This is a genomic window from Tsukamurella pseudospumae, assembly GCF_001575195.1.
Lineage (GTDB): Bacteria > Actinomycetota > Actinomycetes > Mycobacteriales > Mycobacteriaceae > Tsukamurella > Tsukamurella pseudospumae.
Map to the genome: position 1 here is coordinate 1 of NZ_LSRF01000009.1, position 54,407 is coordinate 54,407.

At 66.9% G+C, this 54,407-nt stretch carries 65 protein-coding genes and 1 tRNA gene (1 of these 66 running past the window's edge); 33 read left to right on the forward strand and 33 right to left on the reverse strand.

Annotated elements, in window-relative coordinates; translation table 11 throughout:
- Positions 1–140: 140 nt before the first annotated feature.
- From AXK60_RS06815 to AXK60_RS06825, 3 genes are all read right to left on the reverse strand, one after another.
- On the reverse strand, positions 141–428 hold the full coding sequence (locus AXK60_RS06815; protein WP_068570321.1) for a transposase: 288 nt from the start codon (positions 426–428) through the stop codon (positions 141–143).
- Positions 429–1,421: 993 nt separating this feature from the next.
- Complete coding sequence (istB, locus tag AXK60_RS06820) at positions 1,422–2,267, reverse strand: IS21-like element helper ATPase IstB (protein ID WP_068570322.1); 846 nt, start codon at positions 2,265–2,267, stop codon at positions 1,422–1,424.
- Complete coding sequence (locus AXK60_RS06825) at positions 2,264–3,640, reverse strand: Mu transposase domain-containing protein (protein WP_068570323.1); 1,377 nt, start codon at positions 3,638–3,640, stop codon at positions 2,264–2,266. Before AXK60_RS06825 ends, istB (AXK60_RS06820) begins: the two co-directional genes overlap by 4 nt.
- Positions 3,641–3,812: 172 nt before the next feature.
- On the opposite strand from AXK60_RS06825, the gene istA reads away from it, so the two are divergent.
- On the forward strand, positions 3,813–5,240 hold the full coding sequence (gene istA, locus AXK60_RS06830; protein WP_331710563.1) for an IS21 family transposase: 1,428 nt from the start codon (positions 3,813–3,815) through the stop codon (positions 5,238–5,240).
- Entirely contained in the window at positions 5,237–6,025 is a 789-nt protein-coding gene (istB, locus tag AXK60_RS06835) for an IS21-like element helper ATPase IstB (protein ID WP_068570324.1), read from the forward strand. The genes istA and istB (AXK60_RS06835) overlap by 4 nt, the downstream gene beginning before the upstream one ends.
- Positions 6,026–6,227: 202 nt before the next feature.
- Here istB (AXK60_RS06835) and AXK60_RS06840 read toward each other — a convergent pair whose 3' ends face one another.
- The 3 genes from AXK60_RS06840 to AXK60_RS06850 all read right to left on the reverse strand — a co-directional run bounded on the left by AXK60_RS06840 (position 6,228) and on the right by AXK60_RS06850 (position 7,619).
- Positions 6,228–6,449 (reverse strand): transposase, encoded by a 222-nt coding sequence (locus AXK60_RS06840; protein WP_068570325.1) that lies wholly within the window; start codon positions 6,447–6,449, stop codon positions 6,228–6,230.
- A gap of 616 nt (positions 6,450–7,065) precedes the next feature.
- Positions 7,066–7,389 (reverse strand): hypothetical protein, encoded by a 324-nt coding sequence (locus AXK60_RS06845; RefSeq protein ID WP_068570326.1) that lies wholly within the window; start codon positions 7,387–7,389, stop codon positions 7,066–7,068.
- Between the two features lie 47 nt (positions 7,390–7,436).
- On the reverse strand, positions 7,437–7,619 hold the full coding sequence (locus AXK60_RS06850) for a hypothetical protein (protein ID WP_068570327.1): 183 nt from the start codon (positions 7,617–7,619) through the stop codon (positions 7,437–7,439).
- A gap of 58 nt (positions 7,620–7,677) precedes the next feature.
- On the opposite strand from AXK60_RS06850, the gene AXK60_RS06855 reads away from it, so the two are divergent.
- Positions 7,678–8,658, forward strand: a complete 981-nt coding sequence (locus tag AXK60_RS06855; RefSeq protein ID WP_068570328.1) for an HNH endonuclease — start codon at positions 7,678–7,680, stop codon at positions 8,656–8,658.
- 1 nt (position 8,659) lies between these two features.
- Here AXK60_RS06855 and AXK60_RS06860 read toward each other — a convergent pair whose 3' ends face one another.
- Positions 8,660–9,037 (reverse strand): very short patch repair endonuclease, encoded by a 378-nt coding sequence (locus AXK60_RS06860; RefSeq protein WP_068570329.1) that lies wholly within the window; start codon positions 9,035–9,037, stop codon positions 8,660–8,662.
- A 175-nt stretch (positions 9,038–9,212) separates the two neighbouring features.
- On the opposite strand from AXK60_RS06860, the gene AXK60_RS06865 reads away from it, so the two are divergent.
- The 3 genes from AXK60_RS06865 (at position 9,213) to AXK60_RS06875 (ending at position 11,798) form a co-directional block, all read left to right on the forward strand.
- Positions 9,213–10,370 (forward strand): DNA cytosine methyltransferase, encoded by a 1,158-nt coding sequence (locus tag AXK60_RS06865; protein ID WP_068570330.1) that lies wholly within the window; start codon positions 9,213–9,215, stop codon positions 10,368–10,370.
- Positions 10,370–11,170: a GIY-YIG nuclease family protein gene (locus tag AXK60_RS06870; protein WP_068570331.1), complete on the forward strand. Its 801-nt coding sequence runs from the start codon at positions 10,370–10,372 to the stop codon at positions 11,168–11,170. Before AXK60_RS06865 ends, AXK60_RS06870 begins: the two co-directional genes overlap by 1 nt.
- 67 nt (positions 11,171–11,237) lie before the next feature.
- The gene (locus AXK60_RS06875; RefSeq protein ID WP_068570332.1) at positions 11,238–11,798 is read left to right on the forward strand and encodes a hypothetical protein; all 561 of its coding nucleotides are present in this window, start codon (positions 11,238–11,240) and stop codon (positions 11,796–11,798) included.
- An 8-nt stretch (positions 11,799–11,806) separates the two neighbouring features.
- Here AXK60_RS06875 and AXK60_RS06880 read toward each other — a convergent pair whose 3' ends face one another.
- Entirely contained in the window at positions 11,807–12,493 is a 687-nt protein-coding gene (locus AXK60_RS06880; RefSeq protein ID WP_217491761.1) for a hypothetical protein, read from the reverse strand.
- Positions 12,494–12,555: 62 nt separating this feature from the next.
- Here AXK60_RS06880 and AXK60_RS06885 point away from each other — a divergent pair, with 62 nt between their 5' ends.
- The 5 genes from AXK60_RS06885 to AXK60_RS06895 all read left to right on the forward strand — a co-directional run bounded on the left by AXK60_RS06885 (position 12,556) and on the right by AXK60_RS06895 (position 15,176).
- A complete protein-coding gene (locus tag AXK60_RS06885) occupies positions 12,556–12,822 on the forward strand; it encodes a hypothetical protein (RefSeq protein ID WP_068570334.1) in 267 nt (88 codons plus the stop codon).
- A gap of 15 nt (positions 12,823–12,837) precedes the next feature.
- Positions 12,838–13,305, forward strand: a complete 468-nt coding sequence (locus AXK60_RS06890) for a hypothetical protein (protein WP_068570335.1) — start codon at positions 12,838–12,840, stop codon at positions 13,303–13,305.
- Between the two features lie 356 nt (positions 13,306–13,661).
- Positions 13,662–13,838, forward strand: a complete 177-nt coding sequence (locus AXK60_RS26815) for a hypothetical protein (RefSeq protein WP_175399948.1) — start codon at positions 13,662–13,664, stop codon at positions 13,836–13,838.
- A 98-nt stretch (positions 13,839–13,936) separates the two neighbouring features.
- Complete coding sequence (locus tag AXK60_RS26220; RefSeq protein WP_139057791.1) at positions 13,937–14,500, forward strand: hypothetical protein; 564 nt, start codon at positions 13,937–13,939, stop codon at positions 14,498–14,500.
- A 67-nt stretch (positions 14,501–14,567) separates the two neighbouring features.
- A complete protein-coding gene (locus AXK60_RS06895; protein WP_068570336.1) occupies positions 14,568–15,176 on the forward strand; it encodes a recombinase family protein in 609 nt (202 codons plus the stop codon).
- Between the two features lie 52 nt (positions 15,177–15,228).
- Here the strand turns inward: AXK60_RS06895 and AXK60_RS06900 are convergent, their stop codons facing one another.
- The 8 genes from AXK60_RS06900 to AXK60_RS06935 form a co-directional block, all read right to left on the reverse strand.
- A complete protein-coding gene (locus AXK60_RS06900; RefSeq protein WP_068570337.1) occupies positions 15,229–15,579 on the reverse strand; it encodes a hypothetical protein in 351 nt (116 codons plus the stop codon).
- A 238-nt stretch (positions 15,580–15,817) separates the two neighbouring features.
- The gene (locus AXK60_RS06905; protein ID WP_068570338.1) at positions 15,818–16,573 is read right to left on the reverse strand and encodes a hypothetical protein; all 756 of its coding nucleotides are present in this window, start codon (positions 16,571–16,573) and stop codon (positions 15,818–15,820) included.
- Between the two features lie 173 nt (positions 16,574–16,746).
- The gene (locus AXK60_RS26820; protein ID WP_175399949.1) at positions 16,747–17,328 is read right to left on the reverse strand and encodes a hypothetical protein; all 582 of its coding nucleotides are present in this window, start codon (positions 17,326–17,328) and stop codon (positions 16,747–16,749) included.
- Positions 17,325–18,242, reverse strand: a complete 918-nt coding sequence (locus tag AXK60_RS06910; RefSeq protein WP_068570339.1) for a hypothetical protein — start codon at positions 18,240–18,242, stop codon at positions 17,325–17,327. The genes AXK60_RS26820 and AXK60_RS06910 overlap by 4 nt, the downstream gene beginning before the upstream one ends.
- Positions 18,243–19,012: 770 nt before the next feature.
- Positions 19,013–19,966: a protein phosphatase 2C domain-containing protein gene (locus AXK60_RS06920; protein WP_175399950.1), complete on the reverse strand. Its 954-nt coding sequence runs from the start codon at positions 19,964–19,966 to the stop codon at positions 19,013–19,015.
- A 44-nt stretch (positions 19,967–20,010) separates the two neighbouring features.
- The gene (locus tag AXK60_RS06925; RefSeq protein ID WP_068570342.1) at positions 20,011–20,679 is read right to left on the reverse strand and encodes a vWA domain-containing protein; all 669 of its coding nucleotides are present in this window, start codon (positions 20,677–20,679) and stop codon (positions 20,011–20,013) included.
- Between the two features lie 18 nt (positions 20,680–20,697).
- Entirely contained in the window at positions 20,698–21,582 is an 885-nt protein-coding gene (locus tag AXK60_RS06930) for a hypothetical protein (protein ID WP_068570343.1), read from the reverse strand.
- A 156-nt stretch (positions 21,583–21,738) separates the two neighbouring features.
- A complete protein-coding gene (locus tag AXK60_RS06935; RefSeq protein WP_139057792.1) occupies positions 21,739–21,978 on the reverse strand; it encodes a type II toxin-antitoxin system prevent-host-death family antitoxin in 240 nt (79 codons plus the stop codon).
- A 266-nt stretch (positions 21,979–22,244) separates the two neighbouring features.
- Between AXK60_RS06935 and AXK60_RS06940 the strand changes: the two genes are divergently transcribed.
- The gene (locus AXK60_RS06940) at positions 22,245–22,502 is read left to right on the forward strand and encodes a hypothetical protein (RefSeq protein WP_068570345.1); all 258 of its coding nucleotides are present in this window, start codon (positions 22,245–22,247) and stop codon (positions 22,500–22,502) included.
- 65 nt (positions 22,503–22,567) lie between these two features.
- Here the strand turns inward: AXK60_RS06940 and AXK60_RS06945 are convergent, their stop codons facing one another.
- Complete coding sequence (locus AXK60_RS06945) at positions 22,568–24,427, reverse strand: coiled-coil domain-containing protein (protein ID WP_068570346.1); 1,860 nt, start codon at positions 24,425–24,427, stop codon at positions 22,568–22,570.
- A 159-nt stretch (positions 24,428–24,586) separates the two neighbouring features.
- Complete coding sequence (locus AXK60_RS06950) at positions 24,587–24,811, reverse strand: hypothetical protein (RefSeq protein WP_068570347.1); 225 nt, start codon at positions 24,809–24,811, stop codon at positions 24,587–24,589.
- A gap of 364 nt (positions 24,812–25,175) precedes the next feature.
- On the opposite strand from AXK60_RS06950, the gene AXK60_RS06955 reads away from it, so the two are divergent.
- From AXK60_RS06955 to AXK60_RS06985, 6 genes are all read left to right on the forward strand, one after another.
- Positions 25,176–25,658, forward strand: coding sequence for a TIR domain-containing protein (locus AXK60_RS06955; protein WP_068570348.1), 483 nt, complete (start codon positions 25,176–25,178; stop codon positions 25,656–25,658).
- Entirely contained in the window at positions 25,655–26,725 is a 1,071-nt protein-coding gene (locus AXK60_RS06960) for an HIT family protein (protein ID WP_068982501.1), read from the forward strand. Before AXK60_RS06955 ends, AXK60_RS06960 begins: the two co-directional genes overlap by 4 nt.
- A gap of 828 nt (positions 26,726–27,553) precedes the next feature.
- On the forward strand, positions 27,554–27,832 hold the full coding sequence (locus AXK60_RS06970) for a hypothetical protein (protein ID WP_068570350.1): 279 nt from the start codon (positions 27,554–27,556) through the stop codon (positions 27,830–27,832).
- The gene (locus tag AXK60_RS06975) at positions 27,829–28,023 is read left to right on the forward strand and encodes a hypothetical protein (protein WP_068570351.1); all 195 of its coding nucleotides are present in this window, start codon (positions 27,829–27,831) and stop codon (positions 28,021–28,023) included. The genes AXK60_RS06970 and AXK60_RS06975 overlap by 4 nt, the downstream gene beginning before the upstream one ends.
- Complete coding sequence (locus tag AXK60_RS06980; protein ID WP_139057793.1) at positions 28,020–28,379, forward strand: helix-turn-helix domain-containing protein; 360 nt, start codon at positions 28,020–28,022, stop codon at positions 28,377–28,379. Before AXK60_RS06975 ends, AXK60_RS06980 begins: the two co-directional genes overlap by 4 nt.
- A 109-nt stretch (positions 28,380–28,488) precedes the next feature.
- Positions 28,489–28,833, forward strand: coding sequence for a hypothetical protein (locus AXK60_RS06985; RefSeq protein WP_068570353.1), 345 nt, complete (start codon positions 28,489–28,491; stop codon positions 28,831–28,833).
- Between the two features lie 543 nt (positions 28,834–29,376).
- Here the strand turns inward: AXK60_RS06985 and AXK60_RS06990 are convergent.
- Both AXK60_RS06990 and AXK60_RS27920 read right to left on the reverse strand, forming a co-directional pair.
- Positions 29,377–31,845, reverse strand: a complete 2,469-nt coding sequence (locus tag AXK60_RS06990; protein ID WP_068570354.1) for a hypothetical protein — start codon at positions 31,843–31,845, stop codon at positions 29,377–29,379.
- Between the two features lie 94 nt (positions 31,846–31,939).
- Positions 31,940–32,176: a helix-turn-helix domain-containing protein gene (locus tag AXK60_RS27920; RefSeq protein WP_082777871.1), complete on the reverse strand. Its 237-nt coding sequence runs from the start codon at positions 32,174–32,176 to the stop codon at positions 31,940–31,942.
- 400 nt (positions 32,177–32,576) lie between these two features.
- Here AXK60_RS27920 and AXK60_RS26825 point away from each other — a divergent pair, with 400 nt between their 5' ends.
- Genes AXK60_RS26825 through AXK60_RS07030 form a run of 8 tightly spaced genes read left to right on the forward strand, consistent with a single transcriptional unit; the run spans position 32,577 to position 39,753 of the window.
- Entirely contained in the window at positions 32,577–32,819 is a 243-nt protein-coding gene (locus tag AXK60_RS26825) for a hypothetical protein (RefSeq protein ID WP_068570355.1), read from the forward strand.
- Between the two features lie 3 nt (positions 32,820–32,822).
- Positions 32,823–33,296, forward strand: a complete 474-nt coding sequence (locus tag AXK60_RS26830; RefSeq protein WP_068570356.1) for a hypothetical protein — start codon at positions 32,823–32,825, stop codon at positions 33,294–33,296.
- Positions 33,293–33,955 carry a hypothetical protein gene (locus tag AXK60_RS07005; RefSeq protein WP_068570357.1) on the forward strand — a complete coding sequence of 221 codons (663 nt, stop codon included), beginning with the start codon at positions 33,293–33,295 and terminating at the stop codon, positions 33,953–33,955. Before AXK60_RS26830 ends, AXK60_RS07005 begins: the two co-directional genes overlap by 4 nt.
- Positions 33,956–33,994: 39 nt before the next feature.
- Entirely contained in the window at positions 33,995–35,905 is a 1,911-nt protein-coding gene (locus AXK60_RS07010; protein WP_068570358.1) for a type IV secretory system conjugative DNA transfer family protein, read from the forward strand.
- A gap of 10 nt (positions 35,906–35,915) precedes the next feature.
- Positions 35,916–37,613 carry an AAA family ATPase gene (locus AXK60_RS07015; protein ID WP_068570359.1) on the forward strand — a complete coding sequence of 566 codons (1,698 nt, stop codon included), beginning with the start codon at positions 35,916–35,918 and terminating at the stop codon, positions 37,611–37,613.
- A 2-nt stretch (positions 37,614–37,615) separates the two neighbouring features.
- Entirely contained in the window at positions 37,616–37,924 is a 309-nt protein-coding gene (locus AXK60_RS07020; protein ID WP_068570360.1) for a MerR family transcriptional regulator, read from the forward strand.
- 1 nt (position 37,925) lies between these two features.
- Positions 37,926–38,654, forward strand: a complete 729-nt coding sequence (locus AXK60_RS07025) for a hypothetical protein (protein ID WP_068570361.1) — start codon at positions 37,926–37,928, stop codon at positions 38,652–38,654.
- A 4-nt stretch (positions 38,655–38,658) separates the two neighbouring features.
- The gene (locus tag AXK60_RS07030; protein WP_068570362.1) at positions 38,659–39,753 is read left to right on the forward strand and encodes a hypothetical protein; all 1,095 of its coding nucleotides are present in this window, start codon (positions 38,659–38,661) and stop codon (positions 39,751–39,753) included.
- A gap of 106 nt (positions 39,754–39,859) precedes the next feature.
- On the opposite strand, the gene AXK60_RS07035 is transcribed toward AXK60_RS07030, so the two are convergent.
- A complete protein-coding gene (locus AXK60_RS07035; protein WP_068570363.1) occupies positions 39,860–40,321 on the reverse strand; it encodes a DUF7832 domain-containing protein in 462 nt (153 codons plus the stop codon).
- Positions 40,322–40,905: 584 nt separating this feature from the next.
- Here AXK60_RS07035 and AXK60_RS07040 point away from each other — a divergent pair.
- Positions 40,906–41,706 (forward strand): hypothetical protein, encoded by an 801-nt coding sequence (locus tag AXK60_RS07040; protein WP_139057796.1) that lies wholly within the window; start codon positions 40,906–40,908, stop codon positions 41,704–41,706.
- A gap of 65 nt (positions 41,707–41,771) precedes the next feature.
- Here the strand turns inward: AXK60_RS07040 and AXK60_RS07045 are convergent, their stop codons facing one another.
- The 11 genes from AXK60_RS07045 to AXK60_RS07085 all read right to left on the reverse strand — a co-directional run bounded on the left by AXK60_RS07045 (position 41,772) and on the right by AXK60_RS07085 (position 47,921).
- Positions 41,772–42,158, reverse strand: a complete 387-nt coding sequence (locus AXK60_RS07045; RefSeq protein ID WP_068570365.1) for a hypothetical protein — start codon at positions 42,156–42,158, stop codon at positions 41,772–41,774.
- Between the two features lie 26 nt (positions 42,159–42,184).
- Complete coding sequence (locus tag AXK60_RS26230; protein ID WP_139057797.1) at positions 42,185–43,525, reverse strand: hypothetical protein; 1,341 nt, start codon at positions 43,523–43,525, stop codon at positions 42,185–42,187.
- A gap of 109 nt (positions 43,526–43,634) precedes the next feature.
- Positions 43,635–43,880: a hypothetical protein gene (locus AXK60_RS07050; protein WP_068570366.1), complete on the reverse strand. Its 246-nt coding sequence runs from the start codon at positions 43,878–43,880 to the stop codon at positions 43,635–43,637.
- Between the two features lie 111 nt (positions 43,881–43,991).
- A complete protein-coding gene (locus AXK60_RS07055; protein ID WP_068570367.1) occupies positions 43,992–44,240 on the reverse strand; it encodes a hypothetical protein in 249 nt (82 codons plus the stop codon).
- Between the two features lie 63 nt (positions 44,241–44,303).
- Positions 44,304–44,630 carry a hypothetical protein gene (locus AXK60_RS07060; protein ID WP_068570368.1) on the reverse strand — a complete coding sequence of 109 codons (327 nt, stop codon included), beginning with the start codon at positions 44,628–44,630 and terminating at the stop codon, positions 44,304–44,306.
- On the reverse strand, positions 44,627–44,821 hold the full coding sequence (locus tag AXK60_RS07065; RefSeq protein WP_068570369.1) for a hypothetical protein: 195 nt from the start codon (positions 44,819–44,821) through the stop codon (positions 44,627–44,629). The genes AXK60_RS07060 and AXK60_RS07065 overlap by 4 nt, the downstream gene beginning before the upstream one ends.
- Positions 44,818–45,123 carry a hypothetical protein gene (locus AXK60_RS26235; protein WP_139057798.1) on the reverse strand — a complete coding sequence of 102 codons (306 nt, stop codon included), beginning with the start codon at positions 45,121–45,123 and terminating at the stop codon, positions 44,818–44,820. The genes AXK60_RS07065 and AXK60_RS26235 overlap by 4 nt, the downstream gene beginning before the upstream one ends.
- A gap of 129 nt (positions 45,124–45,252) precedes the next feature.
- The gene (locus tag AXK60_RS07070) at positions 45,253–45,705 is read right to left on the reverse strand and encodes a hypothetical protein (RefSeq protein WP_139057799.1); all 453 of its coding nucleotides are present in this window, start codon (positions 45,703–45,705) and stop codon (positions 45,253–45,255) included.
- A 43-nt stretch (positions 45,706–45,748) separates the two neighbouring features.
- Positions 45,749–46,117, reverse strand: coding sequence for a hypothetical protein (locus AXK60_RS07075; protein WP_068570371.1), 369 nt, complete (start codon positions 46,115–46,117; stop codon positions 45,749–45,751).
- A gap of 138 nt (positions 46,118–46,255) precedes the next feature.
- Entirely contained in the window at positions 46,256–47,596 is a 1,341-nt protein-coding gene (locus AXK60_RS07080; RefSeq protein ID WP_068570372.1) for a hypothetical protein, read from the reverse strand.
- A 136-nt stretch (positions 47,597–47,732) separates the two neighbouring features.
- Positions 47,733–47,921, reverse strand: a complete 189-nt coding sequence (locus tag AXK60_RS07085; protein ID WP_068570373.1) for a helix-turn-helix transcriptional regulator — start codon at positions 47,919–47,921, stop codon at positions 47,733–47,735.
- Positions 47,922–48,056: 135 nt separating this feature from the next.
- On the opposite strand from AXK60_RS07085, the gene AXK60_RS07090 reads away from it, so the two are divergent.
- Both AXK60_RS07090 and AXK60_RS07095 read left to right on the forward strand, forming a co-directional pair.
- The gene (locus AXK60_RS07090; protein WP_068570374.1) at positions 48,057–48,608 is read left to right on the forward strand and encodes a helix-turn-helix domain-containing protein; all 552 of its coding nucleotides are present in this window, start codon (positions 48,057–48,059) and stop codon (positions 48,606–48,608) included.
- Positions 48,609–48,610: 2 nt separating this feature from the next.
- Positions 48,611–49,765: a site-specific integrase gene (locus AXK60_RS07095; RefSeq protein WP_068570375.1), complete on the forward strand. Its 1,155-nt coding sequence runs from the start codon at positions 48,611–48,613 to the stop codon at positions 49,763–49,765.
- A 36-nt stretch (positions 49,766–49,801) separates the two neighbouring features.
- Here the strand turns inward: AXK60_RS07095 and AXK60_RS07100 are convergent.
- Positions 49,802–49,887 (reverse strand) — tRNA-Leu (locus tag AXK60_RS07100).
- Between the two features lie 211 nt (positions 49,888–50,098).
- Between AXK60_RS07100 and AXK60_RS07105 the strand changes: the two genes are divergently transcribed.
- From AXK60_RS07105 to AXK60_RS07120, 4 genes are all read left to right on the forward strand, one after another.
- Positions 50,099–51,364, forward strand: a complete 1,266-nt coding sequence (locus AXK60_RS07105) for an FHA domain-containing protein (protein WP_068570376.1) — start codon at positions 50,099–50,101, stop codon at positions 51,362–51,364.
- Positions 51,365–51,459: 95 nt separating this feature from the next.
- Positions 51,460–51,924: an FHA domain-containing protein FhaB/FipA gene (locus AXK60_RS07110; protein ID WP_068570392.1), complete on the forward strand. Its 465-nt coding sequence runs from the start codon at positions 51,460–51,462 to the stop codon at positions 51,922–51,924.
- The gene (locus tag AXK60_RS07115) at positions 51,921–53,384 is read left to right on the forward strand and encodes a PP2C family protein-serine/threonine phosphatase (protein ID WP_068570377.1); all 1,464 of its coding nucleotides are present in this window, start codon (positions 51,921–51,923) and stop codon (positions 53,382–53,384) included. The genes AXK60_RS07110 and AXK60_RS07115 overlap by 4 nt, the downstream gene beginning before the upstream one ends.
- Positions 53,381–54,407 carry the 5' portion of an FtsW/RodA/SpoVE family cell cycle protein gene (locus AXK60_RS07120; RefSeq protein ID WP_068570393.1) on the forward strand. The gene runs 395 nt beyond the window's last position, so the window shows 1,027 of its 1,422 coding nt (coding positions 1–1,027); it begins with the start codon at positions 53,381–53,383; the stop codon falls past the right edge of the window. The genes AXK60_RS07115 and AXK60_RS07120 overlap by 4 nt, the downstream gene beginning before the upstream one ends.

Genomic DNA, 54,407 nt, shown 5'->3' on the forward strand with positions numbered 1-54,407 from the left:
CAGGTGAGCATCTGACTCGTCCCGCGCAGAGGCGGGACGGCTCCGCCACTCGTAGAAGCCCGATGTCGAGACGTTCAGGACCCGGCAGGCCACCGCGACGGAGAACCCGTCGGCGGCGAGTTCACAGACCAGCCGGAATCCTATTTTGGGAGGATGTTCTCCCGCGCGAAGTACGCGCTGGCGCGTTTGAGGATCTCCACCTCCTGTTCCAGGCGCTTCTTATCGCGGCGCAGCTGGGCCAGCTCCGCGCGTTCGGTGGTGCTCAGGCCTTCTTTGCGGCCGGCATCGACATCGTCGATGCTCATCCACCTGCGCAAACACGACTCGGAGATACCGAGGTCCTTGGCGATCTGCGCGACGGAAGCACCGTCCTCACGGGTCAGGTTCACCGCGCGACGGCGGAACTCCTCAGGATGGGCAGCGGGCATGACTCGGACTCCTCTCCTGCAGCATCGACGCTACAGATCAGGTGTCCGGAGAACCGGGTCAAGCTCCATCGCCGCGGCAGCCGGCTTGACGCTCGTCCTCTCCGGCTGCGGGGATTCCGACACGCCCGGTACGACCACGAGCCCCTCGGTACCGGCATCCCCGAGCTCCAGCACCGCATCGGTCGCGGGAGCCCCCACCGTCGGTCACGAAGCACCGGAGCACGCGGGCACGACAGCACCGCACAGCGGTGGAACGCCTGCACACCCCACCACGTCGGCTCCCGCCGCCAAACCGACTCCGCACACCACGAATACGACCACCGTGCCACGACCCGGTGGTGTGACCACAGCACCGCAGGGAGTGCCCGAGCCCGGCCAGACCACATTCACGGGGCCTGGTGCTACTACAACGACACCACCTCAAGGTCCGCCGGAACCCGGGCAGACGACCTTCAATGGCCCCGGCGCGAACGATGACAGCCCACCGGAGCCCGGGCAGACGGATCTCAACTGACGGCAGGCAACGATGCCCGCCCGGCGTCCATTGGATCGCCCGGCGGACCTCGTTGTGATCTCCGGGGGATATCTCGAATGGTCCACCCTGAGTCGTGTCGTCTGCCATGAGAATGGGACCACCCTGAGCTGATTTCTGCCAGGTGCATGGGCCCACCTGGATTGCCAGTTATGGGACCACCCGGCGCGTCGCGTCGGGTGGTCCCCTGGTTTGCCCGTTCGATGACGGGCATGGCGTTTCGGGAGGTCAGTGTGTACGAGGTTCGTGAGGTGCTCCGGGTGTGGCTCGGGGCGGGCGGCGCCGGTCCTGCGCCGGGGTATCGGAAGGTCGCCGAGCGGTGCGGGGTGGATCGTAAGACAGTCCGCCGGTATGTTGAGGCAGCTGAGGCGGTGGGGCTGGCCCGGTCGGATCCGGCGGGTGACGAGGCTCATCGAAATTCCCCAGTGATGCTCATTGAAATTCCCCACCTGGGTGCGGGGCTATTGTAGCGGTCGGCGGGTGGGTGCGATGGCTGTCCGGTGGGTTTCGTTGCGGGCGTGGTGGTCTCGGAGGCGGTAGCTGTCGCCGTCGAGCTTGAGGACGACGGAGCGGTGCAGGAGCCGGTCGAGCATCGCGGCGGCGACGGTGGTGTCGCCGAGGACTTCACCCCACTCGGAGACGGATCGGTTGGTGGTGATGAGGATCGAGGTCTTCAGATACCGTTGTGCGACAACCTGAAACAATGCGGATGCGGCCTCAGCGGGTAGAGGTAGGTAGCCGAGTTCATCGATGACGAGCAGTGTCGGGCCGGCGAAGAACCGCATGGTCGTCGACCAGCGGCCTTCGATCGCTGCTTTGTGGCGGCGGGCAGCAAGGTCTGCGGCGGTGGTGACGTAGGTGCGGTACCCGGCGTGCACCGCTGCGTGGGCGAGACCGACGGCGAGGTGGGTCTTGCCGGTGCCGGCCGGCCCGACGAGCATCACATTCGTCGCGGATTCGAGGTAGGCGCAGGTCCCGAGCTCACGGATCAACGCCTGATCAACGCCTGGTGCGGCGTCGAAGTCGAAGTCGGCGAGCGTTGCCCCCGTGGGCAGGCACGCGAAGCGCATCCGGCCGGCCAGCCGCCGGGCTTCGGTGGCGTCGACCTCCACGGCCAGCAGGTGCTCCAATGTCGCTGTCATAGTCCACTTTTGCTTCGTCGCGGTCTCCAGGACGCTGGGTAGCGCCGCTGCGGCGGCATCGAGTTTGAGGACAGCGAGATGACTGCGCAGTTGTTGATACAACGACGCCGTGGAAACCCCGCTGCCGCTGCCGCTGGTGCTGCTGCTGGTGCTGGTGCTGGTCATAGGAGGGTGTTCCTGTTCTGTGCGGCCGCCTCGTAGGCGGTGAGGTCGATCACTACGGCATCCGATGCCGTGGTGGGTGCCGGTCGGTCAGCGGGTCGGCTGGGAATGGGAGAGGTGTTCTCGCGCAGGGCTTGCGCAGCCTGCTGTGAGCGTTCGCCGGGCGGGATCCGCTCTTTTCGGCGATGCGGGCGTCCGTCGGTGGCCGAGGCTGCCGCCATCGCTGCCGTGTTCAAGGCGTGCACGTGACCTGTGTCGCGGACCTGCGTCCCGGTGCCGGGGGCGGCGAGCCGGTGCCGGGCGATGACAATCCCGCCAGTGGTGGCGATATCGATGTGCTGGTCGCCGAGCCGCTGGGTGATGGTGACCTCGCCCATCGCCAACTCCGGCGGCACCGAGTACTGATTGCCGCGCCAGGCCACCAGCGCCTGCCTTGAGGCCTTCCTCGGCTCACACGGAACCGCGGGATACGGCGTCGGCGGTGGCGGTGTGAGCGGCTCGCTGGCAGCGACGGTCAGTACCGAGCTGCGGCCATCGCGGGTGGCCCGCATCCGGGTATCGGCGCGGACCCGGCAGTGCTCATCGAGGGACGCTTGGGCCCGCTCCGCGGTCATCTTGTCCGGCAGGGTCCGCCACCACCGTTGCGCGATGCTCCGGTTCTCGCCCTCCACGACACCTTTGCGGTGACCGCTGCGCGGTGGGCAGATATCGACGCTGACGCCGTAATACTTGGCCACCGAGGCGAATTCAGCTGTCAGGTCACCGGATGACGGGTAGCAGACCGTCGCCATCCGGTCGAACCGCCACCGCCGGGTCACCCCACCGAGCTGGCGGGTGATCCGGTCCAGGCCGGCGATCAGCTGCGGGCGGGTCATATTCGGTGCCAGGTAGCCGAGCCACCGGCCCGAGCACGAGAAGGTGCCGACCAGCAGGTGCGCGGTCTTGCCCCACCCCCACGACGCGGGCGGATCCGGCAGATCCAGCCAATCCCATTGCGTCTCTTCCCCTGGCGGGTGCTCGATCACCGCGTTCGGCCGGTTCGTCGCGGTCGTGCACTGCGGGCATACCGGCCGCAGTCCACGGGCCCGGATCTGCCGCGTCAGCGACGAATACGACTGATCGAAGTTCAGGCCGACGAGCTCGTCGAACAAGGTCTGCGCCCACAGATGTGGGTCCTCCAGCAGCCGAGAGGTGACGTACTCGATGAACGGCTCGAACGGATCAGCCTCCCGTTGCCGGACACCGGGTTCGGTTACCCCGTTCAGATAGTTTCGGACCGTCTTCCGGTCCCGACCAAGATGACGGGCGATCGCTGAGATCGTCCACCCCTGCTTGCGCAGGGCATGTGCTTCCACGGTCTCTCCTTGTGTGAGCATGAACGAGCGGGCCTTCCTCGAGCTGGTGCGTGTTAGAGACCACCAGCATCGGAGAAGGCCCGCCCATTTACTTGACGGATGCACACAAGTGAGGAGATTCAGTTAGCAGAACTGGGGAGAATCAAAGAGCGCAGTCAGCCCGGAGCGGATCGATGATGAGCTGGTCGCGGCAGTGGTCGCAGCGGTCCGGCCGGTACGTACGTCCGGGCATGGTGCGGCGTGGGATGCGTTGGCGCCGCATCAGGAGCAGATCACAGCCTGGGTGGCCGGTGAGGGTGGTGACCGGCCACTGTCGGTGACGAAGATCCATACTCTGCTCGCCCGGCAGGGCTGCGATGTGCCGTATCGGACGTTGCATCGATTCGCTTCGGAGCATTGCGGTTTTGGTCGTCGTGAGAGCACGGTGCGGGTCGCGGACGGCGACCCCGGGGTCGAGTGCCAGCTCGACTTCGCCTACATGGGGATGCTTGATGACCCGCACACCGGTCGGCGGCGGAAGGTGCACGCGTTGATCTTCAGCGCGGTCTACTCGCGGCATCAGTTCGTGTGGCTGACGTACTCGCAGACGCTGTCGGCGGTGATCGCGGGCTGTGAGGCGGCGTGGGAGTTCTTCGGCGGTGTGTTCGCGGTGATCGTGCCTGACAATCTCAAACCTGTTGTCAATCATGCTGATCAGCTCACTCCGACGCTCGGCGACGGGTGGTTGGATTACGCGCAGCACGTCGGGTTCGGCACCGACCCGGCAAGGGTGCGGTCCCCGAAGGACAAGCCTCGGGTCGAACGTGCCGTGCAGTATGTGCGCGGCAACTTCTGGGCTGGTGAGCATTTCACTGATCTTGACGACGCGCAGGCCCGGGCGGAGCGGTGGTGCCGGGAGGTCGCCGGCATGCGGGTGCACGGCACCACGTGCGCTCGTCCGCTGGAGGTGTTCACCGCAGCCGAGCAGCCTCAGCTGCTGCCAGTCCCCGCCCGATACGATCAGCCGATCCTCAAGCAGGTGAAGGTGCACAAGGACTTCCATGCCGAGATCGGTAAGGCGTTGTACTCACTGCCCGGGCAGTGGATCGGCGTCACGCTCGATGCCCGCGCCGACAGTGAGCTGGTGAAGTTCTACCACCGCGGACAGCTGGTCAAGGTGCATCCCCGGCAACGGCCCGGCGCCCGCCATACCGATCGGGCTGACCTGCCCGAGGACAACGTCGGCTACGCGATGCGTGATCTCACCACACTCGTCGCTACCTGCGCCGGTCACGGCTATCACGTCGGGATCTACGCCGAGCGGATCCTCGACCATCCGCTGCCATGGACGCGGATGCGGTCCGTCTATGCCTTGATCGGGCTGGTCAAACGCTACGGCCCCAGCCCGGTCGACGCGGCCTGCGAGACCGCGCTGGTCATGGATGTGATCTCGGTGAGCAAGATCAGCTCAATGCTCGCCGCCGGCACCGAGACCGCCACCCCGCAGCTGCCCGCCGCGGCCGGCGCCGGACATACCCGGTTCGCCCGCGACCCATCTGAATTCACCGTTCCCACACGCCATATCACAGCAGTCCCACCCCTGCCGGAAGACGCCGATCCTGACCAGGAGAGCAACCGATGACCACCACCCGCACGCCCCGCGTAGCAGGCCCGACCGAACCCATCGGCGCCGATATGCTCGCCCTCCTCAAGGCTCTCAAGCTCGGCGCGCTCGCCGACACCCTGCCCGAACGAGCCGCCCTCGCCCGACAGCACGACCTGTCCCACATCGGATTCCTCCAAGCGCTGCTCGCCGATGAAGTGTCACGACGCCAATCCCGTTCGGCGACACTACGAGCAACGAAGGCAGGGCTCGACCAGAGCATGCGCATCGAAGGCTGGAACGCCGCCCCCGACCTGCGCTACGACCGCACCCTGCTCAGTGACCTCACCTCGCTGCGGTTCGTCGACGCCGGTCAGTCCGCGATCATCCTCGGCCCGGTCGGAGTCGGCAAGACCCACCTCGCAACAGGACTGGGGCACATGGTGATCGGCCGACACCGCAACACCGTGCTGTTCGCCCGCGCCGACAAACTGTTCACCCGCCTCCGCGCCGCCCGCCTCGACAACACCGTCGACGCCGAACTCCGCCGACTGAGCAGCGTCGACGTGCTGATCATCGACGACTTCGCGTTGCGGCCCCTCGACGCCACCGAGACCAACGACTTCTACGAGCTCGTCGTCGAACGGCACCAGGCCCGCAGCACCATCGTCACCAGCAACCGCGAGCCCTCCGAATGGCTCACGATGACCGCCGACACCCTCCTGGCCCAGTCAGCGATCGACAGGCTCACCAGCAACGCGCACACCCTCGTCATCGAAGGCCCGTCCTACCGCCAACGCACCCGCCCAGACCGGAGCGCTTGACGCCGACCGCCACCACGATGCATCCTCACAAGCGCACTCCAAGGTGGTCCCATGCTCGCGGCAACCAGGTGGTCCCATCACCCTGGCAAGCGACAAGAGCCGGGTAACAGGACGTAGACTTGCTCACCGGAAAGGTGCTCCTTCGAGTGCGGTGAATACGGTGTGTGGTAACCCCTATTCTTCCCGCTCAGAGCACCTTTCTTCATATCCGACACGACCTCACCCACGAAAGACCGAGGTTAAGCTCGCGCGCGGCATCGACATCCATACCGCCGTGACTGCGGCGCCAGTTGTACAACGTCGCCGCCGACACCTCCAACTCCGCCGCGATCTGCTCACCCGTTGACCCCGCCGCAGCGAGCTCATCAGCGCGCCGCAGCTTCCGGACGATCTCCTCCGCCGAATGCCTCTTCCGACCAGCCATACCAATCAGTGTCCTACCTGCCTCACCTCGGGGCGATCACGGACTCCAGTCAGGGATGGACCGATCTACCGGGAACACGCCAGCGCGACGCGAGCGGTCCACCAAGGGATACATCTTGTCTCGCCATTCGCACACGTCGCCTGAGCGCGACCCTCAGTGGACCCACCTCGCGCGTGGTCAAACCAACCTGGTCGCCTCCGGTGGTGACGCTGATACGGATGCTCGCGGCGATCAACTATGGAGCAGACCAACCCGGCGGAGATTCCCCACTTGAGTCGCTGGGCGCAGATCGTGTCGAAGGCGATGCTGGCGCACTTGGCGTCGCAGCAAGTAGCCGGCGAGTAGACCAATTCCGACGCCATGCGACATCCAAGCTCGTCACACCACCTCAGAAACTACAAAACCCGGGGTCACGAGCTCTTTCGAGTTCGTGACCCCGGGTGCTGCAGTTCATAGAACTGCTCATTGTGGGCGAAGGGGGACTTGAACCCCTTCCATTCGCCTGGTTACCGCTCTTTCACCCGCCCTGACCTGCATATATGAGCGTCGCTGGCGTGTTCTGATTACGGCTGCTTTCTGGAAGGTGTGCCCATTCCGTGCCCACCCGCGACGGCGATCACTGGCCCTGCTTCTCGATCTGGTCCTCCGCCCAGAGCACGTAGCCCTTCACCCCCATAGAAGTGGGCCTGCTGTCGTTCGCCATCCCCATCCTCGCCCTGTCGAGGTCACGCCGCATGTACTCAACGATCTCGACAGTCGGTGTAGTCAGGTCGACAAGCGAGTACCCACCCCTAGCCGCGACGTTCACCAGCCGCACTAGGACTTGGCTCGATAGATTCCCCATCGCCGCTGCCAGCGTTCGGCGTACCGCATCAGCCTGCTGGACGGTGGCAACAGTGCCGAGAGTGAGCCCGTCGATCTCCACTTTGATATGCGTCATGCTCCACAACCTTGCCGGGTCACACCAACGCGCTGGTTGGCTCCCCCTTAAACGCGAGGTCCGTTCCCGCCCCACTCGCGCTGCGCCATCTCCCAGCCCTCCTCGACCGTGATCGCGCCGCCGTCGCGGAGGGCGGTCCAGTATGCGCGCTCATCGGAGAAGATCGACTCGACCCACGCGGGCAGGGCGGGCGCAGCATCGTCATCGTCGCGCAGTGTGGTGTCCCCCATGTCCAGATCGTCGCATGAACACGGCCCCCTTGTCGGTGCCCTCTGCTAGATATCCCCCATGAAGCTCACGCTCACCCGCGACGCCGTGCTCTCCGCCATCGCCGAGTGCGATGAACAGGGGCGGGATCGGTTCCTCGCCGACAACGGGTTCAAAGGGGCGCGGGAGTACTTCCTGATCCACGGTGGTCAGGCATACGACTCGAAGGCGGTCGCGGGGTTCGCTCATCGCCTGGTGACGGGGCGGCGCGTCGGCTCCTCTGACTTCCAAGGCGGAGCCGCCGTCTCGGACGAACTACGGGCGCTTGGCTTCGTCGTCACGGGTGACGCCGACTGGACGTGGGACGAGCTGTTGCTCGCCTGCGACCTCCTTGCGAGCAGCGAGTGGGTGTCCCCGAGGGCGCACACCGACGAAGTGCAGGCACTGTCCGAGTTTCTTCGCGAGCAACAGCCTGATCTCGCGCTGTCGCCCGAATTCCGTAGCCCATCGAGCGTGCACCGCAAGCTCGAAGACCTCCGCTCAGCCCACCCCGATTACCACGCGTCCGCAACGAAGGGCGGGCGAGCCACGAAGGCGATGGCAGCCGCGTTCGCAGCCGACTACGAGACGATGCACCGCCTCGCCAGCGAGGTACGGGGGCTGGGCACGGACAGAGATGAGGACACCTCGGTCTACACGGAAGCGAGCGGGACCGAGATCGTGACCGCTGCCGAGGGCAAGGTGCTGCGGCGCATGACAACGGTGCGGGAGCGGGATCGCGGACTCCGCGACACCAAGCTCGCGCAGTTCCGCGCTGCCCACCAGGGGCGCGTGTTCTGCGAGGTGTGCAGCTTCGACTTCGGCAAGGTCTACGGCGAGCACGGCGAGGGGTACGCCGAGGTCCACCACCGCGTGCCCCTGCACGTAACCGACGAGGTGGTCAATGGGCTGGACGAACTGATCGTGCTATGTGCGAACTGCCACCGCATGATCCATCGCCGCGCTCCGTGGCTCACGCCAGATCAGCTTGCTGGGCTGCTCACTTCGAACGCTGTCATCTAGGTTACTGCCGAGACCGAACCGCCTCGATGATCGACGCTGCAACATCGGCTGCCTGCTCATGCGCCCAGAACCGCAGTACGGTCCAACCCTCAGCGGTGAGCATCGCGTCGGTATCGTCGTCGCGGGCGCGGTTCACAGCGATCTTCGGACCCCAGTAGGCCGTGCGCGTGCTCGGGGCGCGGAAGTGCTGCGGGCACCCGTGCCAGAAGCATCCGTCGATGAAGACGACGACCCTCGCTCGGGTGAACACAACATCCGCCCTGCGTCTCCTGTTGCTCGCCGACGGCGCGAAATCCACTCGGTATCTCATCCCAGCGGCGTGGAGGAGCCGCCGCACCGCCAACTCGGGGAGCGTGTCTTTCCTGCGGTTGGACCTCATCGACGCGCGGACAGCGGGAGTGGATGCCCAGCTCGCGCTGGCGGACGGTCCTTCGGCGGTCACAGTGCCAGTGTGAGCCGCTCCTGACGATCTGCCCAGCTCGCGCACGATTCATCGGGGCTCGCCCCGCCCTGCCTCACAGAGCATGAGGGTGGCCCTCGATAGGATCACGCGCATGGAGAACGTGACGCCGCTCGATGCTGCCCGCCCGAAGGTGTTGGAGTTCTTCGCGGGCATCGGACTCGCCCGCCTCGGCTTGGAGTCTGCGGGGTTCCGCGTCGCGTGGGCGAACGACTACGAGCCCGACAAGAAGGCGATGTACGAAGCGCAGTTCGGCGAGTCCGACACGGAGCATTTCGCGCTGGGCGACATCGGCAAGGTTGAAGCCGACGCGCTTCCCACCGACGCGTCGTTGGCGTGGGCATCGTCCCCCTGTACGGACCTGTCGCTCGCGGGTAACCGCGCGGGATTCGCGGGGGAGCAGTCGGGCACGTTCTGGCACTTCATCCGACTGCTCGAAGAGCTGGGCGATCACCGCCCCGCGACCGTTGTCCTTGAGAATGTCGTCGGACTGGCGACCTCCCACGGGGGCGACGATCTCGCCGCTGCGATCCGTGCGTTCAACGGACTGGGTTACTCCGTCGATGTTCTCTCGATTGACGCGCGCCGATTCGTCCCGCAGTCCCGCCCGCGCCTGTTCCTTGTGGGGGCGCAGAACCCTCCCGAGGACATCGCCGAGCCGAACTCCGAACTGCGCCCCGACTGGCTCCAATGGGTGTATGGCGACGAGAGCCTGCGCACCCACCGCGCGGCGCTTCCCGCGCCTCCCGCACCGATGACCGAGGGGCTCGGCGCGGAAATCGAAGAGATGCCGCTCGACGACGAACGATGGTGGGATGCGAAGCGAACTGAGGCATTCGTCGGATCGCTATCCCCGACGCAGCGTGAGCGCGTCGCGGACTTGAAGCGGGGCACGGGCGTCAAGTACCGCACCGCGTACCGACGGACCCGCAAGGGCGTCGCGGTATGGGAGGTCCGCCCCGACGACATCTCGGGCTGCCTACGCACCGCGCGGGGAGGCTCGTCGAAGCAGGCGGTAGTCCGCCTCGGAAACAAGCGTCTCCAAGTCCGATGGATGACCCCCCGCGAGTATGCCCGCCTCATGGGCGCTGGCGACTACGACCTGAGCGCCGCGCGGAACAACCAGGCTCTGTTCGGCTTCGGCGACGCGGTGGCGGTTCCCGCAGTCTCCTGGCTGGCAGAGCACTACCTGATGCCGCTGGTGAAGGGCACCCTCGCGTCCCAGTCCGACGGTGCGCGGGAAGCGATCTGATGGCGAGCACAAGCCGCGCCAGCACGAGCGCCAAGAAGAGCACGAAGCCGAGCCCAAAAGACGTTCCAGCGCCCCTGGTCCAGGAGTTCAGAAAGCTGTTCGACGCCGCGAAGAAGGCGAAAGACGATCAGGGCAGGCAAATCTCGGCGGCGAAGTGGGGCGTGTACGGCTTCTTCGACTACGACGGCGAACCGATCTACGTGGGGCAGACAAGCGAGAAGCTCTCGACTCGCCTCAATCGGCACCTGACGAACCAGCGCACCGATGCCGTCGCGATGCGCATCCTCGACATCTTCGAGGTCGCCGAGCTACGGATGTGGCCGCTGTGGGACTTGCAGAACATGCCCGCGAAGGACAAGCCGACGAAGCGGCTCCTCGATGCGTATGAGTACTCGGCGTATCTAGAGGCAATCGCGGACAGCAAGTTCGGCGCGATCCTCAACGAGAAAATTCCGCCGCTCTCCGACCCCATCGAACTACCGCAGGCGTACACCTTCCCGCTCATCTCCGAGAAGACGAGAGCGGAGCGCGGGCACGCGGACGTACGGATCGCCCGTCGTGCGGAGACCATATCCAGGCTCGCCGCCGTCGCCCACGAGCGCGGCGAGGTCTCCGACGGTCTGCGGCGTGTGCTGGTGATCCAGGCTGTGCGACTCGCGTACATCTCCGCTGTTCGGCTGGCTGAGGTCGAAGGTCGTCCCGAACCCGACGCGGCGGCTATCTCGGTCGAGGGACTGGTCGGCACCGTCCTGTACGAGCCGTCCGATCCCGACGGCAAGAACAGAGACGAGGACGAGTAGCAGGGACGTGACAGCGCCCGTGGGCGCACGGACACGGGTGTCAGCCCGTCGCCCTACCCTGGAAGCCATGAGCAGCAGCGCGCAGTTCACCGTCGCGGGCGCGGATCAGACTTGGACCGCCGTCGAGTTCACCGACCCGTGGGAGGGCTGGGCGGTTCCCATCGTCACCGCCGACACCCTCGCCGCCGTGTGCTCGGCACTCGGGCTGGCGCTGCAATGGGATAAGGACACCGCCGTGATCGGCGACGAGTTCGAGCGCGTCGGCGCGTACCCCGAGAACCGCTACGTCCTCGAACTCGGGCGGCCGTTCGAGCGCGTATTCCCCGACGACGCTCCACCGCACAGGTTCAGCATGGACGGCTGGTACGACACCACAGACCTGTACTTCTGCTATGGATTCGACGCACCGTGGAACGGGTGGGCGACCCCCATCGTGGATCGCGAGACCCTGGAACGGGTCATCGCGACGACCGAGGGCGGGCACACCCTGTCGTGGAACGGGGACACCGCCCTCGTCCATCACGTCGAACTGGACGAGACCACACCGCTCGCGCCCGACACCGACGGGCGATTCCACCTACGCGACTTGGGCTGGACCTTCGACGAGGTGACCGAGCGGAACTCGTAGGAGCCGCTCTACAGAGCCAGCCCAGGCACTAGTTCGCGTAGGTCTACCAGCTCGATACGCGCGGCAGGTCCAGCAGTGAACTCCGCGACCGACATCTCCCAGCTCGGATCGAACCTCGCCGCGTACCGCTCGCGCGTGCGCGCCGACGACTTCTCCAAACCCCACGATGCCTTCGCTGCCGACGTTCGAAGGAAGCGCGTCGGGGCGTCCCCAACAACGAACAGCTGGGCATGCCGATTCGTCTCGTCCATCGCCAGATGCACCAGGTCCGCGAACACTCCGCGCTTACGCATCGCGTCCGCTCCCTTCCACTGCGCCACCTTGAACTCGGCGATTCGCCTGTCGGTCTCCAAGTCGAACGGTCGGCTCTTGTCGTTGCCAGCACCGAGCGACGGGCGGTTCGTCACGCGCTCGCCTGGTTCGAGAATCTGAGGCAACACCAGCGCAATGGTCGCCGCGTGGATCACGTCGTTCAGCCGTCCAACCGTGGACCGCACGGAGAGCGCCGCCGTTAGCAGCTCGGAAGTCAGTCCGTGCTCGGCGACCACCTCGGCGGCATCGGTCACCGTGGCTTCGACGAGTGCGGATTCGACCCGCGCGAGCTGCGCGGTGAGGTCGTTCTCACTGAGAAAGTCCGACAGCACCGCGAACGCCACCGCGAGGTCGTTCGAGCTGGTCGCGTCGTCCACAGTCATGCGGGGAATCATGGCACGCGATCCGCGATACGAGGCGGGGGCGGTATGCCAGGATTCACCGCATGGCATCGCCTAAGGCTGCGAAGTTCCACGCGAACCTCACCCGTGAACTGTTCGTGCTCCAAGCCGTCGTTGCAGCGGGTCCGCCTCCCGACCTTGACGAACTGGTAGACGAAGCGATTGAGCGGGATTCTGGCGAGGTCAGCGATGACATCACGGAGCTTCAACGTCGGATCAAGTTTGTCCGCGACGCGCACCCGATCACCCGTTGGGTGGACGCCGACCCCGACTACCGTGACAAGCAGTCGCCCTGGACCAACAACCACTAGGCGGGCAGAGTCCACATGTACCCCAAGGTCAGTCAGAGCAACCTCCTCCGCGCAGCGGGTCACCTCGTCACCGCTGAAGTTCTGCGACGCGGAGGAATCGCCGCCCTAGACATCTCGGGCAAGCAGGTCCGCGTAGCCGCGACGAACGCCCAGGAGACCCGCAAGATCAAGCTGCGGGTCAAGTACCGAACATCGGGCGACTGGCAGACCTCGACCTCCGAGGGATCACCGCAGACCGAACCTACCGTCGTGAACGAGTACTGGATTCTGGTCGACTTCTCCGACGACCAGCCGACCTACTACGTGGTCCCCGCGTGGTGGATCGCGAACGACATCCACGTTCGCCACCAGAAGTACCTCGACGATCACGGCGGTCACCGCCGAGACAACGACGCCAGCACGCACCATCGGATCGAGACCCACCGCGTGATCCGCTGGGAGCAGGCATGGGATCAGCTCGGCATCTTCCCCACCGCGAGGTAGTCACGGTCAGCACCTCGGGACGTGACCCTGACGGTCACCCGACCTCGACCTTCTCGGGCGACGCTGGACAGCATGAACCCACGCGAATTGATCCGTCTTGCACAGGAACACGGCTGGACCGTGCAGCACCGAGCACGTCGCATCCACCCGCGACTGATCCCACCGCCCGACGTGGACGCGCCTCCCATCACGATGCCAGCCACGCCCTCGGACTGGCGGTCGCTGAGGAACGCGGCTGCGGCACTTCGTCGGGCTGGTGTCCCTGTTCCGCACAAGGGCGGACGTTGACCTTGCGCGCCGTCGCTGGTGCTCGGCGATCCTCCTCGCGGAGCATGGAAGGCGGAGGTGATCACCCAATGAACTGGGCAGACGACGAACGCGAAGTGGTCGAGCAAGCAGAGCAGCTCGGCGTGACCGTGCACATCGGCGACCTATGGCGCGCGCCCGATGGCACCCTCACGATCAGGGGCGCGGGCAGCGCCTCGGCGTGGCTCGATGAGCTGTCGCGGGGACTCGATACACGCAGGTTGTAGCGCGGCTAGAATCGCCCACGATGGTTCCCACTCCTCCGCCGCCCCCGCTCCCACCACCATCCACGTCGCCAGTTTCCCCCGAAATGACCGTGCGCTTGGTGACCGATCCCCCCTCATGGATCAGCACATACGCGCCGCTCGCCACCGCTCTCGCCGCGCTCATTGCCGCAGGTGGCGCATTAATCGGTATTTGGTGGAACAACAGGCACGCGGCCCAACGCGAGCGCGACAAGCATCGTCGCGACTCAACAACGCAGCATGTAGCCACGTTGCTTGGGCACACCGAAGCGGTGAAGGCTGCGCTCGGCAAGATACGCGACGGGTCACTTTCGTTCGCTGACGCGCGCAGTCTGATCGTTGTGCATCTCTCCGATGTGACCGCCGCAGCTCAGCCCGTCAAGCTCGTCGATGCCCGGCTTATCACCGATGTGGACGCCCTGGTCAGCGCATGCGGAAGCGCCAACTCATGCATCCACAAGGCGCTCACTGCGGAGCAAAAGGGGAAGCAAGCGAACCCGCAAGTGGCAGTCGAAGCGAAGGCGAAAATCAACGCGGCGAGTACGCGCCTCGTGAGTTCGTATCACACCTACTACGGTCCATCAGATAGCAGGGAACCGACCGTTTCTGCGAGCACCGAGACTGCACGACCCGCCGAGAATTGATCTTCGCGCTCGGGACATGACAGCGCCTCCACCGAGCGTACGGTCGCCCCGTCCGACACTGGGAAGCATGGGAACTGACACCGCCGCCACCCCGCACCTCCTCGGCTACATGCGCGTGAGCACGATGAACCAGACGACGGATCAGCAGGAGGACGCGCTGATCGAGTACGGCGTGCCGAAGGAGCGCATGTTCGGGGATCGCCTCAGCGGGAAAGCGGGAACCGAGCGCCCTGGACTCGCCGCGCTCCTGGACTACGCCCGTGCGGGCGACGTGATCGTGGTGGTCGGGATCGACCGCTTGGGGCGCTCGGTCGCCGAGGTGTCGAGCACCATCGCGGAGCTGAGCGCCAGGGGCATCCCGCTGCGGAGCCTGCGCGAGGGGATCGACACGTCCACGGCGGCAGGCAGGATGATCGCCTCGGTGCTCGCGTCCATCGCCGAGTTGGAGCTTGAGCTGGGGCGCGAGCGTCGCGCAGCGTCCCGTGAAGCCCGACGAGCACGCGGGCTGCCCGCGACCCGACCGCCGAAGCTAAGCCCGACCGAACAGGCGCAGCTCGTACGCCTGCGCGCGACGGGCGAGCCCGTGAGCGCGCTCATGACCTTGTTCGGGGTCTCGCGGAGCACGGTGTTCCGCGTGCTGGCGGACGCCCGCGCGGAGGATGCAAGCACTCGGTAGCGGAACAGCAGAAGCACCCGCCCACTAGGGCGGGTGCCTCTCCGATATGCGATCAGGCGATCTGGTCAGGTGTCACGTACGCGACTGGATTCTGAGACTTCCCCCGAGCGACAACCTTTCCGAGGTACTCGTGATCCTCGTGCCTGTCACCCAGAATCTCGAATCGACTGGCATCCTTGAACTCCTTGCGAACGCCGAGCACATCAGCGACCGCGATCACCACGCACTCAGGATCGAGGATGAGCAACGTCTCACACTCGACAGCGCGGCTAGCCTTCAGAACCCACCACGCGCTGCCTGCTGCCCAGATTTCATCGTCGGTCATGTTCGGCACCCAGCCGACACGCGTCTCGCCCGCCTTGCGGTAGCCAAGTCGGATGGTGAGGATTTCGTTGTTGCTCATGGCCTGCCCCTTTGATCTCGTGTTCCGCCAACACGAAGAACATATCAACTTGTTCCCCAGTATGCAAGTCTACTTGTTACCTTGTATATAAGTTGTGCGTCGGGGCTGCGGCAGCCATCTCACATCTACAGATCACGGACCCGCGCGGATGTCCGATTCGGCTCGACGGTCGGCGCAGCTCGCGGCGTGTCACATCTGGTGTCACGGCGGAGAGTGTCACATCTCCGAGCCAGTCGGACTACTTGAGGCTTGAAATCTTGAGCCCAGGAGCGTCAGGCACCTGCCCCAAGGACTTGCGTATATCGAAGATCGAGTCCACACCAAACTCGTCGGTCACCACTGCGGTAAGCGCCCCGTTCTGCAAGAGCGGAGCACCGATGTCGCCTTGTGCACCGATGCCGAAGCCCGCAGGGGGTCTTACGGTGTACGAACCCTCCCCCTCGGGGTTTCCTTCCAAGACGGGGGTTCGCACTTCGACCTTCACGTACTTCCCCTTCGAGGAAGGACCAAGGTACTCGCCCTCGGTGTTCGCGCGCACAGGACCGATGCGCGTCACCGTGGCGTGAGCGGACTTCGCCAACTCGGGCGACAGCTTGATCACGGGAATGGAGTACATATTGAGAACCTCGGCATTCGTTGTTCGGAGGAAGGCAACGATCTTGCCCACGAGGATGCCGTCGGTGGTGGTCACCGTGTCCGAGCCCCTGATGGGCTGCACTCCCGAACTCGTTGGTGTCGCATCAGAGGCGTCGCTCACCCAATCCATTAGCTCATCAGGGGCGCAGTGACTTCCCGACGCGGCATACACGTTGCCGTTGTCGTCGCGCATAAAGAACGACAGCGCACAGATCCTGTCTGTGCCCCGCACAGGGACGCTCTTTCCGATCTCGCGACCGCCGCCGTTGACGAACCGCAGAGCGGTGCCCTCGGCGAGGACGACAGAGCCCTGCTTCGTGCCGCTGAGGGATGGCGTATCGCAGACGATCTTCCCCATCGAAACGGGGTCGGCGGGAGCGCACTTCACCGATTCCATCCCACTGGAAGACGTACTACCGCCAGCGCCCACGGGCACGGCGGTTCCAGCGATGGTGGTCGAGCAGCCTGCGAGAGCTGCGGACCCGATGAGGACCGCGATGGGGAGAAGGTTCCGTCGCCGATTCCCCATTTCTACTTCACCTTTCCCTGCCCGATGAGCCACTCCACGCAGGTCTCCACGGTCAGCTCGGGAGACTCGCTCTGATCGCACGTCCCGTACTTCTCCGACACAGAGAGCTTGCAGAGGTTCGCCTGCATCTCACTCAAGGAACCGCTGTCCTTGGGCGCGCACGCAGCGCGTTCTCGCGCAGCCTGCGCGATCTGCGCAGGAGCAGCCGCACGGGCTCGATCCCTCAGCGCCGCCGCAGCAGCCGATGATGATGCTGCCGCTGCGGATGAACTTGCTGCGGCTGCGGACGACCTTGCAGTAGCATCGGTCGCCTCCGCCTGGACGTTGAAGTAGATCAGCGCGCCGACGCCGCCGATGAGCGCGAGAACCGCGACGAGTGCCGCCGCGACGAACAGCCGCTTACGTTGCGGGCGACCAACGTGCGGTGTCTCCTCAACCTTGCTGCTGAACGACTCCTCGACCCGACCATGTTCGGCGCGCTGTCCCTGATCCTGCGAGCGTCGCTGCGCACCCGCTCCATAGGACGGGCGGTACTCCCCTGACGGCGGGCGGTTCGACTGGGGCTCTTCGGGCGGAACGGTCATCGTGATACTCCTGGTGTTGATCCGTACTGTGCGCGCATAAGCGAGATCGCCTGCGAGAGTGGTCGCTCCCATGCGGCTGGCGGTGGTCGGCGGTAGGGCGGTGCGGTGATCGCGTCGGCGATCACCTGGCGAACGAGCGGTGGGACGTGGGCGGGTAGTCGGCTCGGGTCGCGCACGTCCTGGTCACCCACGAGCAAGCGCAGCGCCAGCAATCCGAGCTTGTAGCTGTCGCTCGCGACGGTGCCCAGCTCCTCCCCACGCGGCACCTCCCACGTCGGGGTTTCAAGCTGCGGCAGAGCACTCTTCCCGTGCACCACCATCGCGTCGGTGTCGATGAAGTAGCTGCGAACCTCGTTGGGCTGCAAGGAGAACAGCAGGTTCTTGGGCGAGAGATCGCCGACGGTCACGCCGATGTCGTGCAAGAAACCGAGGTTGTATGCGACGGACCGAAGCAGCGCGTATCGCTGCTCAGCGGTGACGACGTGCCCGCGCTGGTGCAGCACCGACGGGGCGTTGAGCAGATGCTGAACCTCCGCCAGCCGCGACTTCGAGCCCCGAGCTGTCGTCATGGTCCAGAAGAACTCGGGCGGAATGCGGGGCATCACGAACCCCACGATCTTCCCCTGGTCCTCGACGACGGCGCAGTTCCACGCCGCCATGCCGATCAGCTCCTTGGCGTGCACGGCGTGGAGTCGGGACAGGAACGCGGGCATGTCCGCAAGGAGATCCTCGTCGAGCTGGGCGATGACCGCTGGCTTGTACTCCTTGAAGACCATCGCCTGCGTAACCGACCTACGCACGGCGGGCGCTTCGTAGACGACGCCCTGACCGCCCGCACTGATCCGCGTGAGATCGCCGAGCTGGTCGCGCTGGATTCGGATCGCGACCTGCTCTGGGACAGCGTTCGATGTCATCGCGGTCCCTCCTGGTAGGTTGCGCCGCCAGGGCTGTACGGGTCAACGGGCACGTCAGATGACGTGGGGTTAATCGGCGCGGGCGGTATCGGACGAGGCGATGCAGGTGTCTGCCGCATGGGCCGGTTCGACTGCACACGCTGAGACGGAACCGCACGGGCAGGCAACGACTTCGGGCGCTTGGTCGGCTTGCGTGCGAACAGCGCGGTCGCGGTGAGGATTCCTGCCAGCAGCGCGATGAGGATGACCGATGCCGCTCCACCGTGGGTGAGCCAGCGTGTCCATCCAGTCCGCGACTCGCAGCGGATCGCTACAGCAGTCCCCTCAGCTACGGCACGGCACCGCTCCCCGCTGATCGCGTCACCGACCGCTGCCCCGCCGACGAGCACCGCGAGCACGAGCGCAGTCGCCAGGACGGAGAGCAGCAGCTTCGCCGCCGTGCTCATGCCGCGCAGGCGCTTCACTTGATGTACCGATCACGGATCAGCGCACGCGCGCAACGATCGGTGTCCACGGGTGGCGTCTGACACTCGGTCGGGTACTCAAGCCACTCGCAAGGCATGCGGACTGTCCCAGCGCTCGCACCACATTTCGACTCCGCCTCCGCTGCGACCTCCTGCGCCTTCGCGCGTGCCCGAGGCATGAGCTGCTCGACCTGGTTCGCCGCTGCCTGGGCGCTCGCACTCGCCAGCTCGGACGGCGTTGGCTGGGCAGTGCCGCACCCGCTCAGTACGAGCGCGGTCGTGGCGACGGCGGCGACCAGTGCGGACCTACGCATCGCTTTGACCCCGCACCCAGACCGCAACCAGCGTGCGGTCGTCGTCGAAGGTCTCGCGAGAGAAGTCGACGGCGTGCGCGAACTCGACGAGCGAAGGGCACTGCTCACTGAGCAGCACCTGGCGGAACAGGTCGCCGACACCGCCGTTGCCTGAGCCGAGCGGGTCACCGATCCCGTCAGTTCCCAGGAGAAGGACATCGCCGTGACCGACTGGTCCTGCGTTAGTGGCGATCTCGTCGGGAAGCCGAGGAAGACCTGATACCGCCGATGACGCGAGACCGTCCGCACCCACCGCCTTACCGCCGATCAGCGGGAGGTACTCCCCGTCGGTGGTCAGGAGCCACGCGCCCGAATCCCCTACGCCCGCGACCGAAGCGATGAGCCCATCCTCCCCAGCGGGGTCGATCACAGCCGCGACGAGCGTAGTCGCGAGGTGCTGCTCAGCATCCTCGGCAGACGGCTCGTCGAGGTCGAGGATCAAGCGCGCCTGATCGACCACCGCCCACGCGGCGGACTTGAACATCTCGTCCCAGTCCACGGCGTCACCGATCTCGGCGGCATTCGCGCTCACCCATTGAACCGCTGCACGAACAGCCGTCGTCGCTCCAACGTGCGCATGGACCGCCGACGACACTCCGTCAGCGACCGCGACCACTATCCGTCCCGTGGGGAGCGCGTGCACAGCTACGTCGTCCTGGCGCGGTGCGCCGTTGTAACGGTGCAGGTGTCCTCGCAGCGACGCAGCTCGCACCGTCGCATGCTCCGTGCTCCACCCGTCGATCACCGTGTCAGGTCGGAACGGAGCCGAGCGGAACTTCTGGGCGGTCGGCTTGGGCTCGACGAACGGCGACGGATCACCGACGATCATGGGTGCAATCGAGATGGTCCCCCGCACGGCGGTCCTCGCGACGCTCTCCACGCCCACCGCGTCCAGCGGCTCGGTCACCTGCTCACCTACAACAACATCGTCACTCCCCCTGAATCGCATGGCTACACCAGATCGACTGCGAGAGAGAATCCTTCGGGTTGTTCCATCTGCAACTCGCCCTGCCCCGAAGCCAGCGCCGTGCCCGAGCTGATGACGGACTGCGTGAGCGCCGTGATGAACTCGGAGATCGCGACCCCTGTGTCCACGCCCCTCGACGCGATGAACGCGTACTGCTCCTTGGTCGCGACCTCGGCGACGATCCCCGCGTCAGCCTCGCCGATGCCGAACGCGAGCACGTTCGGGGCAGCGGGTTGGGCGAGCATGTAGTCGCGAGCAGCGCGCCAGTCCTCGTTAGGGTTCGGCAGTCCGTCGGTGAGGAAGAAAACAGCGGGACGGTTCACGAGGTACCCCTCAGCCTTGAGCGCAGGGATGTCGACCGAGATGCGATACCCCACCTGGTCGAACGCGGACTGGTACGAAGTCAGCCCACGCGGCTGCAACACAGGCATCGCGGGGAGGGACCGCAAGTCAGCGGGTTCCAGGTAGGTGCGCGCGTCATCGGCGAAGCCGATCACGGAGAAGCGGACCTTGGCGGCGGCGAACGACTCCGCTTGCAGCGCATCGAGCAGCGAGATCAGCCCATCGTTCAGCTCGTGGATGTGCGGACCCATCGAGCCCGACTCGTCGGCGACGAAGTAGACGGGGAGGACGGTCCCTCGGGGTTCAGTCATGGTCTTGTTCTCCTGATCTCAGTAGCTCGGCTTGTAAGGCTTCGTGGACGGCGTGCCCGTCGGAGGCTGCTGCGGCGGCGGTGCACTCGGCGGTGTTGGAGGCTGCGGCGTGGGTGCTGACGACTGGGGCGGATTCGGTTGTGCGGGTGCCTGCCAGGACGGGCTGTACGCCTTCGGGCTCGGCGCGGACGGTGGCTGCGGTGCAACCTGCGACGTACCACCCGAAAGCAGCGCAGGGTCGAACCCTGTCGGTGATCGACGCTGCGGGACGGCGGGCGGCTGCGGAGCGGGTGCGCCCGACTGCGGTTGCTGGGATTGCAGGTACGCAGACTGCTGCATCACCTGCGCGTTGAGCTGCTGTTGCTGCACGCTGAGCTGCTGGTTCTGAACCTGCATGTGCTGGTTGTGCCTGAGAAGCGCCTGGTCAGCGAACAGCCGCTGGTTGATCTGCTCGCGCAGCGCTTCCAGCTTCGCCTTTTCGAGGATCGAGACGCCGATGACCGCCACCCCGCCTCCGTTGTTCTGCACGGTGAGCGTGGCAGTGAACATGTTGACCAACGCTGCGACACCGAAGACGAGGAAGATCAATCCGATGACCAGGAGGAGCCCGCTGGACGTTGCGTTCGACAGGCACGGGTAGGCGATGAGGAGGTTGATGACTCCTGCCACCAGCCGCCCGAGGTGGAATCGCGTGTTCACACCGACGCCTGCGACGTTGGAGAGTGGATAGGCGATGTCCTTGCTGCCCAGGGGGATGAGACCGAGCGCGCTGTTCGTCTGGCGAGCGACCACGCGTGTGGAACTCGCTCCGACGCTGGTGCGCAGCCAGAAGAGGATGACGGAAGGACTGAAACTCTCCTGGACGACATCCGTCTCGCCTGGGGCGAACTGAAGGTTGGACATCCCTTGCTCCTTGTCGGGTCTAGGTCCGATCACGCAAGACGTGCGCGATAACCAAACGAATAGTGGATTCCAGCGGTTGGCGACCGCTTGCGCCCAGCTTTAATTCGCAGGTCCGATCACGCGAGTCAGACCTGTTCGCAGGGCCCATTTCGGGCATCATTTCTCGGCGTCCAATATCGCCAACGCGGCGAGGAGGTTGGCTCGGACAGCAGACCGCTCACTGCGATGCACCGACTCAGCGTTCTCGACGACCTCGGGGTGCACGAGCGCGACGATGGGCTTGCCGTTTCGGGTGAGCAGTATGGGCGCTGACCTGGCTTGTTCCACCAGGTAGGTCAGCTTGGCGCGGGCGAGGTGCATCGGCACTTCGCGTGGCGAACGCGGCGCTTCGCCCACTGCCCACCCCTTTCCGTACGGTGTCGCCTCGGACGATAGCGGCAAACTTGACACCCTTTAACAGAAGGGTCGATCCACTCCAACCGACGGGCGTCGAGGACCATTGTTGACCTCCGTTTCATTAAAGGTCTTAATATCTTTCGAGACCTGATCGTTGCCATTCTCGCTGGCATCCATCATCGCTCCGATGCTTCAATCGGAGACGGCGGAGGATGTCACGTCCCCGACCCTGGGGAGGGTCCGCCGCTGTGGGAGGAGACACAGACATGAGCAAGATCAAGAGGGTGTCGGCGAGCGTGATCGCGAGCGCGGCGGTCCTGGCGGGACTCGGCACGGTCGCTGCGGGGGCGGCGAACGCGGAGACGTGTCAGTACCACAGCAGGGTCATGTTCGGGAACTACATCTACGACGGCTACGGCGGCGGACCGCAGGCAGCGACGCAGGACGCGTGGCGCAAGGCGAAAGAGCAGGGGCGGACAGGCGGCGCGTACAAGCTGATGTGGACGCAGTTCGAGTGCCGCTGAGCTGACGCGCAACGCACAGAGCCCAGCTCCCCTGTTCGGGAGCTGGGCTCTGTGTGTCCGTCCTGCTACGTCTTGGTGTTGGTCAGGTGCTTACCGATGTAGCCGATGTACACCTTGCCTGTCTCATCCACGTGGTCGAGGTAGTGCATGCGCGGCGCGAACGCGTTCGCCCACGTCGGCTTGAAGTGCGCATACATGCGGACCTTCTCCTTGGGGTGCACCTCCTTCGGCACAGCGAATTCGCGTTCGTGCCCCCAGTTCCGCTTGGTCGTATCACTTTCGTCAGGTGCGTGGCGAACGGGAGCACACTTGTGACCAGGCAGATGATCCGCCGAAAGGTACGCGTGCACACCGACGCTGACCTTCCCTGCGAGCTTGCCTTCGGCATAGTCGTAGAGCACTCGGACGTACTCCCAGAACGCGTGGGCGTACCGCAGCCCTAGACCACCCCTGTCGATATCCAGGGCCTTGCTCTCATCGCCCGTGAACTCCACTCGCTTGTGAACAGGGTGGTTCGACCCTGGCGCGATCAGCGCAATCAAGCTCTCGATGTCACCAGGCGCGTCCCAGATATCCTCCTCGGGCGCAACGAACGTCAGATCACCCTTCCCATCCTCGAACATCCTCTGCCGCAGGGTCGCCAGTTCCTTGGCAGTCTTGTTCTCACCATCCTCAGCGATGGTCGCCAGCAGTTGCATATCGTCAGCCAGCTTCTTCGCAGCCTCAAGATCGTCGCGAAGCTCTTCACGGGAGTTCGCCGCCTTGTCGGCCTGCTCTTTGAGGATCGCGATCTCAGCGTCGCGAGCATCCAGCTCCGCTCCCAACCGTCGTAGAGCGTCGGCATCCGCGTCCACGTCGGGTCCGAGCCAGCGCTCAACCAGAACCGCCAGCGGGATACGAAGGGGTTCAGTTTCGAGGGCATGGTGGAAGTGGACGATCTCAGTGGCTGAATCCGCCGCGAACGCGAGGTCGATCTCGGCGCGGTGACGTTCCACCTGTCGAGCAGTGTGCGCCGTCGTCTCCGCGCGTTCGAGCAGCGCGATGCCGCGCCGCACGTCTGTGGGCAGCTCGCGCTCTATGAACCGCAAACGGGTGGACTCCGCGAACCGCCGCGCGAGCCCACGAGACACCTTCTTGCTCTTCGAATTCACCGCGCGGGCGAGGGTGTCGGGGAAGAGCATCCGATGCCGAAGGCGGTCGCCCTCCACGTCGAGGGCTACGCGCGGGGAGAAGGTGCGGATCACGCCCTTCGACACGACGTGCGATTGCGGTAACCGCGCGGCGAGCGCCTCGGTCGCCTCGGTATCGAGGACGTAGGTAGACGCCACACCGACACTCTCGACGGTCAGGCTGGTCACGATCTCGCGCCAGTCGGATTCGTACTCGTTCCCCCACGGCATCGGCGCGACGATGACGGACGCGGTGCGCGTGTCGTCTGTGATCGCCGCGAACACTTCGTCCACCTCGTCCCCGTGCACGAACTGTGGCTCGCCCGTCAGCGGAGTGGCACCGTCGCGCGCGGGATACGTAGAGAGGATGTCCCTCACCAGCGTCGGAGGTGCGGTGTTGTAAACCGCGCCGTACACGTCGGGGGCATCCGTTCCCACATCGACGACCAGCGTCTGGCGGTTTGATCGTGCTTCAGGAACGTCGAACGCATACACCGAGACCGTCCATGTACCGCCAGGGTTCGACTCGCGGAGACGGTACAAGCGGCGGCGGCTCCCATCGAGCCCTTCCTCGCCGTGCACGACGGACAAGTCCGCGCGTTCGCCGAGACGATACTCCCCTGGTCCGTCCCACTCGGTGACCTCGATGCCGTTCTTCCGCTTGCCCCGAAGCCACGAGCTGATCTCCGACTCCGCGGCTCCAACAGCGCTAGTGCTGTCGTCGAGCCGCAGGATCGCGCGATACCCCGTTTCCATCCCGATGCCTCCTCTTCGAGCGGTGCCACCCCGCTCACGCCCGATACCGTAGCCGCAGGGTCGGACAAGTCGGGCAGGTTCTGGGCTCGTTGGCTACGCAACGACAGCACCCTCGGGTCACTTTCCGAGGGTGCTGTCGTCCACGCAGAAACGTGCCTGTCAGGCCTCCTGACGCAGCACGTCACCGAGGTACGGCATCGGAGGCATCTCGGAGCTGCGGTACTTCTTGCCCCACTTCACGATGGCGCGCTGCCAGGCGACGATCAGCTCGTGGCGCAGCTCGGCGTTGCCACCGACGACGGCGAGCATCTCCTCACGTGCGACGGTGAAGGCATCGAGCGCCTCCTCCTCGGTGTAGCTGCCGACGGTGTTGCTGGTGCCCATTGCGGGCTCCTTTCGAAGGTGCCCTCGCGATCCGACGCCGCGAGCGACACGGGCAGCATGGAGGAGCGGCGGTGGATTCAACGAGCGCGGCGCGTTCGACGGCGGACCCATTCCCCCGCACGCCATCCAGACGTCAAGTGCACAGACCGTGGGTCCACGACGGCAACGGCAACGCTTTGACCTGCACACTCATAGACCTCGCGGATTCGGATAGGCGGCGCGATCTCGCGGAGAGCTTCCCCGCCCACGGCTGCAACAGCGAGGAGCGCACGTCCCGTCCGATGTTCCTTAGCCGTGTCGGTGCCGAGCTGTAGTCTCCCCGCTACGGGGTCGAAGACGAGCCCCACTGATAGGGGAGATTCCGATGGCGAAGTCCGTGTTCTACAGCTTCCACTACGACCGCGACAACTGGCGGGTGAACATGATCCGCAACATGGGGAAGCTCGACGGAACCCCCGTCCTCAACGCCCAAGATTGGGAGAGTATCCGTCGCACATCCGACGCTGCGATCAAGACCTGGATCGAGCAGCAGATGAAGTACAAGAGCGCCGTGGTGGTACTCGTGGGTGCTCAGACTTCAACGCGACCTTGGGTCAAGCACGAGATCGTTCATGCATGGAACAACAGGCGACCACTGGTCGGCATCCGCATCCACAAGCTCCTCGATCAGAATCGACGCAGCGATTACGCAGGGAACAACCCGTTCGACATCGCCCTCAAGGACGGTACGAACATGTCCAATTACGTGCGCCTTCATGACCCTGCGGGTGCCGACAGCCAGCAGGCGTATAACTCGATCCTGACGAACATCGTCTCGTGGGTCGACGGGGCGTACACGAGGGCATGACCACCGACGCCTGCGACTTCTGCGCCATAGCTCGCGGTGAAGACAGCTCGGCGCGCGAGGTGTACCGCGACGAGCACGTGGTCGCGTTCTTCCCCCTCGATCCTGCGACGCTGGGACATACCCTCGTCATCCCCCGTCGCCACGTTCCCGATATCTGGTCGCTCGACGACGAGGACGCCGTGCACGTTTCGCGTGTCGTCATACGCCTGGCGCACGTCATCCGCACGGCACTACTACCCGAGGGACTCAACGTCATCCAGTCAAACGGCGAAGCCGCGACGCAGACTGTCGACCACCTCCACGTACACCTCGTTCCAAGGTGGGCTGATGACAGCATGGGGCTCGACTGGCCCGAGACCGATTTCACCGCCGAGCAGATCGACTCCGCGCTAGCTCGCATCGTTTCTGTCGAAGCCGACCAGGATTCGCTGTCGTCGGAGCCTAGTGACGAAGACCGTCGGAAACACCTCGACCACATCCAGGCTGTGATCACGCGGATGTCCGCCGCGTCATCGGCGGCGAAGGGATGGCTCCTCCCCGTTGTCGTCGCCGCATTCGGCTACGCCGCTACGAAGGGAGCCTGGGGCGTTGCGCTCGTAGGCATCGCGGCTGTGCTGCTCTTCTCGTACCTGGATGCCAACTATCTACGCACCGAGCGCGAGTTCCGCGAACTGTACAGAGTCGCAGGACAATCGCTGCGACCTCTGCCACCGTTCACATTGAATCCCGCTGATGCTGTTGCACCCTCCCAGCCAGGTCAAGGCGACGAAGAGCCTCCTGATTGGTGGGCTGCCCTCTGGGAACGCGTCAAGGGCTGGTTCCCTCCGTGGGACGTGTGGCGATCCTGGTCGATCCTCCCGTTCTATGGCGCTCTCGTACTCGTAGGGCTCGCGATCTTGATCGTCACGTTCGTCTCGCGAGTAACCCCCAGCGTCGCGCCTCCAATTCCTGCTCCGCCACCGCCATATGCCTCCTCAACGGCTCCCGTTAGAGAGACGTCCCCGACCACTCCGACCCCCACTCCCCCGACCAAACAGACCCCGCCGCCAGGCTCGCCGACTCCTTGAGGGTCTAGGCGTTCCGTCGCATCCATCGAGTCGTGATCGACTCTGCCTGTGGAGCCCAGGAACCACGGCGGCGCTCTCGGGCATGCCTCATCCGCAGCGACTCGCGGGACTGAGTTGCGCGGACGGGGCGACGAAACCTGCTCCGCAAACTGTCGGTTGGGAGACGGGCTCGGGACTACTCCTGTGAAGGCGGCTCCTGACCCAGAATCCTCGCAATCGCCTCTCGCGCCACGGGCGACGACGCGCGAGGCGGCTGAGGGGCGGGTGCGGTGCTCGGCATTGGCGGCATCGGCTTGGACTTGAGCGAGGACGGGGGCTCAGGCGCGGCCTCTTCTTGCTCCAAGAACCCTGACGCGGCCTCGACCCTCTCCTCGGCGGCATGGCCTGCCTGCTCGCTCTCGCGGTCTGTGTCGTCCATAGCAGCGAGGATGCGGGGGTCAACGAGCCCTTGCCGTGGTGGACGCCCGTCATTCGGACGGGCGTCGCGCATCGGCGTGCCATCAGTCATGGTTGGTCTCCGTTCTGCGCAGCGTGGGTGCCGCACAGCATGGAGACCATCATGAGTGCATCCAGGGTGACAACCGCGACGCTAACTTGGAGGTCCGACGACGCCCCCGCACGATCCCCGTCGCGATCGCCGCTGCACCGCGTTGCGCAGCGAGGTGGAGCAGCGTGGTGCGGCGGGGTACGGAGCGTCGAGCACATGCGCTGGGGCTCGGAGAGGGATAGGCCACGCCGCCAACCCCCTCCCCACCTGCATGAACATGCTCCGAGGACGTGACACCACCCCCGCCCACACGCCGCCCTGATCCGACCACGATCAAGGGCATGTCCAGCACAGCTCCCGACACCCCCGCCGATCACCTCACCCCCGTCACCGACGCCGCACGCATCCTGGGCGGCTCCCCCGCTCTGTACGTGGCGCTGCTGCGCGGCGGGATCATCGAGGGCTCGCTCATCGACGGGGAATGGCACGTGGACACGGGCACGGTCGGGGCGGCGCTGGCGGTGCGGGGATGCGCCAGGTCAGAGGGCGCGATAACCCGAGCGACCTGCGACGATGCCGCGCAGGGACACCCCGCGCGCATGGTCGGGGGTGCCGCGTGAGGCGCTGGGAGGTCGTCCGCCGCCCCGACGGGAGCGTGGGCGTGGTCGTCACCCCGTACATGCGCTGGACCTGCACCGTGCCGCGCAGCGTGGCGCTGCTGCGGACGTGGGCACAGCGGGCGGGCGAAACCGAGCTGGCGGAGGCGCTCGGGGACGAGCTGGTGCACATGGCGGAGAACGGGTGGGGGTGACCGCGCTCCCGCCCGACGTGGAACGGCTCATGCGTCACCGCGCCGAGCTGGGGGCGGTCGAGCCCACGCACAGGGAGTACGTCATGCGCGTGCGTGCGTCGGCGCGGGAGCGGCACGAGCGGTTCGCCCGTGCGCACCGCTGGACGGGGCACCGCGTGCTGCGCATCCGCCATCAGCGGGAGCGGCTGAGGATGAGCGTGGCGGACCTGGCGGAGCTGGTGGGCATGTACGAAGTCGAGCTGGAAATGATCGAGGACGGGAGCGCGACGGCGACGGAGGAGCAGCTCGTGGACATCGCCTGCGCGCTGTTCACGACGGTGGCGCAGCTAGAGGGACGGGAGCCGTGGCGTGTGTAGGGACGCGAAATGGTGCTGTAATCCGTACATCCAGGAGGACGTAATTCAACCTGAATGTGGGGCTTATGCCGAGTGGGCTGTGTGCACAATCTCGCTGTGGAAACGGGGCGTGCTCACGAGGCAAATCACGGGCGATTACATCGCGGCGGAGTGGCTGCCAGAAGAGGCATCGTGGGGCTTGTGGAGCGCGTGCAACATGCCCGCCGCCTTGGTCGCGCTGCTCGGTCCGCACATCATGTCCGATGATCCGTCCGACACATCATGTCCGAGCATCGCGGAGATGATCATGGACGCGGTGACGGACGGACTGGCGCATGGGCCGAGCGTGCGCGTGGCGCTGGACGGGGGCGAGCTGCGGGTGGAGCTGGTGCTCGCGGACACGGGGATGACGGTGGACGCGGCGGAGGCGTCGTGCGGGTGGTGGAGGGAGTGGGACGGGAGCGCAGACGGCTGAGCACTCCGCTCGGAACGCTCAATTCTTCACGATAGTGCATCACTGCTTCCCATCGTGCAGCCTTCGTTGGGAGCCCGCCGCACGGCGGTGGAGCCCCTCACAGCGGGGACGAGGCACGAGTTTCTGCCAACTGCGCCATTTGCGCGGCGCAGTTGGCAGCGCCATCTGAGTATCACCACTGGTAGGAGGGATGTTGGCAGCAGTTGGCGCAATTGGCAGGTGCGCAACGCCAGCCCTCCGAACCGCCCTCCCAGCCTCCTCTCGCAGCTGTGCAGATATTCATGTTAGTAAAGCAAAAGAGGGGGTCGTACGTACGGGGGAGAGTGGAGAGCTGTGCGGACTCAGCTTCATGCCCCTCCGCGCTCCTCCGCGCGGGGTTGTCACGGACCTGCCAATTGCTGCCATTTGCGCCAATATCCCTCTGACCAGCAACAACGTCGCGAGCTGCCTGCCAACTGCGCCGCGCAAATGGCGCAGATGGCAGAAAACAGCCCCCGAGCACTGCGCTCGGGGGCTGTTCAGGGGCGCGATCCAGGGGCGCGATCACCCCATTGCGAGCTTCACGGGGGTGAGCGTCGCCCGAGGAGCGCATCCTGGCGCGTACCAGCGGGTTCCACGCCCCCGCACGACGCTGGTGCAGCCCAGCGCCCGCAGGACGCCGAGAACCTCACCGCCGAGCACCTGGTGCGGATGAGCCGCGCCCGCGCGCACCTGAGCCGCTGACGGGCCGCGCCCCAGAGCTGCACGGAGAACTTGCGCCTCGGGCAGCCCCTCCGCACCCGCCTCCGACAACGCGGGGAGCGCCATCTTCGCGGCGTTATTCGCCTGAATCTTCGGAGCTTGCTGCTCGATATGCCGAGCAGTGCCCTTGCGCAGCGCGATCTTCCCCTCGGCAGTCTTGGAGTAGCGCTCGAAAGCAGCCTCCATGTACGCGACGCTGCGCCGCGAATGCTCCATGACCCAGCCGCTCCACACCCAGTCATCGAACGTCACGCTCGTGCGCCCGCAACGGAGCGCGTAGAGGCACGCGAGGCGGATGCGCACCATGACCATGTGCGACTCGATGTCCTCCAACGGGTCGCCCGTGTCGCGCGACGACAGCACCTCGCCCTGCGCCTGCGCCTCCGCAATCTCGTCGCAGAGGGTGAAGGTCGCCACCGTGGCGGGATCGAGCTTGAGGTGCAAATCAGCGGGCACCTTCACAGCCCCGATTGCGGGGCTGTGTACGTGCTTCATCGGGTCGGGCACCGCCGTCTTGACGAAGCGCTGGTGGAAGCCGACGGACTCGCTCTGCTGGAACTCCCACGACATCTTCGGCTGCAAGCCGCCCGCGAGGAACGTGCTGTACGCCTCACGTCGTCCCTCGGCGTCTACACCCGCCGTGCGGTCACCGTTGGTGATCGAGACGGTTCCCACGCTCTCCATCGACCACGCCTGCAGCGCGGTCTGGATCAACGTCGAGCTATCGCCCTTGCCCCGCTTGAAGAACGCGGACATCTCCGTCTCCCACAGCAGCACCGCTGCGGGGTCTTTCGGGCGTACCTGCTTCTTGCCCTCGCCGTCCTCGTACTCCTCCTGCAAGAGCGCGGAGAATGCGTGTCCGGAACCGAGCTGGTACCCCTTCATCGTCGGCGGTGCCCACCCCTTGTCCGCCCACGTGATCTGCGGGGTGAGCGCTGCCCACGGGCGGCGCGGCATATCCATCGTCTGCCCCTTGCCCGATCCCGCGCGCCCGAGGAACACCACGAAGGTGCTCAGGGGCACGCCCTCGTACGGTCCGAAATCGGGTGGGCACGCCATGCCTGTGCGGATCAACTCCACCAAGACAGCTCCCACGGGGTTCGCCGACCGCCGACCGCGAGCGTGGTGGAAGATCGCGCGCGTCCAGTCCGCGCCCTCCACGATCTTCCGCACCAGGGCGGGTTCGGAGGGGTGTCCGAGGGGGTAAAGCTCGGGGTCGAACGGGTTCGTGTCACCTGCAATGGTCTCGCGCCACCGCTTGATCGCGAGGCGGCGCTCAGCGCGGTTGAGCTTCACCCACACCGTGTGCGGCACGGGGGTGCCGAGAGCAGCAGGGTCGGACGTGGGCACGTCGTCGGGATGCACGGGTGGGTGCGCGTAGTCAGGCTCCACCCCCAAGGCGTCCTTGCCGTACAGGCGCTCGAACTCCGCCTCGTCGAAGCCGTCGGCGGCGCTCACTGTGGTCTCCTCATCGTCGTTGCCGGTCGCGATATCCGCGACGGTCGACACCTCCGCCAGTGCCTCGCGCAGCAGCTCGGCGTGCCGCTGCTCCTGGTGGCGCGCCTGCGCGCCCCAATCGGGTGCTCCGATCACCGTGGTGAGTGCCTCTGCTGCCGCCTCCCACGCCCGCTGTGCCTGGTACTCGTCGTGACCGCCCGCAGCCGCCGCCTCGCGGCGCATCTCATCCGCCTCCGCGAACAGCTCGCGAGCCCACTCCTCCACCTCGCCGTCCATCCGCGAGCGGAGGTCGGCAGCCTCGTCGGCGGTCAGGATCGGGGAGTTCTTCGCGTCCAGCAGCGCATCCCACGCGGCGTCGTCCGCGTCGGCACGCACGAGTCGCATCAGCCCGCCGATCAGCACGTAGCGGAGAGCGGGGTCCGTGACGCACGTGAGGTACCCCGCCGTGATGCCTGGCTGGGCGAGAAACGCGGCGTGAGCGGTATCGAGCACCTCATCGGTCACCGCGTACCCGTCCATCGCGGGGTCCAGGACGAGCGCGCGGACCTTCCACACATCCGCGATGTCGAGCGCGGACGCGCAGATCGCGACTGCTGCCGTCTGCGAGGGTGCCTCCACCGCCTTGTGCGGCGCGCACAGCCCGTGCGCGGGGACAGGCTCGATCACGACAGGCTCGGTGAGTGCGCCCGTGTCCTGGTCGATCATGCACGCGGCCTCCGCGTCGAAGTCCGCGAGGGTGATCGGGTGGTCGTAGACGCGCGCGTGTGTGTCAGTGGAGCGCGCGGGGGTGCTGGTGTTATCGTTGCTGGACAACGTAGTTCCTTTCACAGGGGAATGTTTTTCTAGGAGAGCCGCCCTGCCAGGCGGCTTTTCTGCTTTCCAGGGGTGGAGAGCAGAGGCTGCGGCGCTAAGCCGCTCCGTGATGCGCCTGTGTCGGTGCGACCACTCGCTCAGCGAGCCAGGCGTCTAGGTCAGCCCGCGCAATCCACAGCTTCTGCGCGCCAGGGCGATACGCCCGCAGTGCACCGCTGTAGATCGCACGCTGGATCGTGCGCCGATTGATACCTGTCTCCTGCTCCGCGCCCGCCACGGTGACGTGACCTGTTGTAGCCCGGCGTGATTCATGTGCGTGTCCGATTTCCATACCTCATGTCTAGCGCACGTTGACCAGTCCATGCCATCCGCGACACGCAACCGCGTGTCGGCGTGTCGCGATGGGGCACAAATGGATTCACACACTTTTCTCAGACACGAGGGGACCGTCCTAACCCCCTCCGCGACCCTGCCCAAATCCCAGATCACGCCCGTGACCACATCCCTGCACGTCGCCGCCCCTGCCCGCCCGAATCTCGGATAGCGGACGCGGACGGTTGACTCTGTTCGTTAGTACATCTGTACGACACGCTGCGCCACGCCCGAGCGCGTGTAGTGGGTCTGAACAGGGATTTCGTGGTTGTACACCTGTTCGGGTAGTCGTACATTGTTAGTGACACATCAGAACAGCGCGATCACACAGACCGCCCATCGAGACAGGAACCCGACACATGTCCCTCCGCCGCTTCGTCACCAAGTCCGAACTCACCGAGCAGCTCCCCGCCCTCGCTGACCACATCTGGTCCGCCGCCGCGCCGACCCGTGATGAGCACGGCGTCGAAACCCCCAGCGCCGACCCGATTTTCGCGGGAACGTTCGTCCCCGCTGAGGGCGGGATGGAGGCGGAAATCAACATCACTCGGATCATCGCCCGTCTGGACGCCTTCAAGGCCGAGCTGCGGAAGGTCCGATAACCCATGCGCACCAAGCCATTCGGCACCGCCGTGGTCGGGACGGGCCTCGCGCTCGCCCTGACCGCGTGCGGGCCATCGGACGGGGGACCGTCCTCGTCCACGCCCACGCCCACCTTCTCGACCATCCCCGCGTCGCCGTCCATCCCCGCGCCCGCGCCCTTGCGCGCGGACGGGACCGACCGCCTGTCCGTCGCGGACATGGTGCACGAGATGCACGAGCGCGGAGCGCTGCCGTGGTCCGCACGGGACGCGATCAGCATGGGCGAGCTGATCATCCGCGACTACCGCACGCGGGACGAGCAGTGCGAGCAGACGGGCGACTACCTCCGCTATTGCGCCGCACGGGATGCACAGCGCAGCGGCCTCCCGAGCCGCTGCATCGTCGAGGCCGAGCGCCAGGACACCGCGCCTGATGTGGGCGCGTGCGGCATCGCTCTGCTGTACGTGCAGCACATGCCCGCTGGGGGTGGAAAGTGACCACGCGCAAGCACATCGCCGCCGTCGCCCTGCTCGCGGTCCTGACCGTGCCTGCGCTCGCGGGGTGCGACGGTGGATCGAGCCAGCCCGCCAACGCGACAGCGGTATCGGACCCCAGCCTCGCTCGGGCGGCAGCAGTTCGGCAGCAAGCCGCAGCCGCCGAGGAGGCGTGCGTAGCGCGAGGCACCAACCGTGCCACCTGCACGGCGTACGGGTCGGACATCGCGGTCACATACCCAGGCGCGTGCCACTTGGAGCTGGACAAGCCGCTGGACAAGTGGCGCGTGGAGAGCTGCGCCGATGACCTCCGCGAGGCGGAGGCGCAGGGCAAGCCGATCCCCACGACCGCGACCCCGACCGCCACAGCCGCCCCTGCCCAGCAGGCATCGAGCAGCGAGCGCGGAATCGGGAGCGCGATCAGCGGGTTGCTCAGCACGCTGCTGAGCTTGGCGATGGGCTTCGTCTGCATCTTCGGCATCCCAGGCGTCATCGGCTACGTGATCTACCGTCGCGTCCGCGCCGACCGCCGTGAGCGTGCGCACGCCCGCGATGTGCACCGCGAGGAGGGCTCGTGGCAGGAGGGCGGGGACACCTACAGCCCGTACGCCGAGCCTCACCAGTACGCCCCAACCGAACCCGATCACAACCCCTGGGCATAGCCCGCCCGACCTACCCGCACCGAGAGGAGACCGACCGACATGTCCATGCGCCGTGATGTGAAGCGCGCCAACGCCGCGCTGCTCGCCGTCAACGTGACCGAGCTGGCGGTGACCCGCGTGTGGCGGGACTCCGAGCAGATCACGCTCTGGCTGTCCGCCACGCACCGCGCGGACAAGAAGACGGTGGACCAGCAGGCAGATCGCCTGGTTGGCACGGTTTTCGGCTACAACAAGGTCTGGGATGTGCGCCGTGAAGGGCACGGTTTCGTGGTCACGGGCGGCATGGTGGACAAGGCGGAGCTGAGCCAGCAGATCGCCGCCGAGCGCGCCGCCCGCACCCTCATCGGGCAGCCCCCGCTCGCGCACCGCATCGCCCGCGTGGACGTGGACGGCGAGCTGTCCGAAAACGGCTTGGCGGACTGGCACCTTCTGCCCGAGCAGCTTGAGCGCCGCGCGCCGCAGCTCATGGAGACCGCTGCGGCGGTGGAGTTCTGGGCACACGCTGGGTTGGGCAAGCAGGAGCAGACGCCCGAGGGCATCGTGATGCACAGCCCCACCCTGCTCGCCGTGAAGCGCGAGCGCGACGGCATCAGCATCGCCGTGCAGATGCTCGCGGGGCAGGGACTCCCGCAGTGGCAGAAGCAGCTTTCCCAGCTCCGTTCGCTGCTCCACGCGCCCGCGATGACGGTGGAGCAGATCAAGCCCGACATCGTGGCGCTGTCCTGGCACGATGTCGCCCCGCAGTTCCCGCTCGCCGTCGCGACCCCGCTCCGCGCCGTAGTGGACAGCATGGCTGCGGTGCTTGCGCACTATCCCTCGTGGACGGTCCCGCTCGGCGTCGATCCGTACGGCACCGTCGCAGGCTGGACCCCGCGCATCCAGCCGCACATGCTGCTGGTCGCCAGCACAGGCGGCGGCAAATCAGTCCTGGTGAGGGGCATCGTCTCGGATGCCGTACTCGCTGGTGCGAGCGTATGGCTCGGGGACGGCAAGGGATCGGACTACAGCGCCCTGCGCACCGTCCACGGCGTGCAGATGGTCGCCTCGACGGACCACGACATCGTGATCATGGTCGCTGCGCTGCGCCAGGAGATGCAACGCCGCGTCGCCGTCGCCGAGCGCGAGAAAGCGCTCGGGGACACCGATCCGTACAGCCGATTCAGCCCCATCGTCGTGATCCTCGACGAGTTCGCGACCGTCGCGGCCCGCTTGCAGGAGCACGACAAGAAGGGCGTCGCGAGCTTCCAGAGCGACATCGCCGAGATTCTCCGCGTCGGACGCGAGCCCCGCGTGCACATGGTGCTCAGCACGCAGGAGCTGCGCGCCGACACGATTCCGGGTTCGTGGCAGGAGAACCTCAAGACGCTTGTCGCGCTGGGACAGCCGAGCGAGCAAACGTTGAGGTTCGGCTTCCCCGAGGCTGTGCGTGAAGCCGCCGCCGAGGCAGGCGGCATGATCCCGCAGAGCGCGAAGGGCCGCGCGATGGTCGTGGACCCCGACACCCGCGAGGTCCGCCTGGTGCAGACGTACTGGCAGTACAGCCCAGGCTCGATGAGCTTGGACAGCGCCCCGACCCCCGACGTGCGCACCGCCTGGACCGCGACCGCCGACGCCCTCACTGCGCTGCCCCAGCTCCACCCACGTATGGCGGTGGACTTCACCTCCCCCGACTACCGCGCTCAGAGCATCGCGGCGCTACGTGACATGTCCGTGGTCCCGCTGGACTCGCGCTCGGGTCCGCGTGCCGACCGCACCCACCTTGACCCCGCGAGCCCCGCGTACACGGGGCGCGTACAGGTCAGTGACAGCGGCGGTCTCGGCTGGGCGGACGATCCCGAGCCCGTGCCCGCAGTGCAGCCGATGAGCAAGCCCGCACCGCCTCCACCGACTTCCCCACCACCCGCTGCGCGGCCCGCAGCACCCACCAGCCTCAGCGACATTTTCGAGTAGGAGCTAGACCATGGCCACCAGCACACCCTCCCCAGCCGAGTCCATCGGGCTCGTCGTGCACGCGGCGGGCGCGACCGTGACCGCGACCCCGACCACGAGCACCGACGGCACCACGATGCACGTGCGCATCCCCGTCGCGGACACCACCGCTGGTGTGCGCGCAGTCGCCCGCTCGCTCGACGCGATCCTCGACCTGACGGGCACGCTGCGGGTCGAAACCCTGCCTCATGCCGACGGTGACGCGGTGTCCCTCACCCTCAGCACGCTGCCCGTCATCACCGTCACGACGGTTGGCGAGGGCGAGCAGACGGTAGTCGGCGGCGTAGCGGGCTGGCACGGGATGATCGGTCATCACCGCGCTCCGTCGGGCGATGGATTGCCCCCGCTCGGCGTCGCGCTCGTGCCCGAGCTGGGCACCGTCGCGGGCGCGCCGACCAAGGCGCGCGTGAACCCCTTGGCGCTCGTGACGGGTCTGCGCCCTGCGCCCGCACCCGCTGGCGCGGCTCCGCGCGAGGACGTGCAGGAGTACGTCGGGGCACTCTCACGGCTGCGTGATCCAAGGGCGTACGAAGCTGTGATGCACAGCGCCAAGCTAGCGCGCACGGACAGTGAGCAGGTCAGTGACAGCCGTGGTTTCGATGTCACGGCGCGTGTGAGTGTCCGCGCTCTCCCCACGTTGCAGAGCGTGCACGTCGGGCCGCGCGGCTTGCAGCTCACGTTCGCCGCCGTGCCGACAGGCGTCGGGGCCGACGACTGGGCGAAGGGTGTCCCTGTGCTCGCCGCCGCGCTCGGCGTGAGCCCTGCGGGCGTGGTCGTTGACCATCTCGCGGACGGGCGCGTCCGCGTGGTCACGGGTGACCGTGATCCCTTCTCCTCTGTCACGCTCCCCCAGGCGCTCGCAGACGTGCCGACTGGCCCCGACCGCGTGTATGTGGGTGCGCGCGAGGACGGAAGCGCGGCGTGGATGCAGCTCCGCGACTCGTCCTCACTGCTCATCTCAGGGCTCAGCGGCGTGGGCAAGACCGACGCCGTGCTCGGGCTGGTACAGAGCATCACGGCGAGCCGTCCCACCGAGCTTGTCGTGGTCAGCGGCAAGGCGTCAGACGATATGCAGCCCATCGGAGAGGGCGCGCGCACCTACATCATCGGGTCCGCGACCGAGGACCGCGAGCAGCTCGCCGACGCGCTCGACGCATTGATCGACGAGCGCACCCGCGCGAGCCGCGCGTGGGCGTCGAGCAACTACTGGGCGGTGTCCCCCGCCGACCGCGCCCCGCTCGTGATCGTGGTGCTCGACGAGGTGCACCGCCTGCTGAGCGGGACCGCCGCAAGTGCAGAGGGGAAGCAGGCGAAGCGTCTCTCGACTCTGCTCCACGAGCTGATCACGGCAGGACGCTCGCTGGGCATCTGGACGGTCCTCACTACGCAGCGCCCGAGCAGCAAGGTCTTGGACACCGATCTGCGGGAGAGCATCACGACCTTCATCGCTCTCCGCCAGACGACCAGCACGGCGAAGATGTCGTTGCCCGAGGGGTACCCGTGGCAGGACGACGTGGACCTCGACCCCAGCCGTCTCCCAGTGCACGTGCAAGGGCGCGCGGTCGTCACCGCGATCCCCACGGCGGACGGCACGCCGCTCACACAGGTGCAGCTCCTGCACATCCCAACCACCCCCAGCACCACGACCGACAACGGAAAGGCGGCGTGACCATGAGCCACGACGACAACCTGACCACGAGCCAGCTCGCGCGCATGGGCGGCGTGTCCACCATGACCGTGTACAGAGATGTGCGCGAGGGACTGCTCACGCCCGTCGTGGGCACGGGCGGCGGAACCGCGTTGCGCTTCCTCCCCGAAATCGCCGCCGACTGGTTGCGCGCCCGTCCCGCTCCACGCGCTCCCCGCGCCGCCCGCGCGCAGCGCCCGACCACGCGCGCTGGCCGCGAGCGCACGCGGGTGCTCGTCGGCGAGCTGGTCGGACCCGCCGACGACGACGCTGCGATGAACGAGGAGCTGTGACATGGCGACACCCGACACCCAGGCCCAGATGATCGCCGCGCTCGCAGGCCCTGGACCGACCCCCGAGCAGGTCGCAGCCAGCCGCGCATGGGCGGACGCCCGTCGCGCCGAGCGGCTCGACACCCCGATCCCGTGCACTCCTGATCCCACGACGGCCCGCTGCGCGGACATGTCCTGCCCGAGCTGCTGGCTGGACGCAGCAGCCGCGTCGGACATACTCCCCCTCCCCGAGCTGTCCGCTCCCGCGCACCAGGCCGCGCACGATTCGTGGAGGGCGGCGTGGTTGCCGTACCTGTGCCGCACCATCACGCAGAGCCTGCACGCTGAGCGCGCGATCACCGACGCGGGCGACGCCGAGCGGCTCGGTCCACAAGCGCGCGAGCTACTCGCGGACGACGCCCGCGCTTCGGTGCATGAGCTGGCGTCGGCTCTCGCGCCGCGTAGTGAGCACCGTCCACTGCTCCACGTCACGGCGGTGCTCGCGGACATGGTGCGGCAGTCCGAGCGGGCGCTGCTCGACCTCGCAGCGGGTCGCGCGGGTGCGCTGCGGATGTGCGCGTCCCTCTACGTCCGGCTCCGCGCCGTGGCTGAGGACATGCTCGGGGTCGGCGTGATCCCCGCCGCCCAGCTCCCCGTGCTCGCGGACTTCGAGCAGACCACCCCAGCTGTGACACATCTGCGGGACGTGACTGTGCGCGAGCCCTCGCCCGCGCGCGAGGACGGAGAGTGAAGACATGAGCAAGAACCGCACGGCGGGGCAGCCGTCCCCCGCTTACCTGCGCTGGACCCTCGCGATCACGATGGGGCTGAGCACCTGGCTCAACGTCCTCCACGCCGCGTCGGCTCACTCCCCGACCGCTCCGTACCGCATCGAGATGATGGTCGCCTCCGCGATCCCACCGCTGCTAGTGCCCGCGCTGATCGAGCTGCTCGGGCGTGAAGCCCGCCGTGGGGCAGCGTCGCAGCGGCTGTTCCGCTCGGCGTACTGGACGGTCGTGGTCCTCACACTGATCGCGTTCGCGGTCTCGGTCTGGGCTATCTCGTCGCTGATGATTTCGTGGGGACAGCCGCTCATCATCGCCGTGGCTTTCCCTGTCGTCCTAGACCTCGCGGCGGGCGCGAGCACCATCTTCCTCTTGGACCGTGCGCTGTCGTCGCAGCACGACGCGCACATGTCGTCGGTCGCCGCCGACACCGACAGCAGGGACACCCCGAGCGCGGTGTCGCCCACGCCCGCGACGACACCCGACTACCCGATGCTCGACCCGTCGTCGCGGTGGGCGACAGTCACCACGGGCGACATCCCCGTGATCACCGCCGACACCCCCGAGCCTGTCGCTGTCGTCCAGCCCACGGCGACATCTGTCGCCGAGCCCGTGTCGCCCGCACCTGTCGTCACCCCGCCTGTCGCCCTGTCGCCGCAGGTGGACGACACCGCCGACAGCGACATGTCGCCGCAGGTGGACGACACCGCCGACAGCACCCCCAACGACACCGACGTGGACGCCAGCACGGGCGACAGCAACACCGCGCCCGTCGCCGACACAGCTCCTGCGCCGACGCCGACACCGCCCGCCGACAGCGCGGTCAGCACCAGCGCCGACATCCCCCACAGCGACCTCGACGACGCCCGCGCTGTCGTCGCGGCCACGGGGATCAAGGCGGGCGCGCGTGATGTCGCCGCCGTAATCGCCGCCCTCGGACGCGGTGACGCCCTCGCCGTGATCGCGCGCGAGACGGGCGTGCACCGCACCACGGTGCGCAAGGTCCGCGATCACATCGCCGCCACCGCACCTGCTCCCGCACGTCAGCTCGCAGCCGTGAGCTGACCCGCCGAGCGGCCCCAGTCCAAGCCCCCGCCCGTGAACACGGGCGGGGTCGGAGCTCTGATCTTCTGCGCATCAGGTTCGCGCGCAAGCTCTCCCCTCTTCGTAGTCAGCGTGGGGCGGTCGTCCATTGTTCGTACTCTGAGTCGAGCATCGCCGCCACCACCTCGTACAGCTCCCAGGAATCTTCGGCATGGTAGATACTTGGCAGCGCAGCAATCTCGGGGAGTGCCTCATACGCATGTAAGTACCAAGGGTGCTCGCTGCTGTATCGCTCCAACGTAAATGCGTTGCCTTCATCGGTCAGCATGGACGCGTTCAACTCTCCCGCGCAGTACTCCCCCACGTAAGCACCTGGGGTGATCTGTCGCTCAGCGAGCAGGTGGTGCGTCATCACAGAACGAAGAACTGGCGGACCGTCAGGATTGTGCATGGTCCGCACCTCCGTCACTAGCCCACGGAAGTACGCCCATGCGTAGAACATCCCGATATGAATGCTCGCGGCATCAAGGTCGTCGATCCCCTCGTCATCGAGGCTGTCATGGTGCCAACTCTGATCGTCATACGTCATACACTGAGGGTGTCTCCGCCCAACTGCGAAACGCTTGCGTCTCCCCAGTTGCCCCTCCCAGATCACCCCTCGGATCACGCCCGCGATGGACGGCCTGGACGCCCGACTCTGTGCGGTGCGCGCACGCGGACGGCTCCGCGCCCCTCGACCACCGCCCCTGACGGTGTGCATGAGCGCGCACATCCGCTATCCGAACCGCCTTCGTCCAGCTCGCCGCCGAGCGGCCCGAAAACAGGTGCTGTTCTCCTCCATATAGGCACTCCCACCTGCACGGTTTCCACGTGCTCGCACACGTGCGCGGGCGAGCAAAATCTATCCGACCCGCTATCCGTAGGCGTGATCCACATGCTCATCCGACCCGCGCTCCACCCCCTGTACACGCGCCTGCCACGCTCGTGATCCGAGCGCGGGCATGAACGGCGGAATCGGCTGGTGGATGGCTGCTTCGGGCGGCTCTCGGATAGCTGTGCGGGAAGGTGATCAGCCACACGGCTGTGTCCCGTTTCTGGCCGTGCGCGGGTGTCGCGGGTAGCAAAGTGCCTGGTGGGGGCGATAGCGTGGGCGATATGGAGGAGGAGATGAGCATGAATCGGACAGGACAAGGCGTGCGGCGCTCACGGGCTGCGCGCGGGCTCACTGCGCTCGCGGTCGCGGGGGTGGTCGCGGTCGGGGCGGCGGGGTGTTCGAGCACCACGAGCGGTGAGGCGACATCTATTCCGACGGCGGGTGATCACCCGCAGCCCGCGATCCAGGCGGCGGGGCTGGATGGGGTGACGTGCAAGGCGAACCCGACCGCGTACGACGTGATGTGCCGCACCGCGACAGGTCCGACAATCGCGACTGAGGGAGCGACGATCAAGCTCCGCGCGGGCGATGTCGTCCGCTTCCCTCGCAGCGGTGAGGACCGCGTGTGCGCCATCGGCGGATTCCTCCGCGATTCCAGCGGGCAGGTCTGGGCGGTGTCAGGCGCTGAGTGCGCGGTGTCCACAGGTGGTGTTGTCCGAACCGCTGATGGGTACAAGGTCGGCACCGTCGAGAAGGTCGTGCGCGCGAGCACGACAGCCGACGCGTTCATCCCGCTCGTGAAGCTCGACCCCGCTGTGAAGGGATCGCAGGAGGCGCGCTCCATCGCCGCGCCCTCGTCGGGAGCCGTGACAGCGCTGACCCCGCACGGCTCCGTGCAGTGGGCGGGAATCTCCGCGAACGCGCTCACGTGGCGCGGTCCTGGTGCGGCTCCGAAGCTCGTCGCGGGGGACGCGGGATCGCCTGTCACACAGAACGGCGCGCTCGTCGGGCTCATCGCGCAGCAGAGCAACGTCACCGACAGCGGTCAGATGCAGCAGGTGCTCGCCGCGCTGGGATCGGGCGCGCAGCTCGCGACGTAGCGGCTCCTCCTGCCCAACAGAAATGCCCCCGAGCTATCTGCTCGGGGGCAATTCTGTGAACGGAGCTACACGTGCACAGTGCCGTCGGGCTCCACGGCTCCACCCGCGATGGTGGTCGGCTTGGACGGCTCCACTTTCGGCATCTGCGGGATCGCCTGCCCGAGCTGATCGGACTCGCGCTTGGTCTTCTGCTGTAGCTCGCGCTCGCGTTTCGTGTACGCGCGGATCACCGCGACCTGCTCGGGGATCAACGCCGCGAGGTCTTTCGTCGCCTTCTTCGCCGCCGCGTTGAAACCGATGTACGCGTTCGCGGCGTTGCTGCCCCAGCGGCAGTTCGCCGTCCCCGTGATGTCCTGCCCGCTCGCGAGGGCTTCGAGGGTGGGATGAATCTGCATCGCCTGGTCGGCGATGCTGTCGAGCTGGTCGAGGTCCGCGATGGAAACGCTGCCCATGTTGTTCTCCTATCTCGTGTTTCGGTCTACGGCTTCGTCGGGGGCGGGGGCGGTGTCGGTGCGCCCCCGTTTGCCCCTGGCGCGGCAGGCGGGATCGGCGCACCTGTGTCTCCGTCCTTGACGATTCCGCCGAGCGCCTGCTCAGCTACGTCTTCGCCCCTCAACTTCTTGTCGGACGGGTCCGCCTTGACCTCGCCCTTCGGGCGGGCTTGAGCGCCAGCGCCACCCGCGCCGTGACCGCCGCCCATCATGCCGCCCATCGGACGAGCGCCCGTGCCTGAGCTGCTCGATCCCGAACCACCGCCAGCTCCCGAACCGCTGCCGTTCTTGTTCGCGGACGGAGGCGTGTTCGCGCCCGAGCCCGCCCCAGTGGCGTTCGTGCCCGACCCGAGCGGGCTCGTGCGACCGTCGAGTCCAGCCCGCTGCGCGGGAGTGCTCGGCGTTGGAGGCGGAGTGCTCGGACGCACGCTCGGGCTGTTGCCCTTGCCCGTGATGTCGGACAGCCGCGCGGGCGTCGGCGTCGAAACAGGCAGTGCACCAGGTGCACGCTGAGCTGCATTGCTCGTCGGAGCTGCGCCCGCAGGCTGTGCACCCGCTCCCTGCTGAGGCTGTCCGCCCTGGGGTTGCCCCTGCTGCGGGCTCTGCTGCGCCGAGGGCTGCTGCCCCTGCTGCGGCTTCGTGCCCGTGGGATCGCCGCCTGCGCCCTTGTCGTCCACCGCGTTCTTCTCGTCGGTCGGCTTCGTGTCCGACGGCTTGCTCGGCGATGGGTTGTTGTTCGACGGCTTGGCATTCGGACCGCCAGATGGGTTGCCTGTCGGCCCCGACTTCGGCGGCACGATCTGCTGTACATCGTCGGGCATCGCCTGCCCGCCCGACTGCGTGACGAGCGTGCCGCGAGCCGTCTGCACGGCTTCACCCGCGAGGCGGGCGTGGCCTGGGAGCGGTTGGATGCGGGTAGCCGTCTCCGACACGGCGGTGTCCAAGACCTGCTGACGAGCCGCCCGCTTCGTCGCGAGATTCGCGGCGGCGGACTCTGCGTAGGAAGGGCTTCCACCCATCGCGGCGATCATCAGTCCCTGTGCCGTGGCCGTCTTCGCCTGCTGCACCTCGGCGGTAGTGCGCTTGTAATCCGCCGCCTTCGGGGTGTCCACCGAATCGTGCTGGTTTTGTACGTCGCCCGCAGCGGTCGTCCATTGAGCCCCGAGAGATGTGCACCCTTGTCCGATACCGAACATCGCTGACGTGACCTTTTCCGGAAAGCTCACGCCCGTCGCTTTGAGCGCTGCGATCTGGTGCCCGATCCCGTCCAACGCTGTGCCAACGCCGCGCCACGATGACGCGACCTCGCTCGCGTCCACGAGCGTCACCTCCGCTACGTTCTCGCTCGGGTCTCCTGTGCCTGCCATTCCTCTACCTCCTCTGAATCCTGTAGCTGTTGTCGTTCAATCGTTCCCGCGCGCACACCCTGCGCGCGACCTACGCCACGGCCTCGATCTGCTCCCCGTCCACGGCCACGGCCCATGCCCCACGCTCGGTCGGCGTGGCGGTCACGTCGGGCGCGACGGTGTACCCGTCGCGGCATTCGACGGCGAGGTGCTCGCGCACAGCGGTCTCGATGTCGCGGGCGAGGTCGGCGTCCGCGAGGGTGCGCCGCGCGCTGCGGAGCACGTTATGGATCACGGCGGTGAGGTCGCTGTCGGCGGGGGTGATGAAGTCGGTCATGTCGGTGTTCCTGTTCTCTCGGTGATGCTCGGTCTCGGTCAGGGGCTGTGATGGTCTGGCTCCCAACCCCGCCCCCTGACCGCGTGCACGGGCAGGGGGCGAGGCAGCGAGTCAGCTCTCGGCGTCGGCGAGTGATCCCGCCGCCAGCTCGGTGAGTACGGCGGCAAGCTGCACAGCGCTGCGTGGGCTGAGCGTCACAGGCTTATCGCCCATCGCGACGGTGATCGCGTCAGCGGGCGTTCCGTCGCCGTGCCCGACGGCGATGCCCATGTGACGGTGCCCGTACACAACGGCGGGCTCCGCCGTCCAGATGAGCGGGCCGTCGGGATCAACGAGGGTGGTGGTGGCGGTCTCGGCCATGTTCTCTGTTCCTGTTCTGCCCCGTGATCGGGGCGGGGTTTCTGTTCTCGGTCTCGGTCTCGGTCAGTGCTCCTCGGGCAGGTGCACCTCCTCCGCCTCGACCGCGCGCAGGGCGGCGCTCGCCTCCTGCACCGCGAGCCGCGCCCGTGCACATGCCTTGTCCGCATCGTGTGCCCGCAGCATCGCCCGCCCCACGGCACGGTGGGCATCGGCGCGCGCAGCGCTGGTGACCACCACGTGTCCCTCTGCACGGGCCAGGGCCGCGCGGGCGCGATCCACGCGGCGCTGGTGCCGCAGTGCAGCGGCGCGGAGCGCATCGTGGCGGCTCTCGGCGAGGACCAATTCGGCGGCTGTGCAGTAGTCGTGCAGCGAGTCGCTGACGGTGCTCATAGGTCTGGCACCCCCTGCGGGAACGCGCGCCGCGCCTGCTCGCGGGCACGGGTGAGAGCGCGGGTGTCCTCGCCGTAGGAGTTGTCCAGCCAGCGGCTCGGATGCGACGTGGATTCCACTCGCATCTCAGCCCAGCGGAGCGCGTCGAGGGCAACCTGCTGGCTGGTGGTCAGGGTCGTGGTGGCGGTCATGCGACCTTCACCCCCATCGCGGCACGGATGCTCGCGGCCTTGAACGCGCTCGCGCGATACCACCAGGTCGCGTACGTGCGGATCACGTCGTCGGGGGTGCGGACGGCAGGGCGGCTCTGCGTCGCCCTGCCGTCGGTCACCCACGGGAAGCGGGTCGCAGGATCGGGCTTGGGCGCGGTCGCGGGCCATCCTGGCGGCGGGCCAGTGTGCACGGGCACGGACGTGAGCGGGGTCTCGGTCTTGCTCCACGGGCGGGGGAAGGGGGTGGTGGGGGACGGTGCATCCCAGGGGTATTGAGTCATGATCGGGTACGCTCGATTCGATTGGTTTAGACGGCTGATCTGATGTGTTCATCGGAGGCGGCGGGTGTAGGAGTCCGTCGCCTTCGTCATGTGCTGGGGCGCGAAGCCCCTCCGTAATGCGGTAGCGATTCACCGACGCCACACTCGACTGGGTGCGCGACGACTCGCGGTAGCTATCGCCCGCTGAACCATTGCCCGCGACGCAGGGCACCAATCCAGTAGCAGGTAAACCAGATTGGCGATAGCCAGTCCGTTAGTTGGACCGTTGGGGAAGAGGACCATGATCGTGTGGGCCACCAACGAGATGTGGTTCGGAACCACTCCCTCGATATAGGGGTGTCCAATCGTCGCAGCGGAGATGAAGTCCACCAGCCGATCAATGTCGGCAGGGTCGACCGTGCCCTCGGGGAGGAGGTACATCCGCTCTATGTACTCGCAGGTGTACTCGGTGTAGCCGTGCCACGGATATGGCACGTCGTCGAGCGCCGCCAATTCGGTTGTAGCCATGATCTTCTCTCTGTAGATGACATCAGTTGATGGTGCGGTTCTTACGTGCCCCTGTACGGTCTGAACCGTGCTCACACCCGCGATCTGCGGGCAGGGGCTGCCGTTTCCGGCTTGATGATCAGAGCTGTCCGCTGCGCGAGCGCAGCGCGCGGAGCAGCGTGGTGGACGTGTGGAGGGTGAGGACGTACGCGGCTCCTGCGACCTTCCCACCAATGACCACCTCCGCCTCGCGGTGCAGGGCGGACTCCACGACCGCCTCGGTGACGATCTGCTCGACGCCCGCCCACGTGAGCGGGGTGACTTCGCCGTGTCGGAGGGACTCGGTGGGGTCGGCGAGGCGGTCGAGCACCTCGCCCTCGGGGGTGATCAGGACGGGGGCTCCGTCGATACCGACGGCGAGTCGGTGATCCCACCCCTCCTGCGCAGCGAGCAAATCCGCGCTCGCGGACACATCCAGCGCCTCTGCACGTACCAGGACCTCAGCCATGTGTTCTCCTCTGTTCTCCGCCACGCACATGCGGCGGGTCTGTCATGTCCCGTCTTCGGGACTCTGATGACTGACGTGCCCCTGCTCGGTCTCGAACCGCGCCCGACCTATGTCGGAAACAGGGGCTACCTTGAGCGGCTAGTACAAGCCCGCTTCGGCGTCGGCCAGCTCGCCCGACGCCTCCTGCACGGCCTCATTCGCGGCCTCGACGGCGGACTCTGCCTCGGCGAGGGCAACTCGCGCTGCGGTGATGGCGACTTCGGCGTCCGAGGTGTCGCGACCCGCGTCCTGTGCCTCGTCGAGGTCGTCCTGCGCGGTCTCGACAGCGGACTCTGCCTCGTCGCGGGCATCCCGCGCCTCCCGCAGGGCTTCGGCGGCCTCGGTGAGCGCGACGTTCGCCGCCGCCTCACGGTCACGGGCTGCGTCCTCACGCTCACCCTGGTCTGCGTCATCGGCGTTGATCACATCGGTGATGAGGTCTGCCAACTCGTCGTCACTGGTGCCGCTCGTGACACGGAGGACCGCCGAGGTCGGTTCGGTCCACGCGCCACATCCATGCTGGTGGTCGAACCCTCCCGCTTCGGTGCCTGCCTGGTCGAATTCAGCGACGCGACCGCTCACCCGTACAGACTGGCCGCATCGCGAGCAGGCGATGAGGCGCTCGGCGCGGACCTCGACGATGGAGTTGTCCTCGTCGACCCACGCCTTAACCTCGGGATTGCCGTATGTGCGGGTGAAAGCGGGTGCATCGCCGAGCAGTCGTGCGACGCGGGCCTTGAGACCGAATCCCTGAGGCGCGGGCACGTCGCCGCTCTCGACGGCGTGGGTGAACTCGTCCCAGGTCGTGCCGCCCAAGTCCCAGTCGAAGGTGGGCAGCGGGTACGGCGCTTCGTCGCATGCGATGAGCTGGTCGACGAATCCCTCTGCGACTCCCCGTGCGAACGGCGTGAAGTCATAGTCGGCGTCCACCAAGCGCGAACCCCACTCCGTAGATAGGTCGCGGGCGACCTGCTCGGTGTAGCTATCCACGAGGCGCGCACGCTGCTCGTCGGTCACGCCAGGTCCCTCGTAGCGGAACTTGCGGATCGCCTCGGCGATCTGCTCTTCGGCTTCCTCCGCGTCCGCGTCGAGCGTCGCGTAGCGGTTGCCGCTCAGGTAGTTGATGCCCGTGTCCGCCCCGTCGAGCACCCGCTGTGCTAGCGGGATCAGCTCGTCGAGCAGGGCGTTGACAGCCTGCGAGGACATCTTCGTGTTCTCGACCTCGTACAGGCGATCCTCGCCGTGATGGTGGCGCGGCTCGCTCCCGCCGATGTGCGGGTTGACGTATGTTCCGAGTCGCCCCGTTCCGAGCTGTAGCTCGATGTATGCGGGCTGCGGCTCGTGCTGCCCCTCGTACTGCTCATGCAGCGGGTAGAGGGTGTCGTCGGACTCGTGAATGACCTCGACAAGCGTGCGGTCGTCGGATGGGGTGAAGCTCATGGCGTCCTCCTAAAGTTTGTGCCCCGTCGGTGGAGCGGTATGTGAAATGTGCTGTCGTGCATGTGCTATCGCTCTAAGTGCCTACGCTGGGTCGCGAAACCGTGCCCGTCCGATGACAGAGGCGGGGTGGAAGTGACTAGGCGGGGGTTTTGACTGCTGCTGCGATCCAGGCGTCCACGTCCTCCTCGCGGTACATCACCCGTCCGCGCGGACGGTGCTGGACGAAAGGCGGACCCTCCTTGCGGTGCCGCATCACGGCGAGCCCGCCAGGCGTGTAGCCCGTCCGCTCCCCCACCTCGGCGGGGGTCAGGAGCTTGTCGCTCATTTCTGCCTCCTCTGCGAGTAGCTTCCCTACTCTCTGTGAACGATCTGTGTGAGCAGGTTTCCTACTCGCTGTAACCAGTAGACCAGTCCTCGCGGCACTTGTCAACACCGAGTATGTTAAGTAATCTCTGTGCACATGAGTGAGGGCGTAGGGATTGCCATTGGGCACCGCATACGGGGGTTGCGCGAGCAGGCGGGGTGGACGCAAGACCGCCTCGCCCGCGCGGTGTCGCTGCACGGCGTGAGCTGGACACAAGCGCGCGTACGTCAGGTCGAAGCTGGCAACATCACTCCTGACCTGACCGTGCTCATCGCTGTCGCGCGCGCCCTAGCCTCCTTCCACGGTCCGCTCCCCGTCTCCGTGTTGCTACCCGACGGCGATCTCACCGACGCGGTATCGGGCAAGCCGATGACTCCTCCGCTACTCGTAAACGCGCGACCAGTCACCGAATCCCTGGACTGGACTCGCGCTGACGACAAAGCCGCTCTCGACCTAGGTCTCGACGCTGATCACTTCGCGATGCTCACCGACTACGTGTACGGGCACACCGCATCCGTCGAACGTGACGAGCGGGCAGGCGCTGACGCAACGCCCCAGAAGCGGGGGCGAGTCATGCGCGGCGTGATCGAGGAACTCCGCGAGGCACTTCCCCGCTGGGAGCAGCACCGCGCGGATACGGAGATGTGAGCATGGCGACCATCGAGCCCTACGAGATCACCAGCGGGCCTCCGTCTCGCCGTACCCGCTACATGGTGCGCTATCGAATGCCGAATGGACGGCAGACCAAGAAGCGCGGGTTCACCACCAAACGCGAAGCGGAGCTGTTCGCCGCGACCGTCGAAGTCGCGAAGAACACTGGCACGTACGTTCAGCCATCGCTCGGTACCGTGACCGTTGCCGCCCTGGCTCCCGCGTGGTTGGAGCGAAAGCAGGCGAAGGTCTCTCGGAGCTGGGGTTACTCACTGGATGTAGCAATGCGCACGCACGTGCTTCCGAAGTGGGGGGACACGCCCGTGGCGAGGGTCGATCAGCTCGGCGTGGAGCAGTGGGTCGCGGAGCTGGGTTCGCGAAGGAGCGGTTCGGTCACCAAGCGCGCTGTCGGCATCTTGCAGGGCATTCTCGACGACGCGGTGAAGAGCAAGCGCATCGCATCCAACCCCGCGCGTGGTCTGGAACGGATGCCGAAACGGTCCCCGAAGAAGCACGTCTACCTGGGGTTTGATGACGTCGACGCGCTCGCCGCAGCTTGTCTGACCCCCGACAACGCCCGCATTGTCTACGTCCTCGCCCTGTGTGGTCTCCGCTGGGGCGAGCTGATCGCGCTTCGCCCCCGCGACGTGGATTTCCTGCGCAGGCGGCTGGACGTTCACCGTAACGCTGTGTGGGTAGCGAACAAGGTTGAGGTCGAGGACACCAAAGGTCGCGAGAACCGATCCGTTCCTGTTGCCCCGTTCGTGCTCGACATGCTGGCTCAGCAATGTGAGGGCAGGGACCGCGACGAACTCCTGTTCCCCAATGACGAGGGAACGTACCGCGCTCAGCAAAAGGCTCCGCGTGGGTGGTTCCATCGCGCCGTGGTGCGCTCGGGCATCGACGCGGCGATCACCCCGCACGCTCTACGACACACCTGCGCATCGCTCACCGTCTCAGCGGGCGGCAATGTTCTCGCGCTCGCTCGGATGCTCGGGCATAAGGACGCCTCTGTAACACTTCGGGTCTACGCGGACCTCTTCGATTCCGACCTGGACCTGCTCGCGGACCAGTTGCAGTCGAACTACACAGCTCGGGCGATTGTGCCCAAAGTGTGCCCGCCAGGTGCCCAGGTCGATTCCACGTGGGCATGAAAAAGGCTCCTACCTGGAAGGATAGGAGCCTGATTCTGGTGGGCGAAGGGGGACTTGAACCCCCACGTCCCTAAGGACACTGGCACCTGAAGCCAGCGCGTCTGCCATTCCGCCACTCGCCCGAGCGACCCGAGAACATTAACACGATCCGCCGGACTCCGCGAAATCGGACCGCTACCTGGGCGCGGACCTTGCCCGGGCACCGTCGTACGTGCTACCAAAGGGACAGTTGAGACGAATGGGGTTACGCTGACCTCGTCGTGCCTCGATCGCGGCTATCATCATTGGTCAGGACATGCATCTCGACACGCTGAGGAAGGGGGAAGTCGTTCCATGGGAATCCTGCAACGGTTCGAGCGCAAGCTCGAGGGAGCGGTCGGTGACGGCTTCGCCCGCGTGTTCGGCGGCAAGGTGGTCCCCCAGGAAGTGGAGGCCGCACTCCAGCGCGAGGCTGAGGATCAGCTGCAGACACTGGGAGACGGGGCGTACCTGGTACCCAATAAGTACGTCATCGCCGTCTCCCCCACCGACCAGGAGACCTTCGAGGCGGACCGCGAACTCGCGATCCGTGCCTTCTCGAAGCACCTCGACGAATACATCCATGACAACGGCTGGCAGACTTATGGTGACGTGGTCGTCCATTTCGAACAGTCACCTGGTCTGCACACCGGCCAGTTCCGGGCCCGCGGCACCGTGGACCCGGACGCAGTTCCCCAGAACCTTGTACCCCAGCGACCACCTGCAGAATCAGGAGCCGATTCGATGAGCAACAACCCCGGATACGACCAGGGACGGCACGGCGGCCAGTACGACCAGGGCGGCTACCAGCAGCAGCAGCAACAGCCGGGGTACGACCAGCAGCAGGGCTACGGCCAGCAGCCCGGGTACGACCAGAACTACAGCCAGCAGAACTACCAGCAGCCCGCGTACGACCAGGGCTACCAGCAGCAGGGCCAGCAGGGCTACGACCAGGGCGGCTACCAGCAGCAGGGTGGCTACGACCAGAACTACGGCCAGCAGAACTACCAGCAGCCGGCCTACGACCAGGGCTACCAGCAGCAGGGCCAGCAGGGCTACGACCAGGGCGGCTACCAGCAGCAGGGTGGCTACGACCAGAACTACGCCCAGCAGCCCGCCTACGACCAGAACTACGGCCAGCAGAACTACCAGCAGCCGGCCTACGACCAGGGCTACCAGCAGCAGGGCTACGACCAGGGCTACGCCCAGCCGGCCCAGCCGGGGTACGACCAGAACTACGGCCAGCAGCCCGCCTACGACCAGGGCTACGCGCAGCCGCAGGGCGGCTACCAGGCGCAGGCCGTGACGCTGTACCTCGAGGACGGCTCCAACCGCACCTTCGCACTCCGCGAGGGCACGAACGTCATCGGCCGCGGCCAGGACGCCCAGTTCCGTCTCCCCGACACGGGCGTCTCCCGGCGGCACGTCGAGATCCGCTGGGACGGCTACGCCGCCGTCCTCAACGACCTCGGCTCCACCAACGGGACCTCGGTCAACGACGTGCCCGTCTCCAACTGGGAGCTCGCCGACGGTGACCGCATCCGCGTCGGCCACTCCGACATCGTGGTCCGCTTCCAGTAGATTTCACGTGGGGGCGGCGGAAGTACGCCCGCAACAAGCGCCCGGCCACCGGGCGCCGAGCGCGTGTGCGTCGACAGGACCAGGAGGGAGACACCGTGCAGGGACTCGTGCTGCAGCTGACCCGGGCGGGTTTCCTCCTGCTGCTCTGGCTCTGCGTCTGGCTCGTCATCAGCGCGCTCCGCACGGACGCCCGCCTCGCCTCGGGCCTGCGCCCGCGGCAGAAGGAGGCCAAGGCGCCCCGTCGGGCCCTGTTCTCCCGCACCAGCAAGGTCGCGAAGTACCTCGTGGTCACCCACGGCCCCCTCGCGAACACGCGGATCACCCTCGGCCAACAACCGGTGCTCATCGGCCGCGCCGACGACTCCACCCTCGTCCTCAACGACGACTACGCCTCGACCAGGCACGCACGCCTCGCCCGCGACGGTGACGACTGGTACGTCGAGGACCTCGGGTCCACGAACGGCACCTATCTGGCCCGCAACAAGGTCACCACTCCCACCCGCGTCCCATTGGGCACCCCGGTGCGCGTGGGCAAGACAGTGATCGAGTTGCGCCCGTGAGCCTCGTCCTTCGATATGCAGCGCGCTCCGACCGGGGCCTCGTCCGTAGCAACAACGAGGACTCCGTGTACGCGGGCGCCCGGCTGCTCGCCCTGGCCGACGGCATGGGCGGCCACGCCGCCGGCGAGGTCGCCTCGCAGCTGATGATCGCCGCACTCGAGCCGCTCGACGACGACGAGCCCGGCGGCGACCTCCTGGGCACGCTCGAGGACGCCATGGTCGCCGGCAACGAGACCATCGCCGAGCAGGTCGCCGAGGACCCCGAGCTCGACGGCATGGGCACCACCCTGACCGCGATCCTGTTCGCCGGGTCCAAGCTGGGACTGATCCACGTCGGCGACTCCCGCGGCTACCTGCGGCGCGACGGCCAGCTCACCCGCATCACCAAGGACGACACCTTCGTCCAGACCCTCGTCGACGAGGGCCGGATCACGGCCGAGCAGGCGCACACCCACCCGCAGCGCTCGCTGATCATGAAGGCGCTCACCGGCCACGAGGTCGAGCCCACGCTCACCCTGCGCGAGGCCAAGGACGGCGACGTCTACATGCTCTGCTCCGACGGCCTCTCGGACGTCGTCAGCGACGAGACCATCGGCGAGACCCTGGCCCTGGCCAGCGAGGACGTCGGGGCCGCCGCGGACCGTCTGATCGAGCTCGCGCTCCGCTCCGGCGGCCCGGACAACGTCACCGTCGTCGTCGCGCGGGTCGAGGACAGCAGCTTCGGCCAGAGCCGCCCCATCGTCGGCGGCGCCGCGAACGACGACGACGAGGACTACGTCCCCCCGGCCAACACCGCCGCCGGCCGCGCCGCCGCGCTCCGGCCCCCGCGCAAGGCGCCCCGTCGGGTCGTGGCGACGGAGGTCGACGACGCGGACGAGCCCGCGCGCCGCTCCCGCCGCAAGTGGATCGCGCTCGCCGCGGTCCTCGTGCTGCTCGTCGCCGGCGGCATCGGCCTGCTCGTGACCCGGTCCGTCGTGAACTCGAGCTACTTCGTGGCCTCGACCGACAAGGGCACCATCGTGATCTCGCACGGCGTGAAGGTCTCCCTGTTCGGTCGCGCGCTGAACACGCAGCAGGAGGTCGTCTGCATCGCGGACGCCCCCGCCGACGGGCGCGCGCCGCAGGGCTGCACACCGCTCACCGTCGACGACCTGACCCCGCGCGGACGGGCCAACCTGGCCGGCCTGCCCTACGCGAGCTCGCTCGACGACGCCCGCGAGCAGGCCAAGAACCTCATCGAACGGGTCAACCTCATCGAACGGTGCGCGATCACCACCGAGGTCGACCCCTCGCCCGCGCCGCACCCGACCGACCCGAACGCCCCGGCACCGTCGCCGACGACGGCCCCGACGGTCGCGCCCCCCACGGGCGAGACCCTCGCGCCGCCGCCCGCACCCGTCACCCGGGTCGTCACCCAGACCTCGACGCCCGAACGCCCGTGCCGCGGAGGGCCCTCGTGACGTCCGGCGTCAGCACCCCCGGCGCGGGCATCGCGCTCGACCCGAACCGCCGCTCCCGAACCCATGAGCTGGTACTCCTCGGCGCCGCCACGGTGGTGACGGGGACCTCGCTCGCGCTCGTCGAATGGGCGCAGGAACAGCGCGTCACTCTCGACCTCGCGAAGTACGTCGCGGCGTTCGTCGTGCTCTACGGCGCGGCGCACTACGCAGTGCGGCGGTTCGCGCCCTACGCCGACCCGGTCATCCTGCCGGTGGTGGCCATGCTCAACGGCCTGGGCCTGGTGCTGATCCACCGACTCGACCTGGGCAACGCCCACGCCGAGAGCGGGCGCGTCAGCCAGACGCAGGAGGCCAACCAGCAGGTCCTGTGGACGCTGCTCGGCCTCGCGGTCATGGTCGGTGTGCTCGCGCTGTTGCGCGATCACCGGACGCTGTCGAAGTACGCGTACACGATCGGCCTGGGCGGCGTGATCTTCCTCGCGCTGCCGGCGCTGCTGCCGTCGAGCCTGTCGGAGATCAACGGCTCCAAGAACTGGATCAAGACGCCGCTGTTCAACATCCAGCCCAACGAGGTCAGCAAGATCCTGCTGATCATCTTCACCGCGGCGTTCCTGGTGTCGAAGCGCGACCTGTTCACGTCGGCGGGCCGGCGCGTGCTCGGCGTCGACCTTCCCCGCGCGCGCGACCTCGCGCCGCTGCTGCTCGTCTGGCTGCTCGCGATCGCGGTGCTCGGCATCGAGAACGACCTCGGCACGCCGATGCTCATCTTCTTCACCGTCCTGGCCATGGTGTACATCGCCACCGAGCGCATCGGCTGGATCGTGGTGGGCCTGAGCCTCGCGGTCGTCGGCGCCGTCGCGGCGTACCAGCTCTTCCCCCACCTGCGGGTGCGCGTCGAGGTGTGGCAGGACCCGTTCGCCAAGTACGACACCATCGGCTACCAGCCCGCGCAGGCGCTGTTCTCCCTGGCCACGGGCGGTCTCGCCGGCACCGGCCTCGGCTCCGGCCGGCCCACGATGGTGC

Bases quoted from the DNA above. Each gene is read 5' to 3' on its own strand.
- AXK60_RS06895 (WP_068570336.1), top strand. From the start codon at position 14,568: ATGGGAACTGACACCGCCGCCACCCCGCACCTCCTCGGCTACATGCGC.
- AXK60_RS06925 (WP_068570342.1), bottom strand. From the start codon at position 20,679: ATGACTGAACCCCGAGGGACCGTCCTCCCCGTCTACTTCGTCGCCGAC.
- AXK60_RS06865 (WP_068570330.1), top strand. From the start codon at position 9,213: ATGGAGAACGTGACGCCGCTCGATGCTGCCCGCCCGAAGGTGTTGGAG.
- AXK60_RS06945 (WP_068570346.1), bottom strand. From the start codon at position 24,427: ATGGAAACGGGGTATCGCGCGATCCTGCGGCTCGACGACAGCACTAGC.
- AXK60_RS06845 (WP_068570326.1), bottom strand. From the start codon at position 7,389: ATGACGCATATCAAAGTGGAGATCGACGGGCTCACTCTCGGCACTGTT.
- AXK60_RS07065 (WP_068570369.1), bottom strand. From the start codon at position 44,821: ATGACCGCCACCACGACCCTGACCACCAGCCAGCAGGTTGCCCTCGAC.
- AXK60_RS06875 (WP_068570332.1), top strand. From the start codon at position 11,238: ATGAGCAGCAGCGCGCAGTTCACCGTCGCGGGCGCGGATCAGACTTGG.
- AXK60_RS07080 (WP_068570372.1), bottom strand. From the start codon at position 47,596: ATGAGCTTCACCCCATCCGACGACCGCACGCTTGTCGAGGTCATTCAC.
- AXK60_RS26235 (WP_139057798.1), bottom strand. From the start codon at position 45,123: ATGACTCAATACCCCTGGGATGCACCGTCCCCCACCACCCCCTTCCCC.
- AXK60_RS06910 (WP_068570339.1), bottom strand. From the start codon at position 18,242: ATGACATCGAACGCTGTCCCAGAGCAGGTCGCGATCCGAATCCAGCGC.
- AXK60_RS07025 (WP_068570361.1), top strand. From the start codon at position 37,926: ATGGCGACACCCGACACCCAGGCCCAGATGATCGCCGCGCTCGCAGGC.
- AXK60_RS06940 (WP_068570345.1), top strand. From the start codon at position 22,245: ATGAGCAAGATCAAGAGGGTGTCGGCGAGCGTGATCGCGAGCGCGGCG.
- AXK60_RS06850 (WP_068570327.1), bottom strand. From the start codon at position 7,619: ATGGGGGACACCACACTGCGCGACGATGACGATGCTGCGCCCGCCCTG.
- AXK60_RS07090 (WP_068570374.1), top strand. From the start codon at position 48,057: ATGAGTGAGGGCGTAGGGATTGCCATTGGGCACCGCATACGGGGGTTG.
- istB (WP_068570322.1), bottom strand. From the start codon at position 2,267: ATGACCAGCACCAGCACCAGCAGCAGCACCAGCGGCAGCGGCAGCGGG.
- AXK60_RS06930 (WP_068570343.1), bottom strand. From the start codon at position 21,582: ATGTCCAACCTTCAGTTCGCCCCAGGCGAGACGGATGTCGTCCAGGAG.
- AXK60_RS07040 (WP_139057796.1), top strand. From the start codon at position 40,906: ATGAATCGGACAGGACAAGGCGTGCGGCGCTCACGGGCTGCGCGCGGG.
- AXK60_RS06900 (WP_068570337.1), bottom strand. From the start codon at position 15,579: ATGAGCAACAACGAAATCCTCACCATCCGACTTGGCTACCGCAAGGCG.
- istB (WP_068570324.1), top strand. From the start codon at position 5,237: ATGACCACCACCCGCACGCCCCGCGTAGCAGGCCCGACCGAACCCATC.
- AXK60_RS07030 (WP_068570362.1), top strand. From the start codon at position 38,659: ATGAGCAAGAACCGCACGGCGGGGCAGCCGTCCCCCGCTTACCTGCGC.
- AXK60_RS06870 (WP_068570331.1), top strand. From the start codon at position 10,370: ATGGCGAGCACAAGCCGCGCCAGCACGAGCGCCAAGAAGAGCACGAAG.
- AXK60_RS07095 (WP_068570375.1), top strand. From the start codon at position 48,611: ATGGCGACCATCGAGCCCTACGAGATCACCAGCGGGCCTCCGTCTCGC.
- AXK60_RS06885 (WP_068570334.1), top strand. From the start codon at position 12,556: ATGGCATCGCCTAAGGCTGCGAAGTTCCACGCGAACCTCACCCGTGAA.
- AXK60_RS07060 (WP_068570368.1), bottom strand. From the start codon at position 44,630: ATGAGCACCGTCAGCGACTCGCTGCACGACTACTGCACAGCCGCCGAA.
- AXK60_RS27920 (WP_082777871.1), bottom strand. From the start codon at position 32,176: ATGGAAATCGGACACGCACATGAATCACGCCGGGCTACAACAGGTCAC.
- AXK60_RS07050 (WP_068570366.1), bottom strand. From the start codon at position 43,880: ATGACCGACTTCATCACCCCCGCCGACAGCGACCTCACCGCCGTGATC.
- AXK60_RS26820 (WP_175399949.1), bottom strand. From the start codon at position 17,328: ATGACCGTTCCGCCCGAAGAGCCCCAGTCGAACCGCCCGCCGTCAGGG.
- AXK60_RS07020 (WP_068570360.1), top strand. From the start codon at position 37,616: ATGAGCCACGACGACAACCTGACCACGAGCCAGCTCGCGCGCATGGGC.
- AXK60_RS06855 (WP_068570328.1), top strand. From the start codon at position 7,678: ATGAAGCTCACGCTCACCCGCGACGCCGTGCTCTCCGCCATCGCCGAG.
- AXK60_RS07055 (WP_068570367.1), bottom strand. From the start codon at position 44,240: ATGGCCGAGACCGCCACCACCACCCTCGTTGATCCCGACGGCCCGCTC.
- AXK60_RS06955 (WP_068570348.1), top strand. From the start codon at position 25,176: ATGGCGAAGTCCGTGTTCTACAGCTTCCACTACGACCGCGACAACTGG.
- AXK60_RS06860 (WP_068570329.1), bottom strand. From the start codon at position 9,037: ATGAGGTCCAACCGCAGGAAAGACACGCTCCCCGAGTTGGCGGTGCGG.
- AXK60_RS06970 (WP_068570350.1), top strand. From the start codon at position 27,554: ATGTCCAGCACAGCTCCCGACACCCCCGCCGATCACCTCACCCCCGTC.
- AXK60_RS07045 (WP_068570365.1), bottom strand. From the start codon at position 42,158: ATGGGCAGCGTTTCCATCGCGGACCTCGACCAGCTCGACAGCATCGCC.
- AXK60_RS06880 (WP_217491761.1), bottom strand. From the start codon at position 12,493: ATGACTGTGGACGACGCGACCAGCTCGAACGACCTCGCGGTGGCGTTC.
- AXK60_RS26815 (WP_175399948.1), top strand. From the start codon at position 13,662: ATGAACTGGGCAGACGACGAACGCGAAGTGGTCGAGCAAGCAGAGCAG.
- AXK60_RS07075 (WP_068570371.1), bottom strand. From the start codon at position 46,117: ATGGCTGAGGTCCTGGTACGTGCAGAGGCGCTGGATGTGTCCGCGAGC.
- AXK60_RS26825 (WP_068570355.1), top strand. From the start codon at position 32,577: ATGTCCCTCCGCCGCTTCGTCACCAAGTCCGAACTCACCGAGCAGCTC.
- AXK60_RS26830 (WP_068570356.1), top strand. From the start codon at position 32,823: ATGCGCACCAAGCCATTCGGCACCGCCGTGGTCGGGACGGGCCTCGCG.
- AXK60_RS06840 (WP_068570325.1), bottom strand. From the start codon at position 6,449: ATGGCTGGTCGGAAGAGGCATTCGGCGGAGGAGATCGTCCGGAAGCTG.
- AXK60_RS06950 (WP_068570347.1), bottom strand. From the start codon at position 24,811: ATGGGCACCAGCAACACCGTCGGCAGCTACACCGAGGAGGAGGCGCTC.
- AXK60_RS06960 (WP_068982501.1), top strand. From the start codon at position 25,655: ATGACCACCGACGCCTGCGACTTCTGCGCCATAGCTCGCGGTGAAGAC.
- AXK60_RS07035 (WP_068570363.1), bottom strand. From the start codon at position 40,321: ATGACGTATGACGATCAGAGTTGGCACCATGACAGCCTCGATGACGAG.
- AXK60_RS07105 (WP_068570376.1), top strand. From the start codon at position 50,099: ATGGGAATCCTGCAACGGTTCGAGCGCAAGCTCGAGGGAGCGGTCGGT.
- AXK60_RS06905 (WP_068570338.1), bottom strand. From the start codon at position 16,573: ATGGGGAAGATCGTCTGCGATACGCCATCCCTCAGCGGCACGAAGCAG.
- AXK60_RS06825 (WP_068570323.1), bottom strand. From the start codon at position 3,640: ATGCTCACACAAGGAGAGACCGTGGAAGCACATGCCCTGCGCAAGCAG.
- AXK60_RS07015 (WP_068570359.1), top strand. From the start codon at position 35,916: ATGGCCACCAGCACACCCTCCCCAGCCGAGTCCATCGGGCTCGTCGTG.
- AXK60_RS07085 (WP_068570373.1), bottom strand. From the start codon at position 47,921: ATGAGCGACAAGCTCCTGACCCCCGCCGAGGTGGGGGAGCGGACGGGC.
- AXK60_RS06890 (WP_068570335.1), top strand. From the start codon at position 12,838: ATGTACCCCAAGGTCAGTCAGAGCAACCTCCTCCGCGCAGCGGGTCAC.
- AXK60_RS06815 (WP_068570321.1), bottom strand. From the start codon at position 428: ATGCCCGCTGCCCATCCTGAGGAGTTCCGCCGTCGCGCGGTGAACCTG.
- AXK60_RS07010 (WP_068570358.1), top strand. From the start codon at position 33,995: ATGTCCATGCGCCGTGATGTGAAGCGCGCCAACGCCGCGCTGCTCGCC.